This window comes from Micromonospora sp. NPDC050695, assembly GCF_040654415.1.
Lineage (GTDB): Bacteria > Actinomycetota > Actinomycetes > Mycobacteriales > Micromonosporaceae > Micromonospora.
In genome coordinates this window covers 1-56474 of sequence record NZ_JBFAHZ010000009.1, presented here as the reverse complement: position 1 = coordinate 56474, position 56474 = coordinate 1, and the positions used below count along the sequence as shown (strand labels likewise).

The 56474-nt window shown below is 71.2% G+C and carries 51 protein-coding genes, 2 tRNA genes, 1 pseudogene and 1 riboswitch (1 of these 55 running past the window's edge); of the genes and pseudogenes, 21 read left to right on the top strand and 33 right to left on the bottom strand.

Annotation, left to right across the window (positions count from 1 at the left end):
- The 3 genes from AB0H52_RS09330 to AB0H52_RS09320 form a co-directional block, all read right to left on the bottom strand.
- Nucleotides 1-1168: the 5' portion of an acyl-CoA dehydrogenase gene (locus AB0H52_RS09330; protein ID WP_357946436.1), read on the bottom strand. The gene continues 689 nt to the left of window position 1, outside the view; the window shows 1168 of its 1857 coding nt (coding positions 1-1168); the start codon lies at nt 1166-1168; its stop codon lies beyond the left edge, outside the window.
- Between the two features lie 128 nt (nt 1169-1296).
- Complete coding sequence (locus AB0H52_RS09325) at nt 1297-2424, bottom strand: PP2C family protein-serine/threonine phosphatase (protein WP_357946297.1); 1128 nt, start codon at nt 2422-2424, stop codon at nt 1297-1299.
- Nucleotides 2425-2525: 101 nt separating this feature from the next.
- The gene (locus AB0H52_RS09320) at nt 2526-3158 is read right to left on the bottom strand and encodes a septal ring lytic transglycosylase RlpA family protein (RefSeq protein ID WP_357946294.1); all 633 of its coding nucleotides are present in this window, start codon (nt 3156-3158) and stop codon (nt 2526-2528) included.
- 187 nt (nt 3159-3345) lie between these two features.
- Between AB0H52_RS09320 and AB0H52_RS09315 the strand changes: the two genes are divergently transcribed.
- Genes AB0H52_RS09315 through AB0H52_RS09305 form a run of 3 tightly spaced genes read left to right on the top strand, consistent with a single transcriptional unit; the run spans nt 3346 to nt 5460 of the window.
- Nucleotides 3346-3897 carry a phosphoribosyltransferase family protein gene (locus tag AB0H52_RS09315; protein WP_151491506.1) on the top strand — a complete coding sequence of 184 codons (552 nt, stop codon included), beginning with the start codon at nt 3346-3348 and terminating at the stop codon, nt 3895-3897.
- Nucleotides 3898-3930: 33 nt separating this feature from the next.
- On the top strand, nt 3931-4971 hold the full coding sequence (locus AB0H52_RS09310; protein ID WP_357946290.1) for a questin oxidase family protein: 1041 nt from the start codon (nt 3931-3933) through the stop codon (nt 4969-4971).
- Between the two features lie 57 nt (nt 4972-5028).
- On the top strand, nt 5029-5460 hold the full coding sequence (locus tag AB0H52_RS09305) for an ASCH domain-containing protein (RefSeq protein ID WP_151491508.1): 432 nt from the start codon (nt 5029-5031) through the stop codon (nt 5458-5460).
- A gap of 10 nt (nt 5461-5470) precedes the next feature.
- Here the strand turns inward: AB0H52_RS09305 and AB0H52_RS09300 are convergent, their stop codons facing one another.
- On the bottom strand, nt 5471-6352 hold the full coding sequence (locus AB0H52_RS09300) for an LLM class flavin-dependent oxidoreductase (protein WP_151491509.1): 882 nt from the start codon (nt 6350-6352) through the stop codon (nt 5471-5473).
- A gap of 1492 nt (nt 6353-7844) precedes the next feature.
- Between AB0H52_RS09300 and AB0H52_RS09295 the strand changes: the two genes are divergently transcribed.
- Nucleotides 7845-8318 carry a tyrosine-type recombinase/integrase gene (locus tag AB0H52_RS09295; RefSeq protein ID WP_225854660.1) on the top strand — a complete coding sequence of 158 codons (474 nt, stop codon included), beginning with the start codon at nt 7845-7847 and terminating at the stop codon, nt 8316-8318.
- A gap of 93 nt (nt 8319-8411) precedes the next feature.
- On the opposite strand, the gene AB0H52_RS09290 is transcribed toward AB0H52_RS09295, so the two are convergent.
- Nucleotides 8412-8485: transfer RNA gene (locus AB0H52_RS09290), tRNA-Gly, on the bottom strand.
- Between the two features lie 191 nt (nt 8486-8676).
- On the opposite strand from AB0H52_RS09290, the gene AB0H52_RS09285 reads away from it, so the two are divergent.
- Entirely contained in the window at nt 8677-9660 is a 984-nt protein-coding gene (locus tag AB0H52_RS09285; protein WP_151491510.1) for a zinc metalloprotease, read from the top strand.
- 75 nt (nt 9661-9735) lie between these two features.
- On the opposite strand, the gene AB0H52_RS09280 is transcribed toward AB0H52_RS09285, so the two are convergent.
- On the bottom strand, nt 9736-10293 hold the full coding sequence (locus tag AB0H52_RS09280) for a pyridoxamine 5'-phosphate oxidase family protein (protein WP_151491511.1): 558 nt from the start codon (nt 10291-10293) through the stop codon (nt 9736-9738).
- A 99-nt stretch (nt 10294-10392) separates the two neighbouring features.
- Between AB0H52_RS09280 and dcd the strand changes: the two genes are divergently transcribed.
- Nucleotides 10393-10971, top strand: a complete 579-nt coding sequence (dcd, locus tag AB0H52_RS09275; RefSeq protein ID WP_151491512.1) for a dCTP deaminase — start codon at nt 10393-10395, stop codon at nt 10969-10971.
- 78 nt (nt 10972-11049) lie between these two features.
- Here dcd and AB0H52_RS09270 read toward each other — a convergent pair whose 3' ends face one another.
- Nucleotides 11050-12090, bottom strand: a complete 1041-nt coding sequence (locus tag AB0H52_RS09270; RefSeq protein WP_151491513.1) for a C40 family peptidase — start codon at nt 12088-12090, stop codon at nt 11050-11052.
- A gap of 13 nt (nt 12091-12103) precedes the next feature.
- A riboswitch (cyclic di-AMP (ydaO/yuaA leader) is annotated at nt 12104-12239 on the bottom strand.
- 234 nt (nt 12240-12473) lie between these two features.
- On the opposite strand from AB0H52_RS09270, the gene AB0H52_RS09265 reads away from it, so the two are divergent.
- The gene (locus tag AB0H52_RS09265; RefSeq protein WP_357946283.1) at nt 12474-14456 is read left to right on the top strand and encodes a peptidoglycan recognition family protein; all 1983 of its coding nucleotides are present in this window, start codon (nt 12474-12476) and stop codon (nt 14454-14456) included.
- 55 nt (nt 14457-14511) lie between these two features.
- On the opposite strand, the gene AB0H52_RS09260 is transcribed toward AB0H52_RS09265, so the two are convergent.
- From AB0H52_RS09260 to AB0H52_RS09240, 5 genes are all read right to left on the bottom strand, one after another.
- Complete coding sequence (locus AB0H52_RS09260; protein WP_357946280.1) at nt 14512-15522, bottom strand: NlpC/P60 family protein; 1011 nt, start codon at nt 15520-15522, stop codon at nt 14512-14514.
- A 167-nt stretch (nt 15523-15689) separates the two neighbouring features.
- On the bottom strand, nt 15690-16691 hold the full coding sequence (locus AB0H52_RS09255; protein ID WP_357946277.1) for a hemolysin family protein: 1002 nt from the start codon (nt 16689-16691) through the stop codon (nt 15690-15692).
- A complete protein-coding gene (locus AB0H52_RS09250; RefSeq protein WP_357946433.1) occupies nt 16684-17997 on the bottom strand; it encodes a hemolysin family protein in 1314 nt (437 codons plus the stop codon). The genes AB0H52_RS09255 and AB0H52_RS09250 overlap by 8 nt, the downstream gene beginning before the upstream one ends.
- Before the next feature lie 119 nt (nt 17998-18116).
- Nucleotides 18117-20315, bottom strand: a complete 2199-nt coding sequence (locus AB0H52_RS09245; protein ID WP_357946274.1) for a (Fe-S)-binding protein — start codon at nt 20313-20315, stop codon at nt 18117-18119.
- 288 nt (nt 20316-20603) lie between these two features.
- Nucleotides 20604-20867: a cell division protein CrgA gene (locus AB0H52_RS09240; protein WP_151491519.1), complete on the bottom strand. Its 264-nt coding sequence runs from the start codon at nt 20865-20867 to the stop codon at nt 20604-20606.
- 222 nt (nt 20868-21089) lie between these two features.
- Here AB0H52_RS09240 and AB0H52_RS09235 point away from each other — a divergent pair, with 222 nt between their 5' ends.
- The 4 genes from AB0H52_RS09235 to AB0H52_RS09220 are packed head-to-tail and all read left to right on the top strand — an operon-like array spanning nt 21090 to nt 24481.
- Nucleotides 21090-21893: a DUF881 domain-containing protein gene (locus tag AB0H52_RS09235; protein WP_151491520.1), complete on the top strand. Its 804-nt coding sequence runs from the start codon at nt 21090-21092 to the stop codon at nt 21891-21893.
- Entirely contained in the window at nt 21890-23539 is a 1650-nt protein-coding gene (locus AB0H52_RS09230; RefSeq protein WP_357946270.1) for a class E sortase, read from the top strand. Before AB0H52_RS09235 ends, AB0H52_RS09230 begins: the two co-directional genes overlap by 4 nt.
- A 4-nt stretch (nt 23540-23543) precedes the next feature.
- A complete protein-coding gene (locus tag AB0H52_RS09225; RefSeq protein ID WP_151491913.1) occupies nt 23544-23828 on the top strand; it encodes a hypothetical protein in 285 nt (94 codons plus the stop codon).
- 2 nt (nt 23829-23830) lie between these two features.
- Nucleotides 23831-24481, top strand: coding sequence for an aminodeoxychorismate/anthranilate synthase component II (locus AB0H52_RS09220; protein ID WP_151491912.1), 651 nt, complete (start codon nt 23831-23833; stop codon nt 24479-24481).
- A 14-nt stretch (nt 24482-24495) separates the two neighbouring features.
- Here AB0H52_RS09220 and AB0H52_RS09215 read toward each other — a convergent pair whose 3' ends face one another.
- Genes AB0H52_RS09215 through AB0H52_RS09180 form a run of 8 tightly spaced genes read right to left on the bottom strand, consistent with a single transcriptional unit; the run spans nt 24496 to nt 34204 of the window.
- Nucleotides 24496-25191: an ElyC/SanA/YdcF family protein gene (locus AB0H52_RS09215; RefSeq protein WP_357946267.1), complete on the bottom strand. Its 696-nt coding sequence runs from the start codon at nt 25189-25191 to the stop codon at nt 24496-24498.
- Between the two features lie 15 nt (nt 25192-25206).
- Nucleotides 25207-27027, bottom strand: coding sequence for a Stk1 family PASTA domain-containing Ser/Thr kinase (gene pknB / locus AB0H52_RS09210; RefSeq protein WP_151491910.1), 1821 nt, complete (start codon nt 27025-27027; stop codon nt 25207-25209).
- Nucleotides 27024-28442 (bottom strand): protein kinase, encoded by a 1419-nt coding sequence (locus tag AB0H52_RS09205; RefSeq protein ID WP_357946264.1) that lies wholly within the window; start codon nt 28440-28442, stop codon nt 27024-27026. Before AB0H52_RS09205 ends, pknB begins: the two co-directional genes overlap by 4 nt.
- A gap of 1 nt (nt 28443) precedes the next feature.
- Complete coding sequence (locus AB0H52_RS09200) at nt 28444-29949, bottom strand: penicillin-binding protein 2 (protein ID WP_151491908.1); 1506 nt, start codon at nt 29947-29949, stop codon at nt 28444-28446.
- Nucleotides 29946-31436 carry an FtsW/RodA/SpoVE family cell cycle protein gene (locus AB0H52_RS09195; protein ID WP_151491907.1) on the bottom strand — a complete coding sequence of 497 codons (1491 nt, stop codon included), beginning with the start codon at nt 31434-31436 and terminating at the stop codon, nt 29946-29948. Before AB0H52_RS09195 ends, AB0H52_RS09200 begins: the two co-directional genes overlap by 4 nt.
- A gap of 30 nt (nt 31437-31466) precedes the next feature.
- The gene (locus AB0H52_RS09190) at nt 31467-32927 is read right to left on the bottom strand and encodes a PP2C family serine/threonine-protein phosphatase (RefSeq protein ID WP_151491906.1); all 1461 of its coding nucleotides are present in this window, start codon (nt 32925-32927) and stop codon (nt 31467-31469) included.
- Nucleotides 32924-33409: an FHA domain-containing protein gene (locus AB0H52_RS09185; RefSeq protein ID WP_074315675.1), complete on the bottom strand. Its 486-nt coding sequence runs from the start codon at nt 33407-33409 to the stop codon at nt 32924-32926. The genes AB0H52_RS09190 and AB0H52_RS09185 overlap by 4 nt, the downstream gene beginning before the upstream one ends.
- Nucleotides 33410-33415: 6 nt before the next feature.
- Complete coding sequence (locus AB0H52_RS09180; RefSeq protein ID WP_139586798.1) at nt 33416-34204, bottom strand: DUF3662 and FHA domain-containing protein; 789 nt, start codon at nt 34202-34204, stop codon at nt 33416-33418.
- A 207-nt stretch (nt 34205-34411) separates the two neighbouring features.
- Between AB0H52_RS09180 and AB0H52_RS09175 the strand changes: the two genes are divergently transcribed.
- The 3 genes from AB0H52_RS09175 to AB0H52_RS09165 all read left to right on the top strand — a co-directional run bounded on the left by AB0H52_RS09175 (nt 34412) and on the right by AB0H52_RS09165 (nt 36480).
- Nucleotides 34412-34497, top strand: a tRNA-Leu gene (locus AB0H52_RS09175).
- Nucleotides 34498-34561: 64 nt separating this feature from the next.
- Complete coding sequence (locus AB0H52_RS09170) at nt 34562-35677, top strand: NAD-dependent epimerase/dehydratase family protein (RefSeq protein WP_357946258.1); 1116 nt, start codon at nt 34562-34564, stop codon at nt 35675-35677.
- The gene (locus AB0H52_RS09165) at nt 35674-36480 is read left to right on the top strand and encodes a WecB/TagA/CpsF family glycosyltransferase (protein ID WP_357946255.1); all 807 of its coding nucleotides are present in this window, start codon (nt 35674-35676) and stop codon (nt 36478-36480) included. The genes AB0H52_RS09170 and AB0H52_RS09165 overlap by 4 nt, the downstream gene beginning before the upstream one ends.
- Before the next feature lie 68 nt (nt 36481-36548).
- Here the strand turns inward: AB0H52_RS09165 and AB0H52_RS09160 are convergent, their stop codons facing one another.
- Entirely contained in the window at nt 36549-38117 is a 1569-nt protein-coding gene (locus AB0H52_RS09160; RefSeq protein ID WP_357946252.1) for a S8 family serine peptidase, read from the bottom strand.
- A 217-nt stretch (nt 38118-38334) separates the two neighbouring features.
- On the opposite strand from AB0H52_RS09160, the gene AB0H52_RS09155 reads away from it, so the two are divergent.
- Complete coding sequence (locus AB0H52_RS09155) at nt 38335-38934, top strand: hypothetical protein (RefSeq protein ID WP_151493024.1); 600 nt, start codon at nt 38335-38337, stop codon at nt 38932-38934.
- On the opposite strand, the gene AB0H52_RS09150 is transcribed toward AB0H52_RS09155, so the two are convergent.
- The 3 genes from AB0H52_RS09150 to AB0H52_RS09140 all read right to left on the bottom strand — a co-directional run bounded on the left by AB0H52_RS09150 (nt 38902) and on the right by AB0H52_RS09140 (nt 40577).
- On the bottom strand, nt 38902-39288 hold the full coding sequence (locus tag AB0H52_RS09150) for a hypothetical protein (RefSeq protein WP_151493023.1): 387 nt from the start codon (nt 39286-39288) through the stop codon (nt 38902-38904). The genes AB0H52_RS09155 and AB0H52_RS09150 overlap by 33 nt on opposite strands.
- Before the next feature lie 216 nt (nt 39289-39504).
- Entirely contained in the window at nt 39505-39726 is a 222-nt protein-coding gene (locus AB0H52_RS09145; protein WP_151493022.1) for a DUF397 domain-containing protein, read from the bottom strand.
- The gene (locus tag AB0H52_RS09140) at nt 39696-40577 is read right to left on the bottom strand and encodes a helix-turn-helix transcriptional regulator (RefSeq protein ID WP_030487606.1); all 882 of its coding nucleotides are present in this window, start codon (nt 40575-40577) and stop codon (nt 39696-39698) included. Before AB0H52_RS09140 ends, AB0H52_RS09145 begins: the two co-directional genes overlap by 31 nt.
- A gap of 626 nt (nt 40578-41203) precedes the next feature.
- Here AB0H52_RS09140 and AB0H52_RS09135 point away from each other — a divergent pair.
- Entirely contained in the window at nt 41204-41488 is a 285-nt protein-coding gene (locus AB0H52_RS09135) for a hypothetical protein (RefSeq protein ID WP_139586807.1), read from the top strand.
- Nucleotides 41489-41586: 98 nt separating this feature from the next.
- Nucleotides 41587-42030 (top strand): hypothetical protein, encoded by a 444-nt coding sequence (locus AB0H52_RS09130; protein ID WP_151493021.1) that lies wholly within the window; start codon nt 41587-41589, stop codon nt 42028-42030.
- Between the two features lie 7 nt (nt 42031-42037).
- On the opposite strand, the gene AB0H52_RS09125 is transcribed toward AB0H52_RS09130, so the two are convergent.
- Together AB0H52_RS09125 and AB0H52_RS09120 are read right to left on the bottom strand one after the other, a co-directional pair.
- Nucleotides 42038-42868 (bottom strand): PASTA domain-containing protein, encoded by an 831-nt coding sequence (locus AB0H52_RS09125; protein WP_357946246.1) that lies wholly within the window; start codon nt 42866-42868, stop codon nt 42038-42040.
- 124 nt (nt 42869-42992) lie between these two features.
- On the bottom strand, nt 42993-43688 hold the full coding sequence (locus tag AB0H52_RS09120) for a PASTA domain-containing protein (RefSeq protein WP_278125412.1): 696 nt from the start codon (nt 43686-43688) through the stop codon (nt 42993-42995).
- A gap of 125 nt (nt 43689-43813) precedes the next feature.
- Here AB0H52_RS09120 and AB0H52_RS09115 point away from each other — a divergent pair, with 125 nt between their 5' ends.
- Entirely contained in the window at nt 43814-45154 is a 1341-nt protein-coding gene (locus AB0H52_RS09115; RefSeq protein WP_357946243.1) for a hypothetical protein, read from the top strand.
- 57 nt (nt 45155-45211) lie between these two features.
- Here the strand turns inward: AB0H52_RS09115 and AB0H52_RS09110 are convergent, their stop codons facing one another.
- Nucleotides 45212-46690: a glutamate--cysteine ligase gene (locus AB0H52_RS09110; protein ID WP_151492513.1), complete on the bottom strand. Its 1479-nt coding sequence runs from the start codon at nt 46688-46690 to the stop codon at nt 45212-45214.
- A 293-nt stretch (nt 46691-46983) separates the two neighbouring features.
- Nucleotides 46984-47565 (bottom strand): YceI family protein, encoded by a 582-nt coding sequence (locus tag AB0H52_RS09105; protein ID WP_151492511.1) that lies wholly within the window; start codon nt 47563-47565, stop codon nt 46984-46986.
- Between the two features lie 86 nt (nt 47566-47651).
- Here AB0H52_RS09105 and AB0H52_RS09100 point away from each other — a divergent pair, with 86 nt between their 5' ends.
- Nucleotides 47652-48155 carry a MarR family transcriptional regulator gene (locus tag AB0H52_RS09100; protein ID WP_151492509.1) on the top strand — a complete coding sequence of 168 codons (504 nt, stop codon included), beginning with the start codon at nt 47652-47654 and terminating at the stop codon, nt 48153-48155.
- Nucleotides 48156-48378: 223 nt separating this feature from the next.
- Here the strand turns inward: AB0H52_RS09100 and AB0H52_RS09095 are convergent, their stop codons facing one another.
- The 3 genes from AB0H52_RS09095 to AB0H52_RS09085 all read right to left on the bottom strand — a co-directional run bounded on the left by AB0H52_RS09095 (nt 48379) and on the right by AB0H52_RS09085 (nt 53966).
- Entirely contained in the window at nt 48379-51048 is a 2670-nt protein-coding gene (locus tag AB0H52_RS09095; RefSeq protein WP_151492508.1) for a helix-turn-helix domain-containing protein, read from the bottom strand.
- Between the two features lie 158 nt (nt 51049-51206).
- Nucleotides 51207-52355, bottom strand: a complete 1149-nt coding sequence (locus AB0H52_RS09090) for an acyl-CoA dehydrogenase family protein (protein ID WP_151492507.1) — start codon at nt 52353-52355, stop codon at nt 51207-51209.
- A gap of 78 nt (nt 52356-52433) precedes the next feature.
- Nucleotides 52434-53966: an acyl-CoA carboxylase subunit beta gene (locus tag AB0H52_RS09085; RefSeq protein WP_357946238.1), complete on the bottom strand. Its 1533-nt coding sequence runs from the start codon at nt 53964-53966 to the stop codon at nt 52434-52436.
- 163 nt (nt 53967-54129) lie between these two features.
- On the opposite strand from AB0H52_RS09085, the gene AB0H52_RS09080 reads away from it, so the two are divergent.
- Complete coding sequence (locus AB0H52_RS09080; RefSeq protein ID WP_357946235.1) at nt 54130-54702, top strand: snapalysin family zinc-dependent metalloprotease; 573 nt, start codon at nt 54130-54132, stop codon at nt 54700-54702.
- Nucleotides 54703-54755: 53 nt separating this feature from the next.
- On the opposite strand, the gene AB0H52_RS09075 is transcribed toward AB0H52_RS09080, so the two are convergent.
- Nucleotides 54756-55676: a hydroxymethylglutaryl-CoA lyase gene (locus tag AB0H52_RS09075; protein ID WP_278125423.1), complete on the bottom strand. Its 921-nt coding sequence runs from the start codon at nt 55674-55676 to the stop codon at nt 54756-54758.
- A gap of 32 nt (nt 55677-55708) precedes the next feature.
- Nucleotides 55709-55954 (bottom strand): annotated as a pseudogene (locus AB0H52_RS09070) (M1 family aminopeptidase); the annotation flags it as partial.
- Nucleotides 55955-56059: 105 nt separating this feature from the next.
- On the opposite strand from AB0H52_RS09070, the gene AB0H52_RS09065 reads away from it, so the two are divergent.
- Nucleotides 56060-56308 carry a hypothetical protein gene (locus tag AB0H52_RS09065; RefSeq protein ID WP_357946232.1) on the top strand — a complete coding sequence of 83 codons (249 nt, stop codon included), beginning with the start codon at nt 56060-56062 and terminating at the stop codon, nt 56306-56308.
- Nucleotides 56309-56474: the final 166 nt, after the last annotated feature.

Here is a 56474-nt window from a genome sequence, read left to right as displayed (position 1 = left end):
CGCCGGCCGCCTCGGCGATGGCGACCTTGTCCTGCCAGGTGGCGGTGTAGAGGACCAGGGCGCGCAGACCCTCGGCGTACGACTTCTGCAGCAGCAGCGAGCGGCGCACGTCCGGGTGGTGGGTGATGGTGACCCGCGGGGCGGTCTTGTCCGCCTGCTGGATGAGGTCGGCGCCCTGCACCCGGTTCTTCGCGTACTCCAGGGCGTTGAGGTAGCCGGTGGAGAGGGTGGCGATGGCCTTCGTGCCGACCATCATCCGGGCGTACTCGATGATCATGAACATCTGCCGGATGCCGTCGTGCTTGTCGCCCAGCAGCCAACCCTTGGCCGGTACGCCGTGCTCGCCGAAGGTCACCTCGCAGGTGTTGGAGACCTTCAGGCCCATCTTGTGCTCGACGTTCGTGGCGTAGACGCCGTTGCGCTCGCCCAACTCGCCGGTGGTCTCGTCGAAGTGGAACTTCGGCACCACGAACAACGACAGCCCCTTGGTGCCCGGACCGCCGACACCCTCCACGCCCACCGGGCGGGCCAGCACGAAGTGCACGATGTTGTCGCTCAGGTCGTGCTCACCCGAGGTGATGAAGCGCTTGACGCCCTCGACGTGCCAGGTGCCGTCCGGCTGCTGGACGGCCCGGGTGCGGCCGGCGCCGACGTCCGAGCCGGCGTCCGGCTCGGTGAGCACCATGGTCGAGCCCCACTGCTTGTCGATGAAGAGCTTCGCCCACGCCTTCTGCCGTTCGGTGCCCTCGACGTGCAGCACGTGCGCGAAGGACGGGCCGGAGGCGTACATCCAGACCGGGGCGTTCGAGCCGAGCACCAGCTCGGCGAGCGCCCACCAGAGGGCGCGCGGCGCGTTGGTGCCACCCAGCGCGGGCGGCAGATCCAGGCGCCAGAACTCGGAGTCCATGAATGCCTGGTAGGACTTCTTGAACGACTCCGGCAGCGGCGCGGTGTGCGTGGCCGGGTCGAAGACCGGTGGGTTGCGGTCGCTGTCCGTGTAGCTGGCGGCCAGATCCTCGCGGGCGAGGCGGTCGACCTCGGCGAGGAAGCTCCGGGCGGTGTCGGTGTCGAGATCCGAGTACGGCTCCTGGCCGAACGCCCGGTCCGCCCCGAAGACCTCGAACAGGTTGAACTCGAGATCCCGGAGGTTGCTCTTGTAGTGGGTCATGCTCACTGGCCCCGCTTCCGGACAGGTGTTACCGATCAGTAACCCCGACTGTATTACTCGCGGGTAGGCAGCGACAAGCGGATCACCCAAGTGACGGCGATTACACACACGCTTGTGACAAACGCCGGTCAGCTCTCGGCCGCGCCGACCTCCCAGCTCGGTACGGCCGCGGCGGCCCCGGTACGGGCGCCCACGTACTCCATGAGGACCAGCGCGATGTCGTCGTCGAGGCGACCGTGCACCCACTCCACCAGGGCGGTCTCCAGCGAAGCCAACCCGTCGGCGACCGTGCCGTGCCCGAGCAGCCGCCAGGCCCGGTCGGCAGTGGGGAAGAACTCGCCGTCCCGCCGGGCCTCACCGAGGCCGTCGGTGAACAGCAGCAGCCGGTCACCGGGCTCCAGGCGCTCCACCCGGGGGCGGACCACCGGCATGAACCCGAGCGGGGGCGCCGGCGCCGGCGGCTCCAGTGGAATCACCGCACCTCGACGCAGGAGCAGCGGTGGCGGGTGCCCGCAGTTGACGATGGTGAGCGTGCCGCCCCGCTCCTCGACCAGTGCCGCCGTCACGAAGTCCTCGTCGCCGACGTTGCGGGCCACCGCACGATCCAGGTCGGCGACGACCGCGCGCAGGTCCGCCCGCTCGTAGGCCACGTGCCGGTACGAGCCGAGGACGATGCTGGCCAGCCGGACCGCGTCCAGGCCCTTGCCGCGTACGTCGCCGATGATCATGCGTACCCCGTAGGGCGTGTCGATCGCCTCGTACAGGTCGCCGCCGATCTCGGCGGTCGCCGTGGAGGAGATATAGCGCCCGGCGACCGAGAGCGTGCCGACCTGCGGGCCGAGCGGACGCAGCACCGCCTGCTGGGCCACCGAGGCGAGCTTCGACAGCTCGGCGATGTGCTCGGCCTGCCGCTGTCGTACCGCCGCCACCGCCACGGCCAGGCCGGTGGCCAACGCGACCCCGACAACGTTGACCGAGGTGACCAGCGCCATCTTCGGCTCGATGACGGCGAAGCCGGCCCCGATCACCGTCGCCGCGACACCCACCCCCAGCACCACCTGCCAGGACGCCAGGGCGGCGGCCAGGACCGGTGCGGCCGCCAGCAGGGCGATGTAGTGCGCGGGACGGCCGTCCGCCGCCTCGACCGCCGAGACGATCAGGAGCAGCGCAACGGCCGCGCCGAGGCCGGCGCGGGATCCGGGGCTCAGTGGGCGGCGGCCCGACTGGAGGAGTCGCGTGGGTACGAGGGACAGCATGCCTGATTCGTGTGAGCGGGTGAATGAACCTGGCCCGTCGTCCGAGAAGGTTCTGACCGGCCGGCTCGGGTGTCCGGCCGGATCGGCGGGAACCGGACCGCTCAGCCGAGCACCTCGTAGCGCACGGTGAGCGCGCCGACGTCGACCGACGCGATGCTGGCGAACGCGGCCCGGGAGAGGTCCAGACAGCGCCCGTCGATGAACGGGCCACGGTCGTTGATCCGTACCACGACCGACTTGCCGTTGGCCGGGTTGGTCACCCGGACCTTGGTGTTGAAGGGCAGCGTCTTGTGCGCGGCGGTCAGTGCGTCCGGGTTGAACGACTCACCGTTCGCGGTGAGCTGCCCGTCGGAGTAGAACGAGGCACCGCACGAGCCGCTGTCGAGCACCTTCGCCGCCGCGCTGGTCTTCTTCGCGGTCGGGCTCGGCTTCGGCGACGCGGTGCGGGCCTTGGCCCGGGAGGCGGCCTGCGCCGACCGGCTGGCCGACGGGCTGGCCGTCACGCTCGGCGAGGCGCTGGCGCTGGGGGATGCGGCCGGGGAGCTGGGGGTCGGGCTGGTGGGGGCGGTGGTCGGGGTGAAGTCGAGAGCCGCCTGCTCCGACTGTCCGGAGCCGGAGGTCAGCTGGACGGCACCGAACGTGCCTCCGACGGCGAGGGCGACGCCGACCGCCGCGGTGGCCACGATGCCCGCCGGGGAGGAGAAGATGCGGGTACGGGAGTGCTTTCCAACCACCAGCCCGGTCCTTTCGTCGACTGAACAAACCGGGTCGGACCGTAACGAGAGAAGCACTTCCGAAGTCAACGTGATCATTGTGGTATGCCCGGATTTGCCCTGGTACCTATAGCCGATCATACGAGCCGGCATGGGTCAACCGGCCCGGGTGCGGACGCCCCGAGCGCTCGTGCCGCAGGATGGACGGATGCCCGCTGACCTGACCGGACGCCTGGCCGCCCTGTTCCGGTGGATCGACCCCGGGCCGGGCACCAGCCACCTGGTCAGCGACATCTCCGGCTGGTGGCGTGACCCCGCCGTGCTGGCGGAACTGGGACCGGCCCTGGTGGCGCCGTACCGGGCCGCCCGGCCGACCGTGGTGCTCGCCCCGGCGGTCACCGGCCTGCTGCTCGGCCCGTTGGCGGCCACCGCCCTCGGCGTCGGCTTCGTGGCCGCGTACAAGCCCGGCGACGGACGACTGCCCGCCGGTCCGCTCACCTGGGCACAGAGCCCTCCGGACTACCGGGGTCGGCGGGTCGACCTGGCCGTACGGGAGCGGCACCTGGGCCCCGACGACCGGGTCCTGGTGGTGGACGACTGGGTCCGCACGGGGGCGCAGATCCACGCCCTCCACGACATCTGCGCGGCGCGCGGCGCCCAGGTGCTCGGTGCCGCGGTGGTCGCCCTCGACTGCCCGCCCGAGGTCGCGGCCGCGTTCCGGATCACCGGCCTGATCAGCGGGGCGGATCTGCCGGGTTGACCTGAACCTTGGTTCACCGTCGACGATCGAGGTATGAGTGACGGAATCCTCGACGAAGCGTACGAACGGCTGCACCGCACCGGCCCCGAATACGATGGCTGGCTCTCCAACCACGGACCCATGGCCGTCGAGGCGCTGGCCCGACACGGGCACCAGCAGCGGGTGCACCGCTGGCTCGACGACTACCTCGGTCGGCTCGACGACCTGCCCCGGGGCCTCCACCCCATCGACGACTGGCGGGCCGCGCTCGGCGACGAGAAACGGGCCGGCGACTGGCTGGCGTACTTCGACCGGCAGCTGCGCGAACACCCGTGGCGGGACGTGCTCGGCACCTGGTGGCCCCGCCTGCTGCCCGGCATCGCCGCCGGTGCCACCCACGGCGTGATCCGCGTCGGGCATGCCGTACGCGCGCTCGAAGCCGACGACACCAACCCGCGCCGGATCACCGAACTCGCCCAGGCGCTCGGCTACTGGGCGGCCCGCTGGCAGCCCGTCCCCGGCGCCGACCGACTCCTCGACGGCCCCTCCGTCGACCCGGGAGAGTTGGACGTCGACGCCGCGCTGGCCGGGGTGCCCCGCATCGACGACCAGACCGGGGGCGTCCGCGATCGGCTGGGCCAGCTGGCTGGCGTACCCCGCTGGGATCCGGCGCTGACGGCGCTGCGCCCCGCGCGGACCCCGGCCGAGGCGCAGCAGGGGCTCACCACGCTGGTGCACCGGGCCGGCCTGAACTATCTGCGCTACGGGCACGCGTCGCCGGTCATGCTCGTACACGCGGTCACCGCGCCGACCGCGGTGCTGCGTACCCTGCCGGCACTGGACCGGGCGCTGTGGGCGCCGAGTCTCGCCGCGGCCTGGGCCGCGACGGCGGCCATGACCTCGGTGTACGCCCCGACCGCCGGGATCGCGCCACCGACCGTGACCACCGCGACCCCGGCGGAGGTCTTCGCCCGCGCGGCCCGCCACGGCGACGAACACGTGGTCAAGCTGGCCGACGCCGTCCTCGACGCGCACGCGGCCAGCGGTGACGAGCGGCTGCTCGCCGCCGCCGGTTACGCCGGACAGCTCATCTGAGCAGGGCCGGGCGAATTGCGGCGGCGGGGTGGGCCGCGCTGGCCTAGCCTCGGCAGGATGTGGCCTCGGATCGGTGAACTGCGCACCCTCGCCCTCGGCACCCCCGGCGAGCTGCGGGCGACCCTGAACACCCTCGTGCTGGCCGGCGTGAAGACCGCCACCGCCGGCCGGCTCGCCGAGTACGCCGAAGAGGGCGAGGAACTGGAGCGGGTCGGTGAACGGCTGGCCCTGGTCGACGACGACGACGCGCTGGCCGGCGTCGTCGAGATCACCGGCGTCGAGGTGGTCCGCTTCGCCGAGGTGCCGTGGGACTTCGCCCGCGCCGAGGGTGAGGGCGACCGTTCGATCGAGGAGTGGCGGGCCGGGCACGCGGCCTACTGGGCGCGGCTCGGCACCCCCGTCGACGGCGACACACCCATCGTCTGCCTGCGGCTGCGGCTGGTCTCCGGTGGCGAGGGCGGCGTGGCCAGCGGGGACCTCGGCACCTGAGGGTGCGGCCTCAGCCCCGCAGCTCGGGCAGCAACCGCGTGGCCACGTCCGCCAGGACGGCCTCGTCACCGGCGTACCAGCTGCTGGCACGCGGCCAGTGCGTCACCACGTCGGTGAAGCCCACATCGGCGGCCCGGCCGACCTGGTCGGCGAAGAACTGCGCGCTGCTCAGCGAGAACATCGGCGCCGCGTCCAGCGACAGATAACGGTCCAGAGTGGCCGGGTCGCGGCCCGCCTCGTCCAGCGTGCGGTCCATCCGCGCGGACAGCGCCGACACGCTGGCCCACCAGCTGTCCAGATCATCGTCGTCGCCGGTGCCGGTGGTCACCCACCCCTGACCGAACCGGGCCACCAGCCGCATCGACCGCGGCCCGTTGGCGGCCACCACGAACGGCACCCGGGGCTGCTGCACGCAGCCGGGATTGTTGCGCGCGTCCACCGCGGCGAACCACTCACCCCGCCAGGTGGTGCCGTCCTCCCGCAGGATCAGATCCAGCAACTCGGTGAACTCGGCGAACCGGTCGACCCGCTGGCGCGGCGGCAACGTCTCGCCGCCCAGCACCGCCGAATCGAAACCGATACCGCCCGCACCCAGGCCCAGCAGCAACCGGCCGCCCGACACGTCGTCCACCGTGGTGATCTGGCGGGCGAACGCAGCCGGGTGCCGGAAGTTCGGCGACGCGACCAGGGTGCCCAACCGGATCCGTTCGGTCACCGTCGCGGCGGCGGTCAACGTGCCCATCGAGTCGAACCACGGGCCATCGACCAGGTCCCGCCAGCCCAGGTGGTCGTACGTCCAGGCGTGGTCGAAGCCCCACTCGTCGGCCTGTCGCCAACGACGCCTCGACTCCGCCCAACGCTGATCCGGCAGGATCACGATGCCAATCCGCATGATCGCCAGCCTAGCCGCGTCGATACACCTGCCCTAGCATTGCGATGATGCGGAGGACCGGGCCGGTCGTGCGGCCGGCGAACCTGTCAGAGACTGTGATCATCTGAGTGTCGAGTTCGGATGGTCACTTGCAGGACTCGGCCTTGTTGGTCGCCGCGGTGGTCCGCCGGCAACGTGCACGACCAGCGGCAGGCCACACCCTCGACGCCGCCTGGCGAGCCCCACCCCGACCGGTTCACCCGCCGCCTCCGACCCCCGACCCTGCCCGACACCGTGTGGATCAACAAACCAGCAGCTCAGCCCACACAGATCTACAGAACACCTGACCACGAAAACGTCTCACCTGACTTGACAGGTTCCGACGCTCGCACCCCGATTGAACCAACACTGACGCAGCAACGTTTCTCTAGTTAGTGCGCCGGTCAGGGCGGAAGCAGCGCCGCCTGCTTGGAGCACGGAAGACACCCGAAGTGCACTAGCGCTGGGGCGGCAGGTGCCGACGTCCGGAATGTGCAGAAATTTTCAATATGGCCGAGTATTGTTGATGCTACCGAAGGGATATCGAATGCCTCCCTCAGATTCCATCAAAACTGCCGCAAAAACCCTATCAGGGTCTAGCATGGTCGTAAGTGGCGCTGCCCTTATCCGAGAGGGGGCTAAAACCGGAAGTCCCCTATTTATTTCGGCTGGGATCGCATCCACGGTGGCTGGTGGCTTGCTTATCGCCGATACCGCACGGGATGCGGGGGCCGCTCCCGCAATTCAGCCTCAGCCTGCTGCTGGGGCTGCCAATCGTGCTCCAGTGCGGCGCTAGACCGCGCCGGCTGGCACCGGGGCTATTGCGTAGTCGCTTGAGTGCCGGCTGACCTGCGGGAACTCGCGGTCAACCGTCCGGTGCAGGTGGTCGGCTCGGCTGGGCACCGAAGCTGAAGTGGTGCGACCGAAGGCCCGTAGCTCCGTAGGCCGATAAACCGGGACCGCCACGACGAGGGCTGCGCTGGAGCTGGCCTGCGAAAACGGACTACGCAATAGCCCTGGGTGCGCACCAACCAGTCCAGATAGGGGGTCGGGGAGGATTCTGTACCGATCCTCCCCGATGCCCTATCCCAACCATGGCCCGCTGCACCGCCGCCCTGCCTGCGCTGCGCACATGCACAGCCAAGATCCATCGCTATCCGTTGTTTATTATTCGCCTTTGCATCGCGATAAGTGCTCGCGCCCTGAACTCAATGACAGCGAATCTCGTTCGGCGCTCTGCCTCGTCTACATGAGCGTTTTTCGCCGTGCTTTGCAGCGGCCGTTTCCGACAAAACAGGCCGATTTCCGGAATGAAGTATCCTGCCGCAAGAACGTTGGCAGCTATGAGTAGTTCCGCGTCTTCCGAGGCGGGTAGCGCCATCCAGCCACCCAATCCGACGATTAATTCGCGTCGAATACACATGGTTCCCGGAACGACTGGCGGCAGGCGTTCGTAGAGCATCGGGGAACCGGCTTGATTCTCGGTCCGCCGAAATCGCGGGCCGGTGTACGGACCATCGCGCTACCGAAGGCCGCTCTACCCGCGCTGAAACAGCATATGGGCAGCCACGTCGACGAAGCGTCCGAGGCGTTCGTGTTCACCGGTGATAGCGGCCGGAACCTCTGGCGTGGCAACTTCAACAAGCTGGTCAAGTGGCCCGAGGCGGTCAAGGCGATCGGCGCGTCCGGGCTGCATTTTCACGACTTGCGGCACACCGGGTACACCCTCCCCTCCCGGGCACCTGGCGCGAGCCTGCGCGACATCATGGCGCGGATGAGGCACGACAGCCCGCGTGCCGCGCTGATCTATCAGCACGCCAACCGGGAGGCAGACCAGGGCATCGCCGACGCGATCGACAAGGCAGTCAAGGCGGCCCGGCGCAAGCCAAGCAAGCGCAAGCCGAAGCGGGCCGCCGAAGGTGGCGAACCAGCGACCGAGACGAGGTAATGGCCCGCTAATGGCCCACGGCCGGTTTCGGCTCTCCTGACGGCACGAAGGCCCTGGTCCAGGACTCACGTCCCGGCCAGGGCCTTCATGTGCTGGAGCGGGTGACGGGAATCGAACCCGCACTGTCAGCTTGGGAAGCTGATGTTCTGCCATTGAACTACACCCGCAGGCGGGACCACTGTACCCGAGTCACCCAGCCGGTGCACCCAGGTACCCCCGCGGCACGCATGCAGGGAGAAGTTTCCAGACGGCAACATATGGCCGTTCTCAAATACGTCGATGGGTTGTAACGTTTGCCACACGTTCCCAGCCACGGCGTGACACACCCCCTGCCGCGCCGCCAGAAAGAGGTGGGCCCATGGGACTCCGTCCCAACCTGCTGACCCGGCGTGCCGCCGGTGTCGCGTCGACGACCCTCGCGTTGCTGCTCAGCACCGCTGCCGTGGGCGTCGTTCCGGCTGCCTCGGCCGTCTCCGCAGCGCCCGGTGGCGCCTGCGCGGAGCCAGCCGACAGTCACACCAACGCCCGGGTCAAGCCGGGCGCCGCGGCCCTGCACGACCCGAACGAGCTGACCGCGAAGCAGGTCCGTGAGCGGGACGCCGACCTCGCGGCGGCGCTGCGCGAGCGCGCCAACTTCCGCACCGGCGCCGGCGCGACGGCGCTGGCCACGGTCACCATCCCGGTGGTGGTGCACGTGATCCAGGAGAACAGCACCCGGGCCGGCGGCAACATCCCTGACTCGATGATCACCTCGCAGATCAGCGTGCTCAACCAGGCGTACGCCGGCGCGACCGGTGGTGCGGCCACCGCGTTCGCCTTCCGACTCGACTCGATCAACCGGGTGACGAACCCGTCGTGGTACCCGATCGTCTACGGCTCGTCGGCGGAGCGGTCGATGAAGTCCGCACTGCGGGTCGGCGGCAAGAACACGCTCAACATCTACCTGGGTGAACTGAGCGACGACCTGCTGGGTTGGGCGACCTTCCCGCAGCGGAAGCTCGCCAGCACCGACGGCGTGGTCGCGCTCAACGAGTCGCTGCCGGGCGGCACCGCCACCAACTACAACCAGGGCGACACCGGCACCCACGAGGTCGGCCACTGGCTGAACCTCTACCACACCTTCCAGGGCGGCTGCGGCGGCTCGGGCGACAGCGTCAGCGACACCCCGGCCGAGGCGTCGCCCGCGTACCAGTGCCCGACCGGGCGCGACACCTGCTCGGCAACCGGGCTGGACCCGATCACCAACTTCATGGACTACACCTACGACTCGTGCATGTACCAGTTCACGCCGGGCCAGGCCAGCCGCATGCTGACCGCCTGGAACGCGTACCGCGCGGCGTAGCTTTCCCGCGTACAGCCGGTGCCGGCTCCGTCATGACGGAGCCGGCACCGGCTTTTCCCCAGGACCGGGCCGCGGTCAGGCGGCCGTGCACTGAACGTCACGGCTGAGACGGGTCGGGCGCGTCTGCGGTACGGCGGCCGGCGCGACCGGCGCCGGCGGAGCCTGCGGGTCGAGCCACACCCGGACGGCCGGCCGCCCCGGCGGCACCCCCGGGACGCCGGCGATGTGCTGCTCGCGGCGGGTCAGCATCGCCACGTCGACGGTGAACTCGAACAACCGCCAGTCGGCGTGCGGCTCGGCTCGGGCACCCTGCGCCAACCGGGCCAACTGGGCCGGATCGGTCACCGGACGGGCGCGACCCGCCACGTACGCCTCGTCGTCGCTCTCCTCCGGCGGGAACGAGTGCAACGCGTAGCGGCCGTCGCGTTCGAGGTCACGGCGCTTCGGAGAGTCGATGACGAAGCAGAACAGACCCTCGTCGGTGATGACCGGGGAGACCGGGTGGACCCGGGGCCCGCCGTCGGCGCGGACCGTGGCCAGGTAGCCGAAGCCCGGCCCGTACTGCTGCAGGAGAACGCGGATCCCGTCGGCGAGGCGGGGCTCGTCGGCGGCGAATTCGGACCAGGAAGCCATGCGGGCATTCTATCGAACAAATGTACGAGCAGCGACCTCGACGCGCTGGTCACCGGCACCGAATCCGGGTGCCGCGCGAGACGCCGCTATGGTGGTCCGATGCTGCTCTCCGACCGCGACCTGGTCTCCGAGATCAAGGCCGGCACGCTGGGCCTGGAGCCCTTCGAGCCCATGCTGGTCCAACCGTCCAGCATTGACGTACGACTCGACCGGCTGTTCCGGGTCTTCAACAACCACCTCTACACCCACATCGACCCGGCGATGCAGCAGGACGACCTGACCTCGGTGGTCGAGGTGCCCGACGGCGAACCGTTCGTCCTGCACCCGGGGGAGTTCGTGCTCGCCTCGACGCTCGAGGTCATCTCGCTGGGCGACCAGCTCGCCGGCCGGCTCGAGGGGAAGAGCTCACTGGGCCGACTCGGTCTGCTCACCCACTCCACCGCCGGCTTCATCGACCCGGGCTTCTCCGGGCACGTGACGCTGGAGCTGTCCAACGTGGCGAACCTGCCGATCACGCTCTGGCCGGGCATGAAGATCGGCCAACTGTGCATCTTCCGGCTCTCCTCGCCGGCCGAGCACCCGTACGGCTCGGTGGTGTACGGCTCGCGCTACCAGGGGCAGCGGGGGCCGACGCCCAGCCGCGCCTGGCAGCACTGGCGTACCTGGCCGACCCGCTGACCCGCGACGCACGACCGGGCAGACGCCGAGGGCCCGCCGCGAACGGATCGCGGCGGGCCCTCGGGCGTCCGGGCTGGGTCAGCCGGGGCGGCCGTAGCTGTGGATCGGGCCGTCGTCGACCTTCTTCATCTTGACGGGCTGACCGGCCTGGGGGGCGTGCACCACCCAGCCATTGCCGACGTACATGCCGACGTGGTGGATGTCGCTGTAGTAGAAGACCAGGTCACCGGGGAGCAGGTCGCCCTTGCTGACGTTCTTGGTCACCCGGCTCTGCGCGGCGGCGTTGTGCGGCAGCGACACCCCGGCCTTGGCCCAGGCGGCCAGCATCAGCCCGGAGCAGTCGTACGAGTTCGGACCCTCGGCACCCCACACGTAGGGCTTACCGATCTGGGCGCAGGCGAACTTGACCGCCGTGCCCGCGGCACCTCCGGGATAGCTGGCCGGGCAGGGCGCGGGACGCAGCGGGCCGCCGCCACCGTTGCCGTACACCTTGAGGCGCAGCTTCTGCAGGCGGTCGATCTCCTCGTTGATCTGCTTCCTCTTCGCCGCCAACTGCGCCTCGGTACGGCCCAGCTGGGTCACCATCTCGTCCAGCGGCGCCTTCTGCGCGGCCAGTTCGTCACGCAGGTCGGCCACCTGGCGGACGTCCTGCTGCTGGTTGTGCGCGAACCGGTCGAGCATCTCGAGCTGCCCGACCACCTCGCTCGGCGACCGGCTGCCGAGCACCGCGTTGACAGTGGAGATGTTCTCGCCCTTGTACGCGCGCACGGCCAGGGCGCTGACCTTGTCCATCGCGGCGTCGACCTGACGCTCCAGGGGAGCGATCCGGGCGGCCAGGGCGTCGGCCTGCTTGCGCTTGACGGCGAGGTCGGCCCGGGTGGCGTTGTGCCGTTCGATGATGGGTTCGAGTTTGTTCCAGTCGGCGTCGATCTGGCGCTCGATCTCGGCGACGGACGGGTCGGCGTGGGCCGCCGTGGCGCTGCCCGTCAGGACGACGGCGACGCCGACCAGTGCGGCGAGAGCGTTGGTGAAGCGGGACCAGCGTGGGCGCGGCACGATCGTTGTCGGGCCGGCTGCTGCCGGCCGCTCGGACGGCGGCCGCGGGGCATGGAGTGCCACCGGGGTTCCGTTCTCCTTCTTCCTGACCGCCTACCGGGTTAGCTGACGGGTTCGGGCGGGAAGTCGGCGCCCTACCGCAGTGGCTGCGGATTCACCCCGAGGAACCTGGGTCCCCGGTTCGTTCGGAAACGACTCGGCGGTGTCGGTCCGTCACCGCCCGGGGTGGGCGGACCTGCTATCGGGCCGACGAATGACCAGCGTAGAGACGCCCGTTACCGATCCGCAACCCGTGCGGCCGTGACACTCCGTACCGATCGGAGAGGGTCGCCGGCCATAGGCGAAGATTTCCTTCCGAACGCATCGATACATGGAAAGGTATTGACGCGGACTCCCGGGCGGCGCGAAGGTGACCTCACCTTTGTCCGTGGAATCTAGGGGGTTCGATGCACCGTCCAACCCTGTCCCCCGGCCGGCGCGCCCTGCTCGCCGCCGCCGTGGTCGCCGCCGCGACCGGGGTACCGCTACCCGCCGGCGCGGCCGCCGCCGCACCCACCGTCGACCGTCAACAGCGGTACGCCGCCGCGGCAGCGGAGTACGGCGTACCGATCGACGTGCTGCTCGGCGTCTCCTACCTGGAGTCGCGCTGGGACAGCAACGCCGGCACACCGAGCACCAGCGGCGGCTACGGCCCGATGCACCTGACCGACGCCCGCCACGTGGCCGCCCTGCCCGGGCGCGGTCACCACGACGCCGGCACCGAGGACCCGCGCGGCGACGACTCCCGACCGGCGCTGGCACCCGCGCCCCCGCAGGCCGCGGATCCCGCACCACCCAGCACCGCGTTGCAGACCGTGGACACCGCCGCCACCCTGACCGGCGCGGCGCCGGAGTCGCTGCGCACCGACCCCGACGTCAACATCCGGGGCGGGGCGGCGCTGCTGGCCGCGTACCAGAAGGAACTGGGTGCCCCGGTGGGCGCCGGCACCGACCCGGCCACCTGGTACGGCGCGGTGGCCCGCTACGCCGGCGCGGACAGCGCCGACGCGGCGGCGGCCTTCGCCGACGAGGTCTTCACGACGATCGGCACCGGCGAGTCCCGGGTGACCGACGACGGCCAACGGATCACCCTGCCGGCCCGCGCGGTACAGCCGGAGCGTTCCTGGCTGGACCGGCTGGGCCTGCGCCGGCTGGCCCGACCGGACGGGCTGGAATGCCCTCGCACCGTCTCCTGCGAATGGATCCCGGTGCCCTACGAGGCGTTCGGCGACGGGGACTACGGCAACCACGACCTCTCCGACCGGCCCGCCCGGCAGAAGATCGAGTACATCGTCATCCACGACACCGAGGCGAGCTGGGCGACCACTTTGAAACTCGTTCAGGACCCGACCTACGTGAGCTGGCACTACTCACTGCGCTCGGTGGACGGGCACATCGCCCAGCACGTGAAGACCAAGGACGTCGGCTGGCACGCCGGCAACTGGTACGTCAACGCCAAGTCGATCGGCCTGGAACACGAGGGCTTCGCCGCGCAGGGCACCTGGTACACCGAGGCGATGTACCGGACCTCGGCGAAACTCGTCCGGCACCTCGCGCTGCGGCTCGGCATCCCGCTGGACCGCCAGCACATCATCGGCCACGACAACGTGCCCGGCACCATCGCGTCGACCGTTCGCGGGATGCACTGGGACCCGGGGCCCTACTGGGACTGGTCGCACTACTTGGACCTGCTGCACGCGCCGCGACTGGACACCGGCACCCCGGCCACCGGGCTGGTCCGGATCGACCCGGACCCCGCCACCAACCAACCGGTGTTCACGGGATGCGTCACCCCCGGCGTGCCGTGCGCGCCGCGCGGCTCCTCGTCGGTGGTGCTGCACACCGCGCCGTCCGCCGACGCGCCCCTGGTCAACGACATCGCACTACGCCCGGACGGCACCCCGAACACCATGGAGGTGTCGGATCACGGCACCCGGGCCTCCGCCGGCCAGACGTACGCGTTGGCCGGCCGGCAGGGGGACTGGACGGCCATCTGGTACCTCGGACAACGCGCCTGGTTCCACAACCCGGCGTCCGCGCCGACGGCCAGGTGGACCGTGGGCGTGGTGGCCACCCCGAAGCCCGGACGGGCCACCATCCCCGTGTACGGGCGGGCGTACCCGGAGCAGGCGGCCTACCCGGCCGGCGTGCCCTACCAGACGATCTCCCCACTTCAGTACACCCTCGCCGCCGGGCAGCGGTACGCCGTCGGCGCGGTGCTGGCCGGCGAGTACTACCGGGCCAGCACGTTCGACGGGTCCTCGCCCGGCGACTGGACGGTGATCCGCGGCGAGAACCGGTACGCGCAGATCCAGTTCGGCCACCGCATCATGTACGTCAACCTGGCCGACGCGCAGCTCCTGCCGTCCCCGGTGGGCGCACCCCGCTGAGAAACCGCGACGGCCCCCGGTCGGTGACCGGGGGCCGTCGTCGTGCCTGGGCGGATCAGCCGGGTCTGCGGAACCCGGCGACCGGCATGGTGAGGCTGGCCACCGTCACCGGTCTTCCGGCGCGGGGCGCGTGCACCATCAGGTTGTTGCCCAGGTACAGGCCGACGTGGCGCAGGTCGCCGTAGAAGAAGACCAGGTCACCGGGGCGAGCGTCGGCCCGAGAGACGGCCTTACCCTCGTTCCACTGGGCGCCGGTGTAGTGGGTGAGGTAGATCCCGGCCGACTTGTAGGCGTACTGGGTCAGACCCGAGCAGTCGAATGCGTTCGGGCCGACGGCACCCCAGACGTACGGGTCGCCGACCTGCTGGCAGGCGGTCTTGATCGCCTTCTGGGCGGCGGTGCTGGCGACACCGTTGATGGTCGGGCAACCGGCGGTCTTGATCGTGGTCTTCGGCAGCGATGCCTCGAGCTTCTTGATCTCGGCGTCGATCTGCTTCTTCTTGGCGGCCAACTCGTTCTGCTGCTTGGTCTGGGTGGCAATCAGCACGTCCAGCTTCTGCTTCTCGCCGTCGTACTTGGCTCGCACGGCGAGCACACCCGCGACCTCCTTGCGCTCCTGCGCGGCAAGCCGGTCCAGAACGGTGAGCTGCTCGGTGAGGGTGTCCGGCTTGGCACTGACCAGCAGCGCGCCGATGTCCTGCGACGGACCCGACATGTAGTAGCGGGAGGCGAGGTCACCGACCCGGGTGAGGGCCAACTCGCTCTGCAGTGCCAGCGGCTCGATCTTCTTCTGCAGGTCCGCCGATTTCTTGCGGTTGACCTGCAGCTGCGATCGCACCTTGTTGTACTGCTCGACGGCGGGCTCCAACTGCTCCCACTGCTTGTCGATCTGCGCCTCGATCTCGTCGACCGAAGGCTCGGCCTGCGCGGGCACGGCGAGCACACCGGCTCCGACGGCCACCGCGGCGACCAGGACGAGCAGACGTTGGGCGACCCGGCGCAGACCGCCCGGCCGCGCGGACAGCCCCGGGGCGTGACGATGAGGGGGCATGGTTGCCACCGGCATCGACTCCTTTGCAACCGACCGCCGGGCGCCTCGCGTGCGGGAAGGGCCGAGGCAGACGACCCACAGCGGTCGGTGCCCCACATTAGGGAAATGCCGCACCGGAATCAAGACGAACCTGACCACCATCACTGTCGTGCAACCGCTTGCACACCAAGGGTGTTGGTCGATTAACCAACGATTGCGGTCAATACGTCGTCGAGCGTCACCACACCGAGCGGTCGGCGACCGTCGCTGACCAGCACCATGTGCCGCCGTTCCCGACGCATCGCGAGCAGCAGGTCGGCCAGCGTACGCTCCGGCGGCACCACCGCCAGTGGCCGGTACACCTCGGCCGGCACCGGCGCACGACGAGCATGCCCGGCGTAGCCGAGCACATCCTTGACGTGCACGAAACCGAGCACCCGCCGGGTGGACCGCTGCACCACCGGGAAGCGGGACCGACCGGTCCGGGTGGCCAGCACCTCCAGCGACGCCGGCGAGACGTCCTCGGCCACCGTCACCACCGTCGACCACGGCTGCAACGCGTCCGCCGCCGTCCGCGCGTGCAGGGCCAGCGCGCCGGTGATCCGGGCGTGCTGTTCGGCGTCCAACAATCCCTCGGTACGTGCCTGGGAGACCAACCCGGCCAACTCCTCGGCGGTGAACACCGACTTCACCGCCTCGGACGCCTCGATCCGCCACAACGCGAGCACCCGACGGGCCGCCCACTTCATCGCCAGCAACAGTGGCTTGGTGGCCACGCAGAACGCCAGCATCGCCGGGCCCAGCCACAGCGCGGAGACCTCCGGCCCGGCCAGCGTGATGTTCTTCGGCACCATCTCGCCGACGACCGTGTGCAGGAAGACCACCACACCCAGCGCCAGCACGAACGCCACCGGGTGCACCGCCCGGTCCGGCAGGCCCGCCGCGTGGAACGGCGGCTCCAGCAGGTGCGCCAGCGCCGGTTCCGCGATCGCACCGAGACCCAGCGAGCAGACCGTGATGCCGAGCTGGGCGCCGGCGATCATCAGGGGGATCTGGTTCATCGCCGACAGCGCCCACCGGGCCCGCTTCGAGCCGGCCGCGAGGGGTTCGATCACCGTCCGCCGGGACGCGATCAGCGCGAACTCGCTGCCGACGAAGAACCCGTTGCCCAGCAGCAACAGCACGGTCACCAGCAGCTCAGTCATCGTCGTCCGGCTCCGCCGGGCGCAGCACCCGGACCTGCTCGATCCGGTGCCGCTCCACCTCCACCACGGTGAACTCCCAGCCCTGGGCCTCGACCGTCTCGCCGGCCAACGGGATGTGCCCGAGCCGGGCCATCAGGTACCCGGCCAGCGTCTCGTACGGACCGTCGGGCAGCCGGAAACCGGTCTGCTCGGCCAACTCGTCGGACCGCAGCACCCCGTCGACCAGCACCGTGCGTTCCCCGCCGGGCACGGTCAGCTCGACCGGACCGGCGTCGTCCACGGTGGCCGGATCGAACTCGTCGGCGATCTCCCCGACCAACTCCTCGACCAGGTCCTCGACGGTCACCACGCCGTCCGTGCCGCCGTACTCGTCGACCACGATCGCCAGGTCCGCGCCGGCCGACTTCAGCGCGGCCAGTACGCCGTCCAGGTTGAGGCTCTCCGGCACGTACACCGGCTCACGAGCCACCGAACCGACCATGGTCGAGGCCCGCGCCGCCAACGGCACACCCAGCGCGTCGGGCACAGCGGCCACGCCGGTCACCAGATCCAGGGTCTCCTCGTACACCGGGAAGCGCGTCCGTCCGGTCTGTCGGGACGCCTCCAGCAGTTCGGCCACCGTGGCCGTGGCGCGCAGCGCCACCACGTCCACCCGGGGGGTCATCGCCTCAGCCGCCCGCTTGTCACCGAAACGGATGGTGCGGCGCAGCAGCATCGCGGTGTCGGTGGGCAGCGCGCCGGCGCGGGCCGAGATGGCCGCCAGCAGGCCCAGTTCCTCCGGTGAACGGGCGCTCGCCAACTCTTCCTGCGGCTCCACACCGAGCGCTCGCACCAGCCGGTTCGCCGAGCCGTTCAAGCCCCGGATCAGCCAGCCGAACGTACGGGAGAAGGTGTGCATCGGACCGGCGGTGGCCAGCGCGGCCGGCATCGGCCGGGCCAGCGCCGCGTTCTTGGGCACCAGCTCACCGAAGAGCATGGAGAGCAGGGTGGCCAGCGCCAGCGCCAGGAAGGGCGTGAACCGCTCGGCACCGCTCCCCGCCACCGGACGCAGCAACGGGGTGAAGATCCGCGCCAGGGCCGGCTCGGCCAGGTATCCGGTGAGCAGCGCCGTGATGGTGATGCCGAGCTGCGCCCCGGAGAGCTGGAAGGACAGCTCACGCAGTGCGGTGCGTACCGTCAGGGCGGCCTGGTCGCCGGCGGCGGCCCGCCGGTCGATCTCCGCCCGGTCGACCGTGACCAGGGCGAACTCGGCCGCGACGAAGAACGCGTTGCCCGCGGTCAACGCGACGAAGCCGACCAGGGGCAGCAGCGTGGTCAGCAGCAGGCCGTTGATGTCGCCTCACCTCGGCGGGAATTCTCGCACGACGGCGGCGGCACCCGGGGGTGCCACCGCCGTCGATCGACATCGATCCAGGGGTACGCTGCTCAGCCGCCGACCGGCGCGGCGTCCCTGTCGCTCTGCGGCTGCTCCGGCTTGACCGAGCGGAGCAGCACCGTGGCCACGTCGATCACCTCGACCTGCTCGCCGGCACCCTTGCCGTTGACGCCGTCGCTGAGCATCGTCGAGCAGAACGGGCAGCCCACGGCGACCGTCTTGGCGCCGGTGGCCATGGCCTCCTCGACGCGATCCACGTTGATCCGCTTGCCGATCTTCTCCTCCATCCACATCCGGGCACCGCCGGCGCCGCAGCAGAAGGAGCGCTCGCTGTTGCGCGGCATCTCGGTGAGTTCGCCCTCGATGGCGTCCCCGAGCACCTCGCGGGGTGCCGCGAAGACCCGGTTGTGCCGGCCCAGGTAGCAGGGATCGTGGTAGGTGACCCCGCCGTCGACCGGCTGCACCGGGGTGAGCTTTCCGGTGGAGACCAGGTGGGCCAGGAGCTGGGTGTGGTGGACCACCTCGAACTCGCCGCCGAGCTGCCCGTACTCGTTGCCCAGGGTGTTGAAGCAGTGCGGGCAGGTGGCGACGATCTTGCGCTTGGCCTTCTCCCGGCCCTCGAACGCCTCGTTGAGGGTCTCGACGTTCTGCTGGGCGAGCATCTGGAACACGAACTCGTTGCCGATGCGTCGCGCCGGGTCACCGGAGCAGGTCTCACCCTCACCCAGGATCGCGAACGTCACGCCCGCCTCGTTGAGCAGGGTTGCCACGGCATGGGTGGTCTTCTTGGCCCGATCCTCGAACGCGCCGGCGCAGCCGACCCAGAACAGGTACTCGAAGTCGTCCACCTCGCCGACCCGCGGCACCTCGAAGTCCAGGCCCTTGGTCCAGTCCTCGCGGGTGTTCTGCGGGGCACCCCACGGGTTGCCCTTGTTTTCCAGGTTGCGCAGCATCACGCCGGCCTCGGCGGGGAAGCTCGACTCGATCAGGACCTGGTAGCGGCGCATGTCGACGATGTGGTCGACGTGCTCGATGTCCACCGGGCACTGCTCGACGCAGGCGCCGCAGGTCGTGCAGGACCAGAGCACGTCCGGGTCGATGACGCCACCGGACTCGGCGTCGCCGATCAACGGCTTGTCGCCCTCGGCGAGCGACAGCACGTCCAGGTGGGCGAGCTGCGCGGCGGTGGCCTTCTCCTCGCCGGTCAGGTCCTTGCCGCCGCCGGCCAGCAGGTACGGCGCCTTGGCGTACGCGTGGTCGCGCAGGCTCAGCACGAGCAGCTTGGGCGAGAGCGGTTTGCCGGTGTTCCAGGCCGGGCACTGCGACTGGCAGCGGCCGCACTCGGTGCAGGTACTGAAGTCGAGCAGGCCCTTCCAGCTGAACTGCTCGACGTGGGCGACGCCGAACTGGTCCTGCTCCGGGTCCGCCTCCTCGAAGTCGAGCGGCTTGCCCTGGCTCGTCATCGGGCGCAGCGCGCCGAGGCCGGAGCCGGCCGGCTTGGCCGGCTCGCGCTTGAAGAAGATGTTGGGGAATGCCAGGAAGCGGTGCCAGGCGACGCCCATGGTGACGTTCAGGGAGATGACGATCAGCCACGTCATCGAAATAATGATCTTGATGGCGGCGGCGACGCTGACGCCGTCCGCCCAGTCCGGCAGGACCGCACCGACCGCGTGGCTGACCGGGGTGGCCCAGAACGGGAACTCGAAGTGGCCGGTGGCGACCTTGAAGCCCCGGATCACGAACCCGAAGATCAGGACCAGCAGCACGATCCACTCGACGAAGTAGCCCTGCCACATGGTCGAGCCGGTGAACCGGGAGCGTCCGCCCGGCCGGTTCGGTCGGTTGCGCAGGCGGATCGCCATCAGCACCAGGATGCCCACCAGACCCAGCACACCGATGATCTCGGTGACCAGGCCGAAGATCGTCCAGTGCCCGATGATCGGCAAACCGCCGTCGGTGGTGGCCACCTCGAAGTACGCCTCGAGCACCAGCAACGACAGCACCACGAACCCGACCATCACGAACCAGTGCGCCGCACCCACCACGCTCCACTTGAGCATCCGGGTGTGGCCGGCGGTCTCCACCAGCATGGTCCTGGTGCGGCCGGCCTTGTCGGCGAACCGCTCCGGCGCGGGCTGCCCGAGCCGGATGACGGCCGTCATCTTCATGACCGCGCGCACCGCAAGCCACACCGCCACGGCGGTGATGGCGGCCGCGAGGATCGTGGTGACGATCTGGACGCTGCCCATCGAGTTGGCCTCCCGGTCTGCTGCCTGTCGAGCGGCTCGGCGACCGGGGCCGGGTCAGGTGCGAAGCGGCCTCACGCCGTTGCCGCACCCGCGACCGGACCGGTCGATGACCTCGCTCCGCTCGGTCATGCAGTGCAGCCTACGCGCAAGGTTACCCAGCAGTAACGTGAGTCATCTCGCATCCGGCCACGCCGCCCTGCGGACACCATAGGGTGCCCCGCCCGATCCCGCCGGGCAGGGGCTCGTGGGGTGACGTGGACCCTCCGGCGTCTCGGCGCCGGGGCCGGCTCAACGCCAGCGGGAGAGCAGCGCCAGCGAGGCGACCATCGCACCGAAGCCCACCGCGAGGTTCCAGTAACCCCACGACATGACCGGGTACTCCTGCTCGGAGAGGTAGTAGACGACCAGCCAGCCGATGCCGGCGACGATCAGGGCGACCGCGGTGACCGGCAGCCACACCGGGCTAGGCTTGCGCGACGTCGCCGCCGTCGTCGGACGCACGTCCGTCGGCGGGGTGTACACCTTCTTCTTGCGGACCTGTGACTTGGGCACGACGCTCTCCAGAGGGGGTGACGACCTCGTCCGGCCTGACAACCGGGCGCGGGGGCGACGGTCCATGGCCAATAATGTTCGAGAGCTAGCGTAGTCCGGAACGCCCGCCCGGACCACGAATGGGGTCAGGCCGGTGCACGGAGTGACCGAAAAAGGCGGGACTGTTCGTATCACCGGCCGGGCCGGGGCGGACCGATCCCCGACACGCGGAAGGAACGCTCGGTGGAGTACACATCCGGCGCCGCCTCCTGGCAGAAGGTCCTCCGACGGGCCGGCGCCGGGCTGCTGCCCCGGCGACCCCGTCAACGCCGACCGGGCTGGTCGATCGGGGTGCCCCTGATCGCCGCCGCGGCCGGCCTGCTGTTCACCACCTCCGCCACCACCGCCGACGGCACCGCGCTGCGCGAGGACCGCCGGCCCCAGCTCAACCAGCTCATCGAGGACCGCCGCGAGCAGGTGGCGGGCAGCGAGCGCCGGGCCGCCACACTGCGCGGCGAGGTCGAGCAACGGACCGACGCGCTCGCCGACTCGGACGGCCCGATCAAGGCCCAGCGGGACCGCGCCGAGGGCGGCCTCCAGGCCGCCGGCTTCACCCCGCTCGCCGGCCCCGGCGTGACGGTCGAGCTGAACGACGCGCCGCAGTCGGACCAGGCCCACCCGGACGCCAGCAACGATGACCTGGTCGTACACCAGGGCGACGTGCAGGCGGTGGTCAACGCGCTGTGGGCCGGCGGGGCGGAGGCCATGTCAATCATGAATGTCCGCGTGCTCGCGACCAGCGCGGTACGCTGCGTCGGTAACACCCTGCTGCTCCACGGGCGGGTGTATTCTCCACCGTTCAAGATCGTGGCAATCGGCGACCCCGCTGCCCTTCAGCAGGCCCTCGCCAGCTCTGAGGGAGTCCGGTTGTTCAAGGACGCAGTCGATGACTACCAGCTCGGTTATAAGGAGGAGGCCGTCTCGAGGGTGACGGTCCCGGCGTTCGAGGACTCGACGGCCCTGCGTTCGGCTACGGTGCCCAGGTGAGCGGCGCGGACGGGCGACACCGGGACCAGGCCGACGACCCGACGGCGTTCCTGCCGAAGGTCGACCGGCCCGATCAGACGCCGGCCCGGCCCGGCCCGGCCAGCAACTGGCCCACCCCCGAGCTGCCGGCCCGCCCCCGGGCCACGCGCCCACCGACCAGCCCCGAGCCACCGCCCGCCGCCGTGCCACCGCCCGCCGCCGTGCCACCGCCAGCGGCCGTGCCACCGCCGGTAACCGCGCCACCGGCCTGGCCTGGTGCTGCCGCCGCCGGGCCACACGACGGGTCAGGCCTTCCCCCCGGCGGCAACCCCGGCCGACCGACCGCGCCCAACCAGGAGCCGGTACGCCCGAGCACCGCCGGCGAGCTGCCCACCCGCACGCCCGCACCCGGCACGGCATCGGCCACGCCAGCCTCCGGCACCGGGCCGACCCGCTCACCTGCCCCCGGCACCGGGCCGTCGGCCACCGGTGGCACGCCGGGTCTGCCGAAGGCCACGCCGACCCACCCGGATACACCCGGTGCGACGCCATCCCGGTCAACCGCTCCCGCCCCCTCGATCCGGCCGGCGGTTTCGGGTGCGCCGACTCCTCCGGCTGGCGACGCGCCGACCGCGTTCATCCCCACGGTCGGCACCGGGTCCACCCGCGCGGCCGGCTCCCCGGCCGCCGCCCCGACGTCCCCGGCCGGCTCGATCCCCCCGGCCGGGCCTCAACGCACCGCTGACCCGTCCGCCACCGCGCTGATCCCCACCGTCTCCGCCGGGCCGTCGGTCCGACCGCCGGCGATGGACTCCACGGCGCTGATGGGTGCCGTGCCCCGCACACCGACCGACGTAGACGAGCCGGCCGGTGCCGGCGACGGCCCCGCCGAGCCTCCCCGGCCCCGGCGCGGCGAACGGGTGGTCCAGCTCCGCCCGCACCAGACCGGTGCGGGCTACAAGAGCGTCTACTCGGAACTCACCCGCCCGTCGTTCGGCTCCCGGCTGCGCAGCGGCATCCGGGTCACCGGCGAGGTCCTCATCACCTTCGGCCTGGTGGTGCTGCTCTTCGCCGGCTACGAGGTGTGGGGCAAGTCGGCCGTCGTCGACGCCCACCAGAACGACCTCACTCACCAGCTCACCCAGGCGTGGGGCGGCGACCCGACGGTTGCGCCGTCGGCCGGCGCCCCGAGCGCCAAGCCGTCCCCGCCGGTGCACGGCAAGCCGATCGCGGGCCTCTACATCCCCAAGCTCGACAAGAACTGGGTGGTCGTCGAGGGCGTCACCCAGGACGACATCCGGTACGCCCCGGGTCACTACCCGACCAGTGCGCTGCCCGGCCAGGTCGGCAACTTCTCCGTCGCCGGCCACCGCAACCGGGCCACGTTCTGGCGCCTGGACGAGCTGGACGACGGCGACGCGATCGTCGTCGAGGGCAAGAACGACTGGTACGTCTACCGGGTGGCGCAGATCCGGATCGTCAAGCCGACCCAGGTCGAGGTGGTCGCCCCGGTGCCCGGCGAGCCGGACAAGAAGCCCACCAAGCGGATGCTGACCCTAACGACCTGCAACCCGAAATGGGACAACTACCAGCGGCTGATCATCCACGCGGAGCTGGACCGGACCCAACCCAAGTCGGCGGGCCGCCCCGCGGAGCTGGAAGGCTGACCCGATGTACGCGTTCATCTGGCGCAAGCTGCCCTTCGGGCTGGCCGGCAAGCTCACCGGCTCGGTGCTGCTCGCCGCCGCCGCGGGGGCCCTGCTCTGGTACGTGGCCTTCCCCTGGGCCGAGCCGCTGCTGCCCTTCGACGACGTGCAGGTCACCCAGGATTCCGGCGTACCCGGTGAGACGGGCGGCGGGGACGCCGTGACGGATGAGACCCCGGCGGGCGACGAGCACGACCTGCCGTACGACACCGACCAGAACAACTCCGCGCCGCCCTCCCCGAGCAGGTGACCATGCGCGTCCTGGTGATCGACAACTACGACTCGTTCGTCTTCAACCTGGTGCAGTATCTGGGCCAGCTCGGCGTGGAGTGCGAGGTCCGCCGCAACGACGAGATCGACGTCGCCGAGGTCGGCCAGGTGGGCGCGGCCGGTGTCCTGCTCTCGCCGGGACCGGGCAGCCCCGACCGCGCCGGCATCTGCCTGGACGTCATCCGGGAGTACGCGGGCAAGCTACCGATCTTCGGTGTGTGCCTCGGGCACCAGGCGATCGGCGAGGCGTTCGGGGCGACCGTGACCCGCGCCCCCGAGTTGCTGCACGGCAAGACCTCCGAGGTACGGCACCAGTCGGTCGGCGTCCTCGCCGGTCTGCCGGACCCGTTCACCGCCACCCGGTACCACTCCCTGGCGGTGCTGCCCGAAACGCTCCCCGATGAGCTGGAGGTCACCGGCTGGACCGGCTCCGGCGTGGTGATGGCGATGCGACACCGGACGCTGCCCATCGAGGGCGTGCAGTTCCACCCGGAGTCGGTGCTCACCGAGGGCGGCCACCTGATGCTGGCCAACTGGCTGGCCGGCTGCGGTCACCCCGAGGCGCTGGAGCGTGCGCCGGCGCTGGCCGCCGAGGTCGACGCCCGTCGCCGGGCCGCCTTCGTCACCATCTGACACGGGCCGGTGGTTCAGCTGCCCAGCGCGTCCCGGACCGCCGGGTCGGCGGGCGAACGGACCTGCGGCGCTCGACCCCGACCCGCGTCCCACGCGGCCTTGCCACTGGCGAAATAGTCCCGGACCGACTTCTCGACGAGCAGGGCGCGTCCGCAGCCGGGGCAGCGGGCGGCCACCCCGTCGACGTCGAGGCCCAGATGACGGCACAGCGTCACGGCCCGGGACAGGTGGTATGACTGCGTCACGATCAGCGCCCGTTCGACGCCGTACACCTGGCGGGCCCGCGCACAACTGTCGTAGGTGTCCAGGCCGGACGGGTCGGCCACCACGCGCCGCGGATCGACGCCGAGTTCGGTGAGGTACGACGTCATCACCGCCGTCTCGTCACCCGACGTCCCGCCGCCGTCGCCCGACACGAGGACGACCTTCGCCCGCCCGCCGGTCACCAGGGCGGCGGCGGTCTCCAGACGGCCGGCGAGGCGTTCACCCGGCCGCCGCCGGTCGGCCGCCACGGCGGTGCCGAGCACGATCACCACGTCGGCGGAGGGCGCGTCGGCCTCGGCGTACAGGTGGCCGCGTGCGGAGATCGTCGTCCACAGCCACGGCAGGCTGGCGAGCAGCAGCGCGACGACACCCAGAACGGCCAGACGTCGGAGGCGTCGCCGCCAGCGGTGCGCCTGCGTCGCAGCGGGCGCCTGCGCGTCACCCACGCTCGTCGGCTCGGCCTAGTCCTCGGGAAGCCGGTTCGGCGGGGGCGGGATCGGCAGACCGAGGCCGGCCCCGGTGCCGGGGGAGGTCGGCGTGCCCGTCGGCGTACCCGTGGGTGTGCCGGTGGGCGTCGGGTCGGTGACGGGCTCCGGTTGACTGATCTTGATGGTCACCTTCGTGCCGGTCGGCTTCTTGTCCTTGCCGTTCGGGCTCTGGTCGGTGACCTTTCCCGCCTCGGTGGCGGGCACCTCCGGGCCGTCCTGCGCAACGACCGTGAAGCCGGCGTTACGGAGGACGCGGGTGGCCTCCTCCTGACCCAGCCCGACGACGTCCGGCACCTCGCGGACCTTGCCGTTCGAGACGGTGAGCGTCACCGTCGTGCCCTCGGGCACGCTCTGCCCCGACGGTGGGTTGACGCTGAGCACCTCGTCCTCGCTCGCCTCACCATCGACCGTCTTGATCTCTGGGACGAGCTTCGCCTCCTCCAGCCGCGCGATGGCGCTCTCCCGCTTGCTGCCCTTGAGACCTGCCGGGACGGTCACCTCGGGCTTGCCACCACAGATCTGGATGGTGACCGTCTGGCTCTCCTTCAGCCGCGCACCGGGCTGCGGGTTCTGCTGGAACACCGTGTTCGGTTTGCAGGTGCTGTCCAGCACCGGATCGCCAACCTGAGGCTGCAAGCCGGCGTTGCGGATCTCGGTGATCGCGGCTTCCTGGCTCTTGCCGGTGAGTGTGGGCACCGACTTCAGGGCCTTGTCCTGTTGCTGGTTCCAGAGCAGGGCGGCGACCAGGGCGATCACCGCCAGCACACCGACCGCACTGAACATCGCGATCAGCCAGGACGACGCCTTACGCTGGCGCGGGTCACCCACCCGGGCCGGGATCTGCCGGGTCTGCTGCCCGCCGGCGGGAGCCGGATAGCCGCCCCCGCCGCCGGCCGGGGCCATCGCCACCGTCTCCGCCTCGCGCATCACCGGCGTGGCCAGCACGGGCCGGCCGGCGGCGGCGCGGAGCAGGTCCGCACGCATCTCGCCGGCGCTCTGGTAACGGTTGAGCGGGTTCTTCGACAGGGCCTTGAGCACGATCGCGTCGACGGCCGGGGTGACGTCCGGGTTGATGTCGCTCGGCGTCGGCGGCGTCTCCCGGACGTGCTGGTAGGCGACGCTGACCGGGCTGTCCCCGACGAACGGCGGGTGCCCGCAGACCAGCTCGAAGAGCACGCAGCCGGCCGCGTAGACGTCGGAACGAGCGTCCACGGCCTCGCCGCGCGCCTGCTCCGGCGACAGGTACTGGGCCGTGCCGATCACCGCGCTGGTCTGCGTCATGGTGGTCGCGCCGCTGGCCAGCGCCCGGGCGATGCCGAAGTCCATCACCTTGACCTGGCCGGTCTGGGTGAGCATCACGTTGCCGGGCTTGATGTCGCGGTGGATGATGCCGTGCCGGTGGCTGAACTCCAGCGCCGCGCACATGTCGGCGCAGATCTCCAGCGCGCGGCGGGGCTGCAACCGGCCCTCGGCGCCGAGCACCTCTTTGAGGGTCCGTCCGTTGACGAACTCCATGACGATGAACGGCAGCGTCTCACCGGTCGGCGCGGTCTCCTCGCCGGTGTCGTAGACCGCCACGATCGCCGGGTGGTTGAGCGACGCGGCGTTCTGCGCCTCCCGACGGAACCGCATCTGGAACGTCGCATCCCGGGCGAGGTCGGTGCGGAGCATCTTGATCGCGACGTCCCGACCGAGTCGGAGGTCGCGACCGCGGTGCACCTCGGCCATGCCGCCATAGCCGAGCAGCTCGCCGACCTGGTACCTGCCACCGAGCAGGCGGGCCTGCGCTGTCATCGCGTCTGTCGTCCTTCGCTCGTCGTCGTCCCGCCGTCGTCCGGCTGGAGCCGTACCTCACGACGGTACGACGTCCGGGTCGGATCGTCGCGTCCGTCTGGCCGCAGCGCGCCGGACGTCGCCGCGGGCGGAGCCAGCGCACCGGTTTCGCCGGACTGCGACTGCTGCTTCTTCAGGTTGTAGGAAATCACGCCCGAGCAGAGCAGGACCAGCACGGCCAGCAGGATGGCGAGAAGCACCATTCCGGGCCGGGACCGGCGGGGCGCGGACGTGGATGGCGCAGGAATGCCCTGCCGGACGTACGCCGGAGGGTGTTCCTGCCGGGTCTGCGCTTGTGGCACGGCCGCGGCACCGCGTGGGTAGCCGGTCGGAGCGGCCGGCGGCCGGGCGTACGGGACCGCCGGCGCGACGGCGGTGGGACGGGGCTGCTGGGCCGGGGCGATCGCGGTCGGCCGCTGCCCGGCGGGCGCCGGACGGTGCGGGCCGGCCGGTGGCCGATGGTGCTGCGACTGCGGCACCTGCGCACGGCCCGGCCCGGCCGGCGAGGCCGGCGCACCGGAGACCGGACCCGGGTGGCCGCCGCCCCGCGCCTGCTGGGAGAGCGCGGCCTTGAGCTGGCGGGCGACTCCGGCGAGGGCTGCGGCGCTGGGCCAGCGGGCGGCCGGATCCTTGGACAACGCTCGTTCCACCACTGCCCGGACCTGCGGCGGAATGTCCGCGGGCAGAGGGCGCGGGGTCTCCCGGACGTGCCGCATGGCGATGTCGAGAGGGTTGTCGCCCTCGAACGGACGCCGCCCGGCCAGGCACTGGTAGGCGACCACGCCGAGGGCGTACACATCGGAGGCTGGCGTGGCGACACCGCCGGTGGCCTGCTCGGGTGAGATGTACGAGGCGGTGCCGAGCACCGAACCGGCGGCGGTGAGCTGACCGACCAGGTCGGAGCGGGCGATGCCGAAGTCGGTCAGCACCAGCGTGCCGTTCGGCCGGACGAGCAGATTGCCCGGCTTCACGTCGCGGTGCACGATGCCCTTCTCGTGGGCGGCGTGCAGCGCGTCCGCGGCCTGCGCGACGAGGGCCATCGTCCGGGCCGGCGTGAGCCGGCCGACCCGGCTCAGCGTCGACGACAGGGCGTCGCCCTCCACGTACTCCATGACCAGGAACGCGATCTGCTGGTCGTTGCCAAAGTCGTAGACGTCCACGACGCCGGGGTGGTTGATGGTCGCCATGGTCCGGGCCTCGCCGCGGAACCGCTCGGCGAAGTCCGGGTCGTCGAGCAGCGCGGGAAGCAGGCTCTTTACCGCGACCGTCCGGCCGAGCACCTGGTCGGTGCCGCGCCAGACGTCACCCATGCCGCCGCTGGCGATCCGCTCGTCGAGGCGGTAGCGGTTGCCGAGCTGGACGCCGGGGCTGAGCATGTCAGCGGCCTCCGGGGTCGGCGATGGCGGCCCGCATGATCTGGCCGCCGATCCGGGCCGCCTCGGCGCTGCCGCCGCTGCCGGCCTGCTCCAGCACGACGCACACCGCGGAGACGGGATTGCCGTTCTTGTCGATGGCGAACCCGATGAACCAGCCGTGGTCGGGCCGGTCCGGGGCGGACTGCGCGGTGCCCGTCTTGCCGCCGACCGTGTAGCCGGCGATGGCCGCCTTCCGGCCGGTGCCGTTCTGGACCACGGTGAGCATCATGTCCCGCAGGTCGCCGGCGACCTGCGGGCTGACCGGCTGGCGCAATTCCCGCGCCTTGGCGGTGTAGTAGCTGGTGGTCCGGTCCGGCGCGAGGAGCTGCCGGACCAGGTACGGCCGCATCTGGCTGCCGCCGTTGGCAACCGACCCGGCGATGAGGGCACCCTGCAACGGCGTCATCCGGACGTTGTTCTGGCCGATCGACGACTGGGCCAGTGCGGCCGGGTCGGTGCTGCCGTCCGGGTTCTGCATGTCCCCGGTCCGGCTGGCCGCCGTCGGCAGACCGCCCTCGCCGAGCTGGCCGACGGTGAGGTCGTCCTGCTCGAAGCCGAACTGCCGAGCCTTTTCTTTGATCTTGTCGGCGCCGAACCGCACGCCGAGCTGGGCGAAACCGGTGTTGCAGGACTCGGTGATCGCCTCCTGCAGCGTGACCTGCGCCTCGGGGCAGATCGACGGGGCGGCGTTGCGGATCGGGCTGCCCGAGGTGGGCGGGGTGTAGCTGGGGCCGGCCGGGATCGGCGTCGACTTGCTGACGCCGTTCTCCAGCGCCGCCGCGGCCACCACGATCTTGAAGGTGGAGCCCGGCGGCAGCGTCTCGGCGAGCGCGCGGTTCTTCAACGGGCCTTCCGGATCCTGCTCCAGCTTGTTGAACGCCGCGGCCGCCGCGGCCGTGTCGTGGCTGGCCAGCGGGTTCGGGTCGAAGCTGGGCATGGAGACCAGGGCCTGCACCGCACCGGTACGCGGGTCGATGGCGACCGCCGCGCCCCTCTTCGCACCCACCTGGTTGTTGCGCAGCTGGTCGTACGCCACGTCCTGGGCCCGCCTGGAGAGCGTGAGCAGCACGTTGCCGCCCCCGGTCTCGTCGCCGGTGAACATGTCCTTGAACCGGTCGCCGATCAACTGGTCGCTGGTGCCGGCAAGGAAGTCGTTCTCCACCTGCTCGATGCCCTGGTCCGCCAGGTTGACCGGCTTGTAGCCGAGCACGTGGGCGTACTTGGCGCCGCCCGGGTAGGTGCGCTGGAACTTCAGCTTTCCGGTGGTCTCCTTGCTGGTGGCCACCGCCGTGCCGCCGGCCTCGATGTTGCCGCGCTTGCGCTTGTAGTCGGCAACCTGGACCCGGCCGTTGTAGTCGCTGGTGCGGTACTCGTCGGCCTTGTACGCCTGGATCCAGTTGAGGTTCGCGAAGAGCAGGCCGAACAGGACCATGACGACGACGCCGACGCGGCGCAGGGGTGCGTTCACGGCTTGATCACCTCCGTGGGAGCACCATGCAACTGCTCGGGCGGCCCGCCGGCCGGTCGGCTCGCCTTGCCGGCACCGCCGGTCACCGGCCGCCGAGCGCCGTCGGAGACCCGCAGCAGGACCCCGATGAGTAGCCAGTTCGCCATCAGCGACGAACCACCGGCGGACAGGAACGGGGTGGTCTGGCCGGTCAGCGGGATGAGCTTGCTGATGCCGCCGGCGATCACGAAGACCTGCAGGCCCAGGGTGAAGGCGAGACCGCCCGCGAGCAGCTTGCCGAACGAGTCACGCACCGCGAGCGCGGCGCGCAGGCCCCGCTCCACGATCAGCAGGTAGACCACCAGCAGTGCGGAGAGGCCGAACAGGCCGATCTCCTCACCGATGCCGGCGAAGATGAAGTCATTCTGCACCTCGGGGAGGATGTCCGGTTGACCGCCGCCCGGCCCGGTGCCGAAGAGCCCGCCCGTGCCGAGGGCGAGCAGGCCCTGGACGAGCTGGTAGCCCTTGTCGGTCGGGTCGGCGAACGGGTCCAACCAGATCTCGGCCCGCACGTAGAAGTTGGCGAACGGCCCGCCGACCGTCGAGCCGAGGACGTACGCCAGGTACGCACCGCCGAAGAAGAGGACCAGACCGATCAGCAGCCAACTGACCCGTTCGGTGGCGATGTAGAGAGTCACCACGAACATGCCGAAGTACAGCAGCGAGGTGCCCAGGTCCTTCTCGAACACGAGCACCAGGAGGCTGATCAGCCAGACCCCGACCACCGGGCCGAGGTCACGGCCACGCGGGAAGTCGATGCCGAGGAACCGCCTGCTGGCCAGCGACAGCACCTCGCGCTTGCGCACCAGGTAGTAGGCGAAGAAGACCAGCAGCGCCAGCTTGGCGAACTCACCCGGCTGGATGGAGAAACCACCCACCCGGATCCACAGCTTCGCGCCGTTGATCTCGGAGATGCTGGACGGCAGCACCGCCGGGAGCATCACCAGCACGATGCCGGCCAACCCCAGGGTGTACGCGTACCGGGACACCGAACGGTGGTCACGCATGATGGCGAGCAGGCCGGCGGCGAGGATCACCGCGGCGAGCGTCCACGCCAACTGCCGGCCCCCGATGCCGGCGAAGACGGCCAGGGTCTCCCGGTCGGCCACCGGGGCCTCACCCAGGTCGATGCGGCGCAGGAAACCCACCCCGAGGCCGTTGAGCAGGGCTACCGCCGGCAGCAGGGCCGGGTCGGCGAACGGGGCGAGGAACCGGATGACCAGATGCAGACCGAGGAAGACCGCGCCGAGGGCGGCGGCGGGCATCCAGAAGTCCGGGGTGACCGTGTCCAACAGGTTCGCCTCGACGGTCGCCCCGTACGCGGCCACCAGCACCATCGCAAGCAGCAGCAGGGACAGCTCGGCGTTGCGCCGGGACCGGGCCAGGCGTACGCCGGACTGCCCGCCCGTGGTCGCGGGCGAGGGTGCCGGTGTGGCCGCTACGGTCACGGGTGGAATCCTCTGGATCTCAGCCGACGCTCACTCAGGAGACCGGCAACCGGCCGGATCGAGCGTCGGCGGTGTCGAATCGGAGGGCGTGGCGTCGGGTGTGGTCGTCGGGCTGGTCACACCGACGGTGGCGGTTGCCTCGGTGCTCGGGCCCGCGGTCACGGTCCCGTTGGGAGTCGCCGGCGCATTGGCGGTGGGGCTGCCGTTCGGTGCCGGGGTCGCCCCGTCCGGGGTCGGCGTCGCACCCACCACGGCCTGGTCGGACGGGCAGAGCGGCTTGAGGTTGGGGTTGCTCGGGGTGTCGCTGGTCAGTTCGGCGAGCTGGCGCTCGGCGTCCGGCTCGCTCTTGGCCCGGATGCCCACCTTGACGGTGTCCTGCGCGGCGACGGTGAGGTCGTCCAGCCGGGTGCCGCTGGTGCGGTGCACGGTGGAGAGGTCCATCCCGGCGATCTGACCCTGGATGCCCCGGAAGACGGCGACCTGCCCCTCCTCGGTGGCACCCACGTAGTACTGCCGCTGGGTGTACGTCCAGCCGGCGAAGGACCCACCCCCGACGATCACCAGCAGGGCCAGCGCCATCGCGGCGGCCCGCACCGGCCGGCGCTTCGGGCGATCCGGCTCGTCGTCGGAGGCGGCGGGCTCCTCGGGCACGGCCGGGCGCGGCGCGGAGAGCGCGGAGGCCCGGGCGGCCGGCGTGGAGTCGTCGGCGGAGGTGGCCATGCCCCGGTCCCGGGCGGCGGCACCACCGACGATCGGGGTCGCCTCGACGATGTCCTGGTCGGTGGCGTCGGCGATGATCACGGTGATGTTGTCCGGGCCGCCGCCGCGCAGCGCGAGCTGCACCAGCCGCTCGACGCACTGCTGCGGGTCGGGGTACTCCCGCAGGGTCTCACCGATGGTCTCGGCGCTGACCACGCCCGAGAGGCCGTCACTGCAGATCAGGTACCGGTCGCCGGGAAGGACCTGGCGCACCGAGTACTCCGGGTCGATGTCCCGGCCGTCGAGGGCGCGGGTCAGCAGCGACCGCTGCGGGTGGCTGCTCGCCTCCTCGGCGCTGATCCGGCCCTCGTCGACGAGCATCTGGACGTACGTGTCGTCCTTGGTGATCTGCGCGAACTCACCGTTGCGCAGCAGGTAGGCCCGCGAGTCACCAATGTGGACCATCCCGATCTTGCTGCCGGAGAAGAGGGTCGCCGTCAGCGTGGTGCCCATCCCCTCCAACTGCGGGTTGGCGTCCACCGTGTCGCGGAGTTGTTGGTTGGCGGTACCCACGGCCGAACGCAACGCGTCGACGAGAGCGTCCCCCGGGACGTCCTCGTCGAGCGGCGCCATGGCACCGATGACGATGTTGCTGGCGACGTCACCGGCGGCCATGCCGCCCATGCCGTCGGCAACGGCGAGTAGCCGCGGCCCGGCGTAGACGGAGTCTTGATTGCCGTCTCGGATCAGACCGCGGTCGCTGTGGGCCGCATAGCGCAGGGTCAGAGTCATGGCCGTAATTCGAGGGAAGTGCGGCCGATCCGGATCGGCACGCCGAGGGGGACGGGGGTTGGTCCGGTGACCTTAGCGCGATCTAGGTACGTGCCGTTAGTCGAGCCGAGGTCCTCGACGAACCACTGCCCGTCGCGGGGCACGAGCCGGGCGTGCCGCGCGGAGGCGTAGTCGTCGGTGATGACCAGGGTGGAGTCCTCGGCCCGACCGATGGTGATCTGCGCTTCACCGAGAGTGATCCTGGTGCCGGCCAGCTGACCGGCGGTCACCACCAGCTGGTGCGCCGCCCTGCCCCGCTTCACCTTCGCCGGCTTGGCCGCCTGCCCCGTCGAGGCGCCCACCGCTCGTGGCGCCGCCACCAGGCGACCGGACCGGGCCCCCGCGAACAGGTCGCGGCGAATCACGCCGACCACCGTGAACACGAAGATCCACAGCAGGATCAGGAATCCGAACCGGGCAACGGTGATGACCAGTTCCGGCAAGGCGGGTCAGCCGTCCACGCGGAAGGTCAGCGTCGTGGTGCCGAGCTGGACCATGTCACCCGGGTTGAGGGCGACCGCGGAGACCCGCTGGCCGTTGACCATGGTGCCGTTGGTCGACCCCAGGTCGGTCAGCACGACCTGGCCGCCGTCGAAATCCAGCCGGGCGTGTCGCCGGGAGATGCCGACGTCGGGCAGACGCAGGTTGGCCTGGTCGCCACGACCGATCACCGTCGACCCCATCTGGAGGGGGTAGGTGCGGCCGTCGCCGGAGACCAGCCGCACATTCCGGCCGCCACCGTGGCCGGGCGGCGGGCCGTAGCCACCACCCTGGTCGTACGCGGGGTAGGCGGGCGGGCCGGCGTCATAGCCGGGCGCCGACACCGGGGCGACCTCGCCACCGGTGTAGACCTCGGCGGTGACCCGGAACATGCCCGTGTCCAGGCCGTCGCCCCGCTCGATCTCGACGATCACGTCACCGTAGACCGTCCAGGCCTGCTCGCCGATGAACTCCGCCTGCGACTGGGCCAGCTCCTGGGCCAGTGCGGCGGCGTACGGCGCCAGACGACTGTGGTCGAACGGCGAGAGATCGATCACGTAGCGGTTGGGCACCAACGTGCGCCCACCGGCCAGGATCGCCTTGTGCGCCTCGGCCTCCCGCTGCATGGCGTTGAGGATCTCCACGGGGTGGACCACCCCTTTGAAGACCTTGGCGAAGGCCCCTTCGACCAGGCCTTCCAGACGCTTCTCGAAGCGTTGCAGCACGCTCACCGGCTCCTCCTCGGGTCCCGAGGACATGATGGTATCCGGCCGGCGCGCGTGCAGCTCACACGCCGCTCGGCCGGCTGCTCCCGGCCCACTCGGAAGGACCGGGACTGCCGTGCTAATCTTTCGTCCGCCACGAACGGTAACCGCTCGTGGCAAGCACCTGGGACAGCGTAGTATTCCCGAGGCCCGCTGGAGACAGCGGGATCGGGGCGGCTACAGTGTTCCGGGTTGTGCCACGGGGATGTGGCGGAATGGCAGACGCGCACGGTTCAGGTCCGTGTGCCCGAAAGGGCGTGGGGGTTCAACTCCCCCCATCCCCACCACCGACGAGGGCTCCGCATCATGCGGGGCCCTTCCGTCATATCGGGGCGCGTCGGGCGTCACGCTATGCTCCGATGGATTCTGCCTCCGATGGACCAGGAGTGGCGTGTGAGTGTCGCGTTGGTGACCGGGTCTGGTGGTCTGATCGGCTCCGAGGCGGTCCGGCACTTCGCCGACCTCGGCCTGGATGTCGTCGGCATCGACAACGACATGCGCCGGTACTTCTTCGGTGAGGACGGCTCCACATCCTGGAGCCTGGAGCGGCTCGGCCGTGATCTGGGTAACTCGTACACCCACTTCGCGGTGGACATCCGGGACCGCGACGGCCTGGAGCAGGTGTTCAAGAGGTACGGCTCGGACATCGCCGTGGTGATCCACAGCGCCGCGCAGCCGAGTCACGACTGGGCCGCGAAGGAGCCGTACACCGACTTCGACGTCAACGCGGGCGGCACGCTCAACGTCCTGGAAAACACCCGGAAGCACGCGATCGACGCACCGTTCATCCACTGTTCGACCAACAAGGTCTACGGTGACCGGCCCAACAGCCTGCCGCTGGTCGAGCTGGAAACCCGGTACGAGCTGCCCGAGGACCACCCGTGGTACGAGGGCATCACCGAGGACATGTCGATCGACAGCTCCCTGCACTCGATCTTCGGTGCCTCCAAGGTCGCCGCGGACGTGATGGTCCAGGAGTACGGCCGCTACTTCGACATGAAGACCGCCTGCTTCCGGGGCGGCACGCTGACCGGCCCGGCGCACTCGGCGGCCGAGCTGCACGGCTTCCTGGCGTACCTGATGCGCTGCGTCATGGAGGGTCGGACGTACAACCTGTTCGGCTACAAGGGCAAGATGGTCCGCGACGCGATCCACTCGCGGGACGTGCTGAGCGCGTTCGAGGCGTTCTTCCGGGCACCGCGCTCGGCGGAGGTCTACAACCTGGGCGGCGGCCGGCACTCCAACACCTCGCACATCGAGGCGTTCCGGATCGCCGAGGAGATCACCGGCCGCGAGGCGCGGATCAACTACGTCGAGCAGAACCGCACCGGCGACCACAAGTGGTACGTCAGCAGCATGGCCCGGTTCGAGGAGCAGTATCCGGACTGGAAGATCACATACGACGTACCGATGATCCTGCGGGAGATCTACGAGGCCAACGTGGACAAGTGGGTGCCCCAGTCATGACGTCCCGCACCAAGCGCAACGTGCTCGGCGTCCTGGTCGACGCCACCGACTACGCCACGGCGACCGACGCGGTGGTGACCGCCGCGCACGAGCGGCGTCCGCTCGCGCTGACCGCGCTGGCCGTGCACGGCGTGATGACCGGTGTCCTGGACCCGGCGCACAACGCCCGGCTCAACTCCTTCGACGTGGTCACGCCGGACGGGCAGCCGGTGCGCTGGGCACTCAACCTGCTGCACCACGCCGGGCTCACCGACCGGGTCTACGGCCCGACGCTGACCCTGCACGTGCTCTCCCGCTTCGCCGACGAGGGGCTGCCGGTCTACCTGTACGGGTCGACCGAGGAGACGCTGGCCAAGCTGATCCCGGCACTGGAGCGGATGTTCCCCGCGCTGAAGATCGCCGGGGTGGAACCGTCCAAGTTCCGGGCCGTCCAGCCGGGCGAGGACGCCGAGATCGCCGACCGGATCCGGTCCAGCGGCGCGCGGCTCGTCCTGGTCGGGCTCGGCTGCCCGCGCCAGGAGGTCTTCACGTACGCCATGCGACCGCTGCTCGACATGCCGATGATGGCGGTCGGCGCGGCCTTCGACTACCACGCCGGGCTGCTGCGCCAGCCGCCGCCGTGGATGCAGCGCGCCGGGCTGGAGTGGTTCTGGCGGCTCGGTCTGGAGCCGAAGCGGCTCTGGCGTCGCTACGTCATCCTCAACCCGGCCTACCTGACCCGGCTCGCCGCGCAGAAGACCGGCGTGTGGAAGGCTCCTCCGCCGGCCCCCGCCACCGAGCGGCCGTCCGCCTTCGCGGTCTGACCCCCGAATTCGGTACGACACGAGGCCCCACCCGACGGCTTGGGTGGGACCTCGGTCGTGGGAGGCGGTCAGACGGTCAAGGTCCAGGTGTTGATGTAGCCGGTGTCGGCCGAGTACACGTCACGTACCTGGAGGCGCCAGGTGCCGTCGGCGGCCTCACCGGAGACGTTGGCCGTGTACGTGGTGTTCACGTTGTCGGCGCTGTCCGAGCTGCTGCTGTTCTTCAGGCGGTACGCGCTGCCGTCCGGGGCGAGCAGGTCGATGACCAGGTCACCTCGGTAGGTGTGCACAATGTTCACCGCCACCGTGGTGGCCGATGAGGCGTTGCGCCCGCAGCCGGAGATGGTGATCGCGCTGGTCACCGCCGCGCCGGCGTCCGGGATCGACACGTCGGTGCCGTTGGTGCCGGTGCAGCCGGTCGGCGGCGGGGTGGTGCCACCGCTGCCGACGTAGAGCAACTGGTTCGGGGTGCCGGTGCCGACGTTGGTCACCACGTTCGGGGTGGAGTTGCCGACCAGGTAGTCCCGCGCCTGCTGCGGGGTCCAGGACGGGTTCGCCGACAGCGCCAGCGCCGCTGCGCCGGCGACGTGCGGCGAGGCCATCGAGGTGCCGCTGATGGTGTTCGTCGCGCTGTCGCCGCTGTACCAGGCCGAGGTGATGTTGACGCCGGGTGCCAGGATGTCGACGCAGGTGCCGAAGTTGGAGAAGCTCGCCGCCGCGTCGTTGTTCTGCGTCGCGCCGACGGTGATCGCGGAAGCCACCCGGGCCGGGGAGTAGTTGCACGCGTTCTGCCGGACGCCGAGGGTGTTGCCATTGCCGGCCGCGACCGCGTACGTGACGCCAGAGTTGATCGAGCTGCCGATGGCCGTGTCGAGCGAACTGTTCGCGCTACCACCGAGGCTCATGTTCGCCACCGCCGGCTTGATCGCGTTCGCGGTGACCCAGTCGACGCCGGCGACCACACCCGCGATCGTGCCACTGCCGGAGCAGTCCAGCACCCGTACGCCGACCAGCTGGACGCCCTTCGCGACCCCGTACGAGGAGCCGCCGACGGTGCCGGCGACGTGCGTCCCGTGGCCGTTGCAGTCGTCGGCCGACCCGCCGTCCACGGCGTCGTAGCCGGAGGTGGCCCGGCCGCCGAAGTCGTTGTGCGAGAAGCGGATGCCGGTGTCGATGATGTAGGCGTGCACGTTGCTCGCCGTGTTCGGGTAGGTGTAGGAGCTGTCCAACGGCAGGTTGCGCTGGTCGATCCGGTCCAGGCCCCAGGAGGGCGGGTTGGCCTGCGTTCCGGAGATCGAGACGGTGTGGTTCTGCTCCACGTACGCCACCGCCGGGTCGGCCGCGATCCGCGCCGCCGCGTTGGCGCTCACGGTGACCTCGAAGCCGCGCAGCGCCGTGCCGTAGGTGCGGGCCACCGTGCCGCCGTGGCGGCTGGACAGCCGCTTCGCGGTGTCACCGACCCGGTCGCGGGCCACCGCGCTGTCCTTGAGGACCACGATGTAGCTGTCCGGCACGGCGGTGGCACCACCGGCGGCCTGGACCACGCCGACCGGTTCCACGGCCAGGGCTGGGGTGCCGACGGCCAGCGCGGTCGCCGTGGCCACCCCGACCAGTACGGACCTGCGTGGAAGACCCATCTCCTACCTCCCTCCGACCGGCGGCGGATCGCGACCACCGGCCCCACCATCAATCGACTGCTGCCGATCGAGCTGAGGGTATTTCAGTGGTCGCCCGGTTGAACATGTCGAAACGTCCATAACCTCGGTGGGATGACCCCCTACGGGGTCGGGGTCCGGGGTGAAGGGGGGACCGGCCCGGATTCGCTCGACGTCGATCCGGGAAAGACTCTCCGACATGGAGAGTCAGCTCACCATCCTGTTGCCGATCGCCGCCGTCTGGCTGGCCGCCGGCGTCCTGGCCGACGGCCTGCCCCGGCTGCGCAACACCCGCACGTTGCGTAGGCGTACCGGATGGTTGCTGGTCCTCGCCCTGAGCGGTGTGACCCTCACCGCGGCCGCGCTCGTCGGTGGGCTGTTCAGCGCGGGCACCGCCCCGGTCGACCGGGCCGCCGCCGGGCTGACCCTGGCCGTCGGCCCCGCGCTGGTGGTGGCGGTCTGCTCCGTACGGCGGATCCGGCGGCTGTGGGCCGGCGCCGGCGCGTTCGCCAGCGCGCCGGCCACCCCGGCCCCGCACGGCCTGCGTGCCGCGGCGGCACATCCCCTCGTCGGGCTGCCCTTGCAGGTGAGCGCCCTGACCACGCTGCCGGCGGTGATCGCGGCAGCCGGAGCCGACCTCGGCGCCGAGCCCGCTGTCACCGGGCCGGCGATCACCGTCGGCGCGCTCACGGTGGCCGTCATCGGCGTCCGGCACGCGCTGCGACACAGCCGGTTCGCCGAGCGGACCCGCCCGGCGGCGTCGACGTCAGCGCGAGCGGCCGGGCCCCTGCACGTATAGCAGCTCCAGGATCGCCCTGGTCGCCTCGAACCAGCGGTCCAGCCATCCGGGCGGCGGCACGCTGCCCTTCGGCGGCAACTCCAGCAGCAGACCGCGCAGCAGCGGGTGGTCGGCCAGCGAGCCGGTCGCCTCCATCGGCCAGCCGCTCGGCGGGAACGATGGCTCGACTAGCGGGTTCGGGTCGAGTGAGGGCAGGGAGAGGGGCGGATCGACCGACTCGGCGGCGGACGCCTCCTGGTCGCTCGACACCACCTCGGTCAGTACGGTGTCCCGACGCGCCCCGCGGTACTTGCCACCGAACCGCTCCGGCTTACCCGGACCGCTGGTGAGATTGTCTGACCCGATCGTCGTCATCCGTCTCGCCTACCTCGCTCGGTTGCGGATCGGCGCGGCGGATCATCGATCAGCGCCGCTACCGACCGGTTCAACGAGACGGACCCGCTGTGGCGACGGGAATCCCGGCGGAACCTCGCGGCCCACGCCCCCGACAGCGGCGCGGGCGCCCGGGGCCCGGGCACGGGAAGGTCCCCGCCCGGTCGGAACCGGACAGGGGCCTCACGCGACGCTCGGTCAGGCCGAGCCGAACACACCACCTCTGGTGCCGTCGACGAAGGCGTGCCAGTCACCCGGGGCAAAGACCAGGGCCGGGCCGGCCTTGTCCTTCGAGTCCCGCACTCCGACCGCCCCCGTCACGTACGCCACCTCCACGCAGTTGTCACAGTTCGGCCCGCTCTTCGAGCTCTTGAACCATGCTGCCTGCGTCAGGTCCACGGGGAACCCCTTGGTCGCCATTTCCACAACGGCTCCTCTGCCAGTTTTGCGATGTGTGCGACGGACTCCTCCGGACGTATGGCCGCAGCGCGGATGTGATCGAAGATGAAGCTGTACTTCTGTAGTTCGTCGCTCTTCTCGAGGAAGAGCCCACCCGTGGCGTTCTCCGCGTACACAACATCCGGATCACCGGGCTCAGGGAAGCTGAGGATCGTGAAGGTCCCGTCCATGCCGGCGTGCGCACCCACCTCGAAAGGCAGGATCTGAAGCGTCACGTTCGGCAACTCGGCCACCTCGACCAGCCTCTTCAGCTGGCCGCGCATCACCTCGTCCCCGCCCACCGGCCGACTCACCACCGCCTCATCGAGCACCACCCACAGATCGACCGGATCGTCCTGGGTCAATAACGACTGACGACCCAGACGGACACGCACCCTTTGGTGTACCTGATCGGCCGTGAAGTCCGGCCGGGCGGCGCGGATCATCGCACCGGCGTACTCCTCGGTCTCCAGAAGACCCGGCACCACCTGCTGCTCGTACGCCCGGATCGAGCTCGCCGCAGCCTCCAGACCGACGTACGCGCCGACGAGCACCGTGCTGTACGGATGCCACCAGCCCTTCTGTCGGGCCTCCCGGGCGATCTGCACCAGCTCGTCGCTCTCGGCGCCCACCACGCCGTAGATCCGCAGCATGTCCCGCACGTCGCGGGGCGTGGCCGTGGTGTGGCCGGTCTCGATCCGGGAGACCTTCGACGCGGAGCACTCCAACTGCTCGGCGACGACCTCGATGGTGATCCCGGCGGACTCCCGCTGGCGGCGCAGCTCGGCACCGAGCCGCCGCCTTCTGATGGTCGGGCTGCGCCGTTCACTCATCGCGCAACCTTCGAGTCACTGGTTCCCGCCGCTGGCTGCTCGACCCCACCCGGGCTACCTCCGGTCGACGCGCCGCTGGCTGCCGCCCGCCGGGGGCGCGACCGTCGACCGGCGAACGCTCGCGGCGAGGGGGTGGTGCCGGTCATCGGCCGGCCGCGACGGGCGACACCGGCCCCCAGTGTGCCGTCCGGACACGGAAGGCTTCAAGCGCCGCTTTGCGCGACACGCTCATGTATCGGCAAAAGTCGACGTGCAACTTGCATGAAGCACGTCGCTGATGCACTCTGTCCGTATGCCTCGGATCACTCAGCGTCTCCGTCTGATCCCCCGGAGTGGTGACCCCACCGATCCGGGGGCGTCGGGCACGACGCGGGCCCAACCGGCGCCACCGAGACCTGCTCCGGGGTGATGACCCCGCCGCTGCAAGCCGGCAAGCTGCGGCGGCGGGCGCGGTTCCTGGAAGCAGCCGGGTGATGGTCGGGTGGCGGCACGCCACCAGCGGAGTACGGCCCGACCACCACCATCCGCACCACCGGTCCACGAGGCACGACCCCGTCACCGGCCGAGACTCTTCCCCGACCAGTCACCGCCGGCGTAACCGCCGGCCAACCCTCCCAGGAGCCCATGTGCTTCCCCGCTCCGGTGACGTTCTGCACGTGACTCGCGCGGCGAGTGTCCAGTTCCTCAGGCCGATCATGTTCCGGGTGATCCGGGTGCTCGACTGGCCGACGTACGACGGTTGGCTCTGGCTCGACGGCTACGAGCTCAACGCCGCGGGCGACGCGGTCAACCGCCGGTCGATCTTCGTCCAGCGGGAAGGGTTGCAACAGGTGCAGGCCGCACCGGAACCCCGCCCGCACACCGTACGGACGCGGCGGCCCGTCTCCCGTACCCCCGTCCGGGTGGGCTGACCACCGCGATCCGCCGCCGGTGGGCGTGCCGTCACCATAGAATTGGTACGCCCACCCCGGCACCGTTCCACCCGCACGTCCCGGGCCCTGATCCTGGGATGGTCATGGTCAATCAGCCCGCCCCGCGGCGGCACCACCGCTCCCGTATCGCCTATGCCCTCGGATTGCTCGCCCTGCTCGCGGCCGTGACCACAGCCGTGGTCCTGGTCCGCGACCCGGCGTCGTCCGCGACCCGGCTGACCACCCCGGTGCCGGCACCGGAGATCACCGTGGTGGACGCCGACCCACCACTGGACGACGACCCCGGCTGGATCGGCGCCGTCGCCCCGAGCCACCACGCCGCAGCGGCCGACCCGACCAGCTCAGTGGCCGGCGCCGGTGCCGGTGGTCAGTCCGACGGACGCCAGGACCTCGCCGAGGCGGGCCCGACCGGGGACGCTTCGACGGACGTGCGCCGCTCACTGTTCTGGTCCGGGATCTTCGGTCTCACCATCTCGCTGGCCGGGCTCGGCCTGGTCGGCACCCGCCGCCGCATGTGGTGAACACCGGTCACGGTGTGCTCGTCGCCGTCGGGCTCGGCGCGGTCGGGCTGCTCCCGGTCGAGGGCCGGGCCTGCGAGACGATCAGCAGTACGTCCTCGCCGGTCGACACCGTCGTACCGGCCTCCGGATCGGTGCCCACCACCGTCCCGGGCGGCAGCTCCGACGGCCGGTACACCACCCGGTAGGGCAGGCCGAGCCGGTCCAGCAGCCCCTCGGCGGTGGCCTGCGGCAGGCCGGCGACCGGCGGCACCGGCACCTCGGCGGGCTCGCTGGACGGCGGCGGGCTGCTCGGCGTCGCACTGCTCGGCGTCGCGGAGGTGGGGGCGGCGCTGGTCGGCGCGGCGCTGGTGGCAGTGGTCGGGGGAATCGACGGGGTGGACTCCGGGTCGTCCCGGTCGCTGTCCCGAGCATTGAGCACCACCCAGAGCGCGGCCCCGAGCAGGCCGGCGAGCACCAGCGCGAGCACACCCCAGAGGATCGGCAGCCACCATCGCCGCCCACCCTGATCTTCGGCGTACCACTCGCCGCCCGGCTCGGCCGGTCGCGGCGGCCGTACCTCCGCCCGCCCCGACCACGGCGCGGGGTTGGACCGCTCCGCGGGCATCCGCGCCGTCCGGTCGGCCGGCTGCGCGAATACGGAGCGGTCGATCGGCGCCGTCTCGTCGGGCGAGGCGGAGCGATCCATCGGCGCCGTCTCGTCGGGTGAGGCAGCCCGGTCGATCGGCGCCGTCTCGTCCGGCGCGGCGGGCGTCCGCTGCGGCCGGTCGGCGGGCGGCAGGGCGCGGGTCCGGTCGTCGTCGTGCTCCCCGGCGGGCGGCTCCTGGCGGTCGTCGCTCATCGCACGTCCTTTCCCGAACCGGGCGGGCGGCATGGCCCTCGACCGTCAACCTAGCGGCCCACGGCACCATCGGCGGGGATCAGCGGCCCCGGCGAGCCGGGACACGGTCACCGGCCGACGCGGATCATAAGGTGGGTTTCGCGGTCGGCTGGCCGTTCGGATCCGCACCGCACCAGATGCTGACCTGGTCGTTCCAGCGGGCCGGGCCGTCCTCGGCCGGTTCCTGCCGGGTGACCTTTCCACTGCGTCCGCTGCGGTAACTGGGGTAGAGGCCCTCCTCGACCAACTCGTCGGCGGCCTTGGCGCAGTCGTCGCCAACCACATCCGGCACCTCGGCGGGCGGCGGCGGCCCGGCGATCTGGAGTTGCACGGTGGTGCCCCGGACGACCTCGGTGCCCACGGCGGGTGAGGCGCTCTCCACCGTACGACCGGTGCCACCTCCGAAGACCAGCCGCCAGCCCAGGCGCTGCTTGCGCAGCATGTCCCGGGCCTCCTCGAAATCGGCGCCGAGCACCGGCGGCACGGTCAGCCCGGACGCCTTGGTCGTGGTGGCGGTGGTGCGGGGAGCCGAGGGCGTGGTCCGGCCCGTACTCGGCCTGGGCGCGGTGGTCTGGGTGGTCGGCGTGGCGGACGCGGTCGCCACGGCGAGTGGCTGCTCCGGATCGTCGTCATCGCCGGCCAGCAGCCAACCGCCGGTCGCGCCCACCGCGGCGAGGAGCACCGCCACCAGCCCGCCACCGAGCAGCACGGTGGCCCTGCTCGGGCCGCCCCCGTCCCGGTCGCCAGCGGATTCCTGCCGCCCCGTGTTCACATCCGTCATACCGCACACCGCCTCATCACCGGCGACCGTACCGGTCACCGCCAAGCCCGTTCGCGCCCATCGGCCCGTGCCGGCGGATCATCTGCGACTCGCCGCGCCGTCGACGGGACGTTACGCTGCCCGGCATGGCCAGACGGGGCTGGGGAGTATCGATCGCGACGGCGATCGGGGTCGCTGCCGGCGCGGGCGCCGCACAACTGGGCTTCGGCTACGGGCTCGGCGTCATCACCTGGACGCCCACCGACGCCGGCGCCGCCGACACGGCATGGGCGGACGGCCTCGCCTGGGCGACCTGGCTGGCCGCCAGCTCAACGGTGCTCGGCGCGGTCTGCGCACAGCGGTTGCACCAGCGGCCGGCGCCGGTGACCCGTCCCGAGGTGCCCACCCCGGTGCCGGCGGACGGGTCCGAGCGTCCCTCGACTCCCGCCACCGGCCCGACCGGGACCGACCGACCGCCCACCGTGGATGGACCGACGGCTCCCGCTGAGAGCCGTGGCCTGCACGAACCGACGGCTCCCGCCGAAGGCCGTGACCTGCTGGGGCGGGTGGCCATCGCCCTCGGCGCCGGGCTCGGCGGGTTGGTCACCGTGCTACTCGTCGCCGTGCCCGCGCGGGTCGCGGTCGGCGCCGACAGCGACGTGCCACAGCGGATCGCCGCCGCGCACACGGCACTGGGCATCCTCATCGGCGTACTCGTCGCGCTCTGGGCGCTGCGCTCCCGCGCCGCCGCGGTGAACGTGACCGCGACGGCCGCCTGGCTGTGGCTGCTCGCCGTGGTCTCGGTGATCGACGGGGTACGCGTCGGACGCGGCCTGGTCGGTGCTCAGCTCGGCACGTGGCAGCTCGACCCGGATCACCCCCGGTACTGGATCGGGGACCAGCTCTACTGGCCCGGTGCGCTGCTGGCTCTCGTCCCCGCACTGGTGATCGGGGCGTCGGCCGCGCGGCGGGCCGCCCGATCACCGGGTCACCGGGTCGGCGCGGCGGCGTCCGGGGCGGCCGGCCCGTTGCTCGTCGCGCTCGCGTACCTGAGCACCGTGCCGCGCTGGTCGACGCCGGGCCCGGCACAGCTGTCCACCCAACTGATCGCCCCGTACGCGGTGATCGTCGGTGCCGGCGGGTCGGTGCTGGCCGCCGTCCTCGCCGAGCGCGCCCAGCGCCACCGGCACGTGGTTGCCCCACCCGCCCAGCCCGACCCGACGAGGGCCACGGTGGACGTCCCGGCCGGTGCGGCCGAACCCGGGTCGCCCGCACCCGGCATCGAGATCGGCACGTCGGCGCGGCGCGACGGACCCGACGCGCCAGAGGGATCCGGGCCTGGTGACGCGACTCGCGTACCCCGGGTGCCCGCACCACGGTCGGAGCCGGACCTTCCCGCCCACACCGGGACGCCACCGCAGGATCCGGTACCAACCCTTCGCCGCGCCCGGGCTACCCGCAAAAACCCCCGCCCCGCCAGCGACTGACCTGCGCCGCTGCCGCTCCCGCCCCTCCGCGCGGAGCGGGAGGTGAGGCGGGGGACGTCAGTGGACCGGCCAGGTGTGGACCGGCTCGTTGGTGCGCTGGAGTTCGGCGTAGTTCTGAACCATGTGGTGCAGGGCCGCGGGCCGGTCCATGCCCTGGTGCCGTTCCGCCGCCCAGACCGCCTCCGTCTGCCAGACCGCACCGTTGCGGCCGGTACGGCAGCGCTGCTCGATGATGCCGAGCAGCCGGTCCCGCTGCCCCGCCGCGACCCCGAACCCGTCCAGTCCCGCGGCGGCGGTGGGCAGCAGCTCATCCAGCACCAGCTTGGTGACCGGCACGTCGCCGAGCTGGGGCCAGTGCAGGACGGCGTCCAGACCGCGCCGGGCGGCGGCGTGGAAGTTCTCCTCGGCGGAGCTGAAGGTGAGCTGGCTCCAGATCGGCCGGTCCGCCTCGGCCAGACCACGGGCCAGGCCGAAGTAGAAGGCCGCGTTCGCCAGCATGTCCACCACCGTCGGGCCGGCCGGCAGCACACGGTTCTCCACCCGCAGGTGCGGACGGCCGTTCATGATGTCGTAGACCGGGCGGTTCCAGCGGTAGACGGTGCCGTTGTGCAACCGCAGCTCACCGAGCTGCGGCACACCGCCGGCGTGCAGCACCTCCACCGGGTCCTCGTCCTCGCAGATGGGCAGCAGCGGCGGGAAGTAGCGGACGTTCTCCTCGAACAGGTCGAAGATCGAGGTGATCCACCGCTCGCCGAACCACACCCGGGGGCGTACCCCCTGGGCCTTGAGCTCGTCCGGGCGGGTGTCGGTGGCCTGTTGGAACAGGGCGATCCGGGTCTCGGCCCACAGCTGGCGGCCGTACAGGAAGGGAGAGTTCGCCCCGACCGCCACCTGGACCCCGGCGATGGCCTGGGACGCGTTCCAGTAGTCGGCGAAGCTGTCCGGCGCGACCTGGAGGTGGAACTGGAGGCTGGTGCAGGCGGCCTCGGGGGCGATCGAGTCGGTGTGCGTCTGCAACTGCTCGACGCCGCGGATGTCCAGCTCGATGTCCTCGCCGCGGGCGCCGACGATCTGGTCGTTGAGCACCCGGTAGCGCTCGTTGGTGGAGAGGTTGTCCTCCACCAGGTGCCCCTCGGTGAGGGTGGGCAGGATGCCGACCAGGACGATCTTCGCGTCGGACCTGGCCGCGCGTTCATCGGCCCGGGCCAGGCTGCTGCGCAGGTCGTGCTCGTAGTTGGCGAAGCCGGTGCCCTCGATCAGTCGAGGTTCGGCGTTGAGTTCCAGGTTGAACTGCCCCAGCTCGGTCTGGAAGAGCGGGTCGGCGATGTCGGCGAGGATCTCCTCGTTGCGCATCGCCGGCTCGGCGGCCGAGTCGACGAGGTTGAGTTCGATCTCCAGGCCGGTCATCGGCCGGTCGGCGTCGAAGCCGAAGTCGTCCAGCATCAGGGCGAAGACGTCCAGGCATCGCCGGACCTTGTGCCGGTAGCGGACGCGGTCCTCCCGGGTGAAGGCGCCCTGCGAGACGTCCCTGCCCATGTGTCCTCCCGACGGGCGGCGCGGTCGGGATCCTGCCGTCCCGAAAAGCGCATTGTGAACCATCCACGGTAAGAGCGCTCACCTGGCCGGGCCAGAGGCCGGTTGCGGCGTTCCGACGCCAGCCGTGGCGAGCACGCTCGTGCCGCCACCTGTACCCCGTCGACATGGTGACGGATCCGCTCGCGGTGCGAGCAACTCGTGACAATTCACACCCGGACGGGAGGCCGTGGAGATGACGGCGGGCCCGCGCCGACGTGCGGCGCGGGCCCGGAGCGTACCGGCGATCCGAGGGATCAGGCCTGGCGGATGCCCTCGCCCTCGATCTCGATCTTGACCTTCTTGCCGACCAGCACGCCACCGCTTTCCAGGGCGACGTTCCAGGTCAGGCCGAACTCCTCGCGGTCGATCTCGGTGCTCGCGGAGAAGCCGAAGATGTCCTGGCCGAAGGGGCTGCGACCGACGCCCTCGAACTCCACCTCGAGCTCGACCGGACGGGTGACGTCCTTGATGGTCAGCTCACCGGTGAGCACGAACTCGCTGCCGCGGCGGGACGTGACGCCGGTGCTGCGGAACTCGATCGTCGGGTACTTCTCGGCGTCCAGGAACTCGGGGCTGCGCAGGTGCGCGTCCCGGTCGCCCTGGGTGGTGTCGATGCTGGCGGCCTGGATGGTCGCGACGACCGAGGACTGCAGCGGGTCCTCGGCGATGGTGATGGTGGCGGTCGCCTCGTTGAACTCACCACGGACCTTGCTCACCATCATGTGTCGGGCGACGAAGCCGACCCGCTTGTGCGCCACGTCCAGCACGTAGGTGCCGGCCGCCGGGATGGTGAGGCCGTCCCAGTCGCGGGTAACCGCATCGGTGCTGCTGGTCATGCTGCTGTCCTCCAGAAGAGATCGTTTAGTACGCCAACTATAACGATAACAATATTCCCCGTGTCAAGTACTGGTAGGATGAACGAGTGACCAACGTCTTCGACGATCCCCGGATCACCGCTGTCGGCCTGCTCTTCGAGGTGCACGCCGGGCTGTCGGCCCGGTTCGACGCACAACTGGAGGAGCACGGCTTCTCCGCGGTCGAGTTCGAGGTCATCACCCGACTGGCCCGCTCGCCGGGCAACCAGCTGAGGATGACCGACCTCGCCGCGCAGACGTCGCTCTCCACCAGCGGGGTGACCCGGGTGGTCGACCGGATGGAACGCGACGGTCTGCTCACCCGCCGGGCGTGCCCGAACGACCGACGCAGCTCGTACGCCGTGGTCACCCCGGCCGGCATGCAGCGACTGGACGAGACGCTACCGGGGCACCTGCAGATGATCGAGCAGTGGTTCACCGGTCAACTCGACCCGGAGGCCCTGGCCGCGCTCCTCGACGGCCTGCGTCGGGTCCGTGACGCCGTACACCCCTGCGCCACCGCCGGCAGCACCGACGCCGCCCCGGAGGAGGCCGCCGCGCCCCGACCCTGACCGGTTCGGCGGCCGTCGGCGGCACCGAGAAGCCGTGTGACACCACCGGCAGAAAGACCGGCAGAACTGACCTTGGCATCCGGATAAAAACCACGAAAAGCGCCTTCCGCTCGGGCTGCGGTGGCAGGCTTCGTCCACCGGGGATCCACCGGGGGGTGACGGCGCGGGCGAACAGCGAGGGGTAGCACCAAGGGGGCTCTTCGTCCGCGCCACTCCGCCGCCACTACCGCGTCGCCGGCCCTCCCCGGCTGGCGGTCAACGCGTAGAGCAACCCGGACTCCTGCGGCAGCAGTTGGATGCCACTGTCCTGACAGACCCGGTCGAGCCGGTCGAGGATCGCCGGGTCTCCGGTGCTCGCCGCCAGCCCCACCAGCGCCTCCACCACGTCCCGCCGGTCGTGACCGGCGTCGGCGGCGGCCGCGAACCACTCGGCGGCCAACTCCCGGTCACCCCGGTGCAGCGCCAGATTCCCCTCAATCAGCGCGCAGATCCCCACCTCGGGGCCACCCCAGGCGAGCACGGCGTCGTCCGAACGCGGCCGCGGCGGGCCGGGCGAGGGCATCAGGACGGCCGCCGCCTCGGCAGCCCCCGCGCGCAGCTCGGCGAGCACCTCGGTCGCCTCCGCACCGCGACCATCCTGGGCGAGCGCCAGGCCCACCGTGCCGAGCACCCGACGGCGATGCCCCGGATCGCCCAGCTCGGACAACGCCGCCACCGCACGCCGCCCCTGGTCCACGGCGTCGGCGTACCGGCCCTCCAGGCGGGCGACCTCGGCCCGGTTCGCCCAGGCCAGCACCCGTAACCGCTGCTCTCCACCCTCGGCGGCGAGCCGGTCCACGGCGGCCAGCCGGCGGCGCGCCGCCGCCAGGTCACCCACCCGGATCTCGTGCCAGGCGAGACTGTTCTGGGCCACCGCCAGGTCCCGCGTCCGCCCGTTGCGAGCAGCCAGCCGGAGTGCCGCCTCGGCCTGCTCGCGGGCCTCGTCATGGCTACCCACGGTGATCAGCAGCGCGCCGAGCACGTTCCGCGCCTCCAACTCCCCGGTCACGTCGCCCGCCTGCCGGAACATGTCCAACGCGGCCCGCGCCGTGGGCAACTCGTCGGCACCCGCACCGTGCTCGGTGGCGAGCCGAGCCACCCCGAGGGTCGCCCAGGCCCGCAGGACCGGATCGGCGTCGGCGGTCCTCGGGTCGGCCAGCAGCCGCCGCAACCACTGCCGCCCGGTGACATCGCGCCCGCGGAACCGCCACCACCGCGGCAGGCAGGCCGCCAGGCGGAGCGCGGTCAGCGGGTCGTCGGTCGCCGCGTGGGACAGCGCCGAGCTGATGTCGCTGCTCACCTCGTCCAACCGGTGCACCGCATCGGGCAGCCGGGGGCCGGCCAGGTCCGCCGCGGTACGCGCCGCCAGGCGGGCGACCACCTCGGCGTGCCGGCGCCGCAGACAGCCCAGCTCACCACCCCCGGCCGCCTGCTCGACGGCGAAGTCGCGGACCGCGTCGAGCAGCCGGAACCGGAACGAACCGGTGCCCCGCACGCTCAGCAGGCCCAACTCGACGAGCCGGTCCAGCACCGGAAGGGGGTCGATCGCCACGGTGCCGTCCCGGTCAGCCTCGTCGGCGAGCATCTCCTCGGCCTGCTCCACCGACCATCGGTTGCCGAACATGGCGAGCCGACGCAGCGCCGCCCGCTCGTCCGGGGCGAGCAGGCGGTAGCTGGTCGCCACCGCGTCCCGGAGGGTGCCCGCCACCGCCGCACGGATGGTGTCGGCACCGCTCGGACGACCGGTCGCCGCCTCCGGTCCGTCCCAGCCGGGATGGGTCGGCGGGTCGGCGGGGGTGGTCAGGTCGAGCACGCGGTCGCCGTACCGGTCGAGCAGTTCGGTGAGGTTGAGGAGCCGACCCCGGGCCGCCATCAGCTCGATGGCCAGCGGCAATCCGCCCAACCGGCGGACCAGCGCGGCCAGCGCCGGCAACTCGTCGGGGGTGGGCGGCTCCCGACGGACCTGGGCGAGTCGGGCGGTGAACAGGGCGACCGCCGGCCACGTTCCGAGCGTCGCCGATCCGGCCCTGTCGGCGTCTGGCGGCGGTACGTCGAGCGGCGCGACCGGCCAGACCCGCTCGCCGGGTAGCCCGACGGGATGCCGTCCGGTGACCAGCACGCGCAGGGACGGCAGCACGCCGGTCAACCGGTGCAGCGTCTCGGCCACCGGGCCGGGGGCGCGCTCGACCGCGTCCATCACCAGCAGCGTCGGCCGCCCGGAGAGCCGGGCGGCGAGTTCCGGCAGCCGGGCCGCACCGAGGACCGCCATCGAGGCGGCGAGCACGTCCGGGCCGTCCGAGCCCTCACCGATGAGCACCCCGGCCACACCACCCGGGTACGCCCCGGCGGCCGCGTGCGCCACGGACAGCGCCAGCGCCGTCTTGCCGACCCCGGCCAGCCCGACCAGGCTGACCAGCTGCGGCCCCGGCTCCGTGGTCAGCATGCCGGCCAGCTCGGCGACGTCCCGGTCCCGCCCGATGAGCGTGACCGGCGGCGGGAGGGCGACCGGCGGATCCGTGTTGGCGGGCCGGGTCGCCGCCGGAGCGGTCGTCAACGATGTCGAAGGAACGTCCGGCGGGGCGGTCTCGCCCCGGACCGGGCCACGAGCAGCGGCCATGAACGCCGCCCGGGTCGCGCCGCTCAGCTCCAACGCCTCGGCGAGCAGGCCGACCGTGGTGCGCTGCGGCCGGACGGACCGGCCACGCTCCAGGTCACGCACCGTCCGTACGCCCACGCCAGACCGGGCCGCGAGTTCGGCCTGGGTCAGGCCGGCGGCCCGACGGTGGGCGCGGAGCAGTTCCGGCAGCCCGGTACGACCGGCCGGCCCCCGTGACCCGTCATGATCCGGAGTCATGGGCACGAAGAGTACGGATCGGCTACGACCATCGGCAGTCGAACGTCGGGCTGCCGACGCCCGCTCGCCGAAACCCGACAGCCGAACGGACAGCCCCGCCCGGCACGCCCGGTCCAGCGATGCCGGACGATGCCGTACGGCGGGTCCGGTCGTTCCGGTCAGAGGCCCAGATCGCGCGCGATGATCATGCGCTGCACCTCGCTGGTGCCCTCACCGATCTCCAGGATCTTGGAGTCCCGCCAGAACCGGGCGACCGGGTACTCGTTCATGAATCCGTAGCCGCCGTGGATCTGGGTGGCCTCCCGCGCGTTGTCCACCGCGATCGTGCTGGCGTGCAGCTTGGCGATGGCGGCCTGCCGCTTGAACGGCTCGCCGGCCAGCATCCGGGCGGCGGCGTCGTAGTAGGCCAGCCGGGCGGTGTGCGCCTTCAACTCCATGTCGGCGATCTTGAACTGGATCGCCTGGTTGTCACCGATCGGCCGGCCGAAGGCGTGCCGCTCCTTCGCGTACTTGATCGACTCGTCGACGCAGCCCTGGGCGAGGCCGACGGCCAGCGCGGCGATGGCGATCCGACCCTCGTCGAGGATCCGCAGGAACTGGGCGAACCCTCGACCCCGTGCACCGAGCAGGTTGGCCGCCGGCACCCGGCAGTCGTCGAAGGTCAGCTCGTGGGTGTCCGAGGCGGTCCAGCCCACCTTGGAGTAGCCGGGCGCCACGGTGAAGCCGGGCGTTCCGGCGGGCACGATGATCGTCGACAGTTCCTTCGAGCCGTCCGGGTTCGTGCCGGTCACCGCGGTGACGGTGACCATGGCCGTGATGTCGGTCCCCGAGTTGGTGATGAACGCCTTCGACCCGTTGATCACCCACTCGTCGCCGTCCAGCACCGCTCGGGTCTGGGTGCCGGCGGCGTCCGACCCGGTGCCCGGCTCGGTGAGCCCGAAACCGGCCAACGCCTCGCCGCTGAGCAGCTTCGGCAGCCAGGTCGCCTTCTGCTCCTCGGTGCCGAACCGGTAGATCGGCATCGCGCCCAGCGAGACCGCCGCCTCCAGCGTGATCGCCACGCTGGAGTCGACCCGGGCGAGTTCCTCCAGGGCCAGGCACAGCGCGAAGTAGTCGCCACCCATGCCGCCGTGCTCCTCGCCGAAGGGCAGGCCGAACAGGCCCATCTTGCCCATCTGCCGGATCACCTCGTACGGGAAGGTGTGCTGCTCGTAGTGCTCGGCGATGACCGGTGCGACCACCTCGCGAGCGAAGTCCCGCACGCTCTCCCGCAGCGCCGCTTGGTCGTCGGTGAGCCGGAAGTCCATCTCATCCTCCTGTGGGGACGGTGCCGTCGGACGCTCGTGACGCCGGGACGGGTGGCTGTGCGGGGGTCGGTCGTCGGGTCAGACCGGGGTGACGCCGTGCCGGCGCCGGGAGAAGTGCCGATCCTTGGTACGCGCCGCCGCGAACCGGCGGACCAACTCGCCGCGCAGGTCGTGCGGCTCGACGATGGCGTCGACCACCAGCTCGCTGGCCAGCCGGACGACGTCGATGTCCTGCTCGTACTCGGCCCGCTTGGCGGCCACGAAGGCGGCCCGCTCGGCCTCGTCCTCGATCGCCGCGATCTTGTTGGCGTAGACCGCGTTCACGGCGGCCTCGGCCCCCATAACCGCGATCTTCGCGCTGGGCAGCGCGATGGTCGCGTCCGGCTCGAACCCGGGGCCGGCCATCGCGTAGAGACCCGCGCCGTACGCCTTGCGGACCACCACGCAGATCTTCGGCACGGTCGCCTCGGAGATCGCCGTGATCATCTTGGCGCCGTGCCGGATGATGCCCTGCTTCTCCACGGCGCTGCCGACCATGAAGCCGGGCACGTCGCTGAGGAACAGCAGGGGCACGTTGAACGCGTCGCAGAGCTGCACGAACCGGGTCGCCTTGTCGGCGGAGTCGACGAAGAGCACGCCGCCCTTGAACATCGAGTTGTTGCCGAGCACGCCCACGACCTGGCCGTCGAGGCGACCGAACCCGATGGTCAACTCCTTGGCCCACAGCGCCTGGATCTCGAAGAACGAGCCCTCGTCGAGCAGGCCCTTGACGTACCGCCGCATGTCGAACGCCTGCCGCTCGCTGGCCGGCACGAGGGCCGCCAGGTCGGCCTTCGCGGGCGCGGCGACGGCCGGCGCGGCCGGCGGTGCCTGCGTCCAGTTCGCCGGCAGGTACGACAGGTAGGTCTTCACCACGTCGAGCGCGTCGGCCTCGGTCTTGCAGAGGAAGTGCCCGACGCCAGACTCGGCGGTGTGCACCTTGGCGCCACCCATCGCCTCCAGGGTGGTCTTCTCCCCGGTGACCATCTCGACCATCCGGTCGGAGCCGAGGTACATGCTGGCGTTGCCGTCGACCATGGCGACCACGTCGCAGAACGCCGGAATGTACGCCCCACCGGCGGCGCTCGGGCCGAACAGCGCGCACACCTGCGGGATGGAGCCGGAGGCGCGAACCTGGTTCCAGAAGATCTTGCCGGCGCCACGCCGGCCGGGGAAGAGGTCGACCTGGTCGGTGATCCGGGCGCCGGCCGAGTCGACCAGGTAGACCATCGGCACGCCGGCGCCGTACGCCCGCTCGATGATCCGGATGATCTTTTCGACGGTACGGGCGCCCCAGCTGCCGGCCTTGACGGTGGAGTCGTTGGCCATCAGGCAGACCTGCCGCCCGTCGATGGTGGCGGTGCCGGTGACCACGCCGTCGGCGGGCAGCCCGTCGGCGAGCGCGTTCGCGTAGAGGCCGTCCTCGACGAACGAGCCCTCGTCGACCAGGAGCGCGACCCGCTCACGGGCGAACAGCTTGCCCTTGGCCGCGTTGGCGGCGTGGTACTTGTCCGCGCCGCCGGACCGGGCCCGCTTGCGCAGTTGCTCCAGCGCCTCACCGTCGAGCGTCACGCCGACCCCCTCGCCACACCAACCTAAACGATCGTTAGGTTAGCGCATTCGCGCGCCGGGCGGCGACCCGACGCGGTCGACCACCCCTGGAAACGAATGCATTGAAATGTATAGATGTTTACCGTTAGGCTCCTGGCACCCCCTCCCAAGATTGGAGTCAGCGATGACCTCACGACTCAATCGGCTCGCGGTCGCGATGCTCGCGACGGCACTCGCCACCCTCGGCGTCACGGTCGCCAACCCGTCGCCCGCGTCCGCCGCCATGACCATCTGCTACAACACCAGCCAGGCAGGCGCCTACGCCGGCACCGCCAACCAGGCCGCCTCGATCTGGAACAACGCCACCGTCAACCTGACGCTTTCCGCCAACTGCGGCTCCAACCTGCGGATCTACCAGATCACCGGCGGCGGCTCGTACGCCGTGCGGACCAGCCTCGGCAACGGCCGGGTCTACATCGACACCCAACAGGCCGCGCAGTACAGCCCGCTGCGGATCATGACCCACGAGATCGGGCACATCCTCGGCCTGCCGGACAACTACAACGGCAACTGCGCGATCCTGATGTCCGGCGGCAGCGCCGGCACCAGCTGCACCAACCCGTACCCGAGCACCACCGAGGCGAACCGGGTGAGCAGCCTCTTCGCCGGCACGTTCAGCGCCACCGAGCGCAGCACCGACCGCAGCGCGGACATCTTCCGCGACAGCTGGCCGGCCGCGCTCGCTCCGGTGAGCTGACCGACAGATACGTGGAAGGGGCCGGCGCACGCGCCGGCCCCTTCCACGCGTCCTCAGCTCGGCATCGGCGTCAGCCGGGTACGCGGACCGGCCCGCAGCACGCCCGACGGCAGCTTCTTGCCGAGCAGATCCTCGGCCAACTCCGCCGCCTCGATCAGGGCCGCCAGGTCGATGCCGGTGTCGATGCCCATGTCGTGCAGCATGTGCACGGCCTCCTCGGTGGCCAGGTTGCCGCTCGCCCCGGGGGCGTACGGGCAGCCGCCCAGACCACCCACACTGGCGTCGAACTCGGTCACCCCCAGCTCCAGAGCGGTCAACAGGTTCGCCAGCGCCGTACCCCGGGTGTTGTGGAAGTGCAGCAGCACCGGCACGTGCGCGTTGCGGTCGCGTACCGCCGTCAGCAGCTCACGGACCCGGCGCGGCGTGCCCATGCCGGTGGTGTCGCCGAACGCCACCCGGTCCGCGCCGTCACGGACCACCCGGTCGACGATGCCGGCCACCCGCGCCGGGTCGACGTCCCCCTCGTACGGGCAGCCGAAGCTGGTCGCCACGATCACCTCGACCCGCGCCGAGGCACCGTGCAGGAGGTCGATCAGCTCGGCGATGTCGTCCAACGACTCGTCGGTCGAGCGGTTGACGTTGCGACGGTTGTGCGTGTCGCTGGCCGACACCACCACCTCGATCTCGGTGAACCCCGCGGCCAGGGCCCGCTGCGCGCCCCGGGTGTTCGGCACCAGCGCCGAATAGCGCACCCCGTCGGCCTTCGCGGCCCGCCGCCACACCTCATCGGCGTCGGCCATCTGCGGAATGGCCTTCGGATGCACGAACGACACCGCCTCGATCCGGCGTACGCCGGTGGCGGAGAGCGCGTCGAGCAGCCGCACCTTGGCGGCGGCGGGAATCGGCTCCTCGTTCTGCAACCCGTCCCGCGGCCCAACCTCACGGATGGAGACGAAATCCGGCAGTTCCGCCATAAGGAGTCACCTCACGCAATCGACTATGTCCGTTACTTGTGGTCCGCCAGCGGGCCGGGGTAGAGGTTCGCTGGGGAGGGCACGGCGGTGCCGTGGACCCACTCGGCGAAGAAGCCGGTGAGGTCGACGGTGGTGTTGCGCTGAGCAAGCGCCTCGAACTGGGTGAACGACGCGTTGCCGTAGCGGTGGTCGCGCAGCCACTGCCGAAGCGTACCGAAGAAGGCAGTGTCACCCACCGTGCGGCGAAGTGCGTGCAGCATCAGCGCGCCCTTGCCGTAGAGAGCCGAATCGAGCTCTCCCGGCCGCGCACCTCGCCGCCGGCCGCTCGCCCCGCCCCGGCCCCACCGGCCTCGCGCCCGGCACCCGCGCCCCTGACGGCCCCGGTGGCGGTGCCCACCGGCAGCCCGTACGTGGTCGGCCCCGACACCATCCGGCTACTGGTCGCGATCGGGCAACGGGACTACGTGTCCCCGGTCGACCTCGGCGACTGCCCGTTCTACGTGGTCAACCGCTCCCGCCTGTGTGGCCTGGCCGCCCCGTACCGGGTGCTGCTCACCCCCGGCGCGTACCTCTCGGCCTGCCAAGGTCACGCGCTGTCCATCCGGTCACAGGCCCAATGCCACGTAGCTTAAGTTGATCATGTTGTGTGGGGTCGAAGACGGTAGATGTGAACGGTGGCTGGGTCTGGGTGGCGGATGCTGGCCGGCTCGTCGCGATTCTTGACGCGGTAGCTGTTGTGGCGGGCTCGTTTGACGGCGCGGGGGCAGGTGCGTTCCCGGCGTTCGGGGATCAGCAGGG

What these genes read in the sequence shown, in the direction of transcription:
- AB0H52_RS09325 (WP_357946297.1), bottom strand. Translation starts at nt 2,424, where the DNA reads ATGCTGTCCCTCGTACCCACGCGACTCCTCCAGTCGGGCCGCCGCCCA.
- AB0H52_RS09315 (WP_151491506.1), top strand. Translation starts at nt 3,346, where the DNA reads ATGCCCGCTGACCTGACCGGACGCCTGGCCGCCCTGTTCCGGTGGATC.
- AB0H52_RS09310 (WP_357946290.1), top strand. Translation starts at nt 3,931, where the DNA reads ATGAGTGACGGAATCCTCGACGAAGCGTACGAACGGCTGCACCGCACC.
- AB0H52_RS09305 (WP_151491508.1), top strand. Translation starts at nt 5,029, where the DNA reads ATGTGGCCTCGGATCGGTGAACTGCGCACCCTCGCCCTCGGCACCCCC.
- AB0H52_RS09300 (WP_151491509.1), bottom strand. Translation starts at nt 6,352, where the DNA reads ATGCGGATTGGCATCGTGATCCTGCCGGATCAGCGTTGGGCGGAGTCG.
- AB0H52_RS09285 (WP_151491510.1), top strand. Translation starts at nt 8,677, where the DNA reads ATGGGACTCCGTCCCAACCTGCTGACCCGGCGTGCCGCCGGTGTCGCG.
- AB0H52_RS09280 (WP_151491511.1), bottom strand. Translation starts at nt 10,293, where the DNA reads ATGGCTTCCTGGTCCGAATTCGCCGCCGACGAGCCCCGCCTCGCCGAC.
- dcd (WP_151491512.1), top strand. Translation starts at nt 10,393, where the DNA reads ATGCTGCTCTCCGACCGCGACCTGGTCTCCGAGATCAAGGCCGGCACG.
- AB0H52_RS09265 (WP_357946283.1), top strand. Translation starts at nt 12,474, where the DNA reads ATGCACCGTCCAACCCTGTCCCCCGGCCGGCGCGCCCTGCTCGCCGCC.
- AB0H52_RS09260 (WP_357946280.1), bottom strand. Translation starts at nt 15,522, where the DNA reads ATGCCGGTGGCAACCATGCCCCCTCATCGTCACGCCCCGGGGCTGTCC.
- AB0H52_RS09255 (WP_357946277.1), bottom strand. Translation starts at nt 16,691, where the DNA reads ATGACTGAGCTGCTGGTGACCGTGCTGTTGCTGCTGGGCAACGGGTTC.
- AB0H52_RS09245 (WP_357946274.1), bottom strand. Translation starts at nt 20,315, where the DNA reads ATGGGCAGCGTCCAGATCGTCACCACGATCCTCGCGGCCGCCATCACC.
- AB0H52_RS09225 (WP_151491913.1), top strand. Translation starts at nt 23,544, where the DNA reads ATGTACGCGTTCATCTGGCGCAAGCTGCCCTTCGGGCTGGCCGGCAAG.
- AB0H52_RS09220 (WP_151491912.1), top strand. Translation starts at nt 23,831, where the DNA reads ATGCGCGTCCTGGTGATCGACAACTACGACTCGTTCGTCTTCAACCTG.
- pknB (WP_151491910.1), bottom strand. Translation starts at nt 27,027, where the DNA reads ATGACAGCGCAGGCCCGCCTGCTCGGTGGCAGGTACCAGGTCGGCGAG.
- AB0H52_RS09205 (WP_357946264.1), bottom strand. Translation starts at nt 28,442, where the DNA reads ATGCTCAGCCCCGGCGTCCAGCTCGGCAACCGCTACCGCCTCGACGAG.
- AB0H52_RS09190 (WP_151491906.1), bottom strand. Translation starts at nt 32,927, where the DNA reads ATGACTCTGACCCTGCGCTATGCGGCCCACAGCGACCGCGGTCTGATC.
- AB0H52_RS09180 (WP_139586798.1), bottom strand. Translation starts at nt 34,204, where the DNA reads ATGTCCTCGGGACCCGAGGAGGAGCCGGTGAGCGTGCTGCAACGCTTC.
- AB0H52_RS09170 (WP_357946258.1), top strand. Translation starts at nt 34,562, where the DNA reads ATGCTCCGATGGATTCTGCCTCCGATGGACCAGGAGTGGCGTGTGAGT.
- AB0H52_RS09165 (WP_357946255.1), top strand. Translation starts at nt 35,674, where the DNA reads ATGACGTCCCGCACCAAGCGCAACGTGCTCGGCGTCCTGGTCGACGCC.
- AB0H52_RS09160 (WP_357946252.1), bottom strand. Translation starts at nt 38,117, where the DNA reads ATGGGTCTTCCACGCAGGTCCGTACTGGTCGGGGTGGCCACGGCGACC.
- AB0H52_RS09155 (WP_151493024.1), top strand. Translation starts at nt 38,335, where the DNA reads ATGGAGAGTCAGCTCACCATCCTGTTGCCGATCGCCGCCGTCTGGCTG.
- AB0H52_RS09150 (WP_151493023.1), bottom strand. Translation starts at nt 39,288, where the DNA reads ATGACGACGATCGGGTCAGACAATCTCACCAGCGGTCCGGGTAAGCCG.
- AB0H52_RS09145 (WP_151493022.1), bottom strand. Translation starts at nt 39,726, where the DNA reads ATGGCGACCAAGGGGTTCCCCGTGGACCTGACGCAGGCAGCATGGTTC.
- AB0H52_RS09140 (WP_030487606.1), bottom strand. Translation starts at nt 40,577, where the DNA reads ATGAGTGAACGGCGCAGCCCGACCATCAGAAGGCGGCGGCTCGGTGCC.
- AB0H52_RS09130 (WP_151493021.1), top strand. Translation starts at nt 41,587, where the DNA reads ATGGTCATGGTCAATCAGCCCGCCCCGCGGCGGCACCACCGCTCCCGT.
- AB0H52_RS09125 (WP_357946246.1), bottom strand. Translation starts at nt 42,868, where the DNA reads ATGAGCGACGACCGCCAGGAGCCGCCCGCCGGGGAGCACGACGACGAC.
- AB0H52_RS09120 (WP_278125412.1), bottom strand. Translation starts at nt 43,688, where the DNA reads ATGACGGATGTGAACACGGGGCGGCAGGAATCCGCTGGCGACCGGGAC.
- AB0H52_RS09115 (WP_357946243.1), top strand. Translation starts at nt 43,814, where the DNA reads ATGGCCAGACGGGGCTGGGGAGTATCGATCGCGACGGCGATCGGGGTC.
- AB0H52_RS09110 (WP_151492513.1), bottom strand. Translation starts at nt 46,690, where the DNA reads ATGGGCAGGGACGTCTCGCAGGGCGCCTTCACCCGGGAGGACCGCGTC.
- AB0H52_RS09105 (WP_151492511.1), bottom strand. Translation starts at nt 47,565, where the DNA reads ATGACCAGCAGCACCGATGCGGTTACCCGCGACTGGGACGGCCTCACC.
- AB0H52_RS09095 (WP_151492508.1), bottom strand. Translation starts at nt 51,048, where the DNA reads ATGACTCCGGATCATGACGGGTCACGGGGGCCGGCCGGTCGTACCGGG.
- AB0H52_RS09090 (WP_151492507.1), bottom strand. Translation starts at nt 52,355, where the DNA reads ATGGACTTCCGGCTCACCGACGACCAAGCGGCGCTGCGGGAGAGCGTG.
- AB0H52_RS09080 (WP_357946235.1), top strand. Translation starts at nt 54,130, where the DNA reads ATGACCTCACGACTCAATCGGCTCGCGGTCGCGATGCTCGCGACGGCA.
- AB0H52_RS09075 (WP_278125423.1), bottom strand. Translation starts at nt 55,676, where the DNA reads ATGGCGGAACTGCCGGATTTCGTCTCCATCCGTGAGGTTGGGCCGCGG.